Annotated in this window: 50 protein-coding genes (2 of these 50 running past the window's edge); 32 read left to right on the forward strand and 18 right to left on the reverse strand. The window is 59.6% G+C overall.

Going from position 1 to position 57,671, the window contains the following annotated elements:
* Together OU694_RS08165 and OU694_RS08170 are read left to right on the forward strand one after the other, a co-directional pair.
* Positions 1–1,281 carry the 3' portion of a CitMHS family transporter gene (locus OU694_RS08165; protein ID WP_308910490.1) on the forward strand. The gene continues 21 nt to the left of window position 1, outside the view, so the window shows 1,281 of its 1,302 coding nt (coding positions 22–1,302); the start codon falls outside the window, past its left edge; the stop codon is at positions 1,279–1,281.
* A gap of 16 nt (positions 1,282–1,297) precedes the next feature.
* Entirely contained in the window at positions 1,298–2,917 is a 1,620-nt protein-coding gene (locus OU694_RS08170) for a tannase/feruloyl esterase family alpha/beta hydrolase (RefSeq protein ID WP_308910491.1), read from the forward strand.
* 829 nt (positions 2,918–3,746) lie between these two features.
* Here OU694_RS08170 and OU694_RS08175 read toward each other — a convergent pair.
* Positions 3,747–4,751 (reverse strand): hydroxyacid dehydrogenase, encoded by a 1,005-nt coding sequence (locus OU694_RS08175; protein ID WP_308910492.1) that lies wholly within the window; start codon positions 4,749–4,751, stop codon positions 3,747–3,749.
* A gap of 129 nt (positions 4,752–4,880) precedes the next feature.
* Between OU694_RS08175 and OU694_RS08180 the strand changes: the two genes are divergently transcribed.
* Entirely contained in the window at positions 4,881–6,305 is a 1,425-nt protein-coding gene (locus OU694_RS08180) for a homospermidine synthase (protein WP_308910493.1), read from the forward strand.
* 16 nt (positions 6,306–6,321) lie between these two features.
* Here OU694_RS08180 and OU694_RS08185 read toward each other — a convergent pair whose 3' ends face one another.
* The 3 genes from OU694_RS08185 to OU694_RS08195 are packed head-to-tail and all read right to left on the reverse strand — an operon-like array spanning position 6,322 to position 8,814.
* Positions 6,322–7,683, reverse strand: coding sequence for an erythromycin esterase family protein (locus tag OU694_RS08185; protein WP_308910494.1), 1,362 nt, complete (start codon positions 7,681–7,683; stop codon positions 6,322–6,324).
* Positions 7,664–8,356: a phosphoribosyltransferase gene (locus OU694_RS08190; protein ID WP_308910495.1), complete on the reverse strand. Its 693-nt coding sequence runs from the start codon at positions 8,354–8,356 to the stop codon at positions 7,664–7,666. The genes OU694_RS08185 and OU694_RS08190 overlap by 20 nt, the downstream gene beginning before the upstream one ends.
* Complete coding sequence (locus OU694_RS08195) at positions 8,353–8,814, reverse strand: host attachment protein (protein WP_308910496.1); 462 nt, start codon at positions 8,812–8,814, stop codon at positions 8,353–8,355. Before OU694_RS08195 ends, OU694_RS08190 begins: the two co-directional genes overlap by 4 nt.
* A 153-nt stretch (positions 8,815–8,967) precedes the next feature.
* Between OU694_RS08195 and fbp the strand changes: the two genes are divergently transcribed.
* The gene (fbp, locus tag OU694_RS08200) at positions 8,968–10,062 is read left to right on the forward strand and encodes a fructose-1,6-bisphosphate aldolase/phosphatase (RefSeq protein ID WP_308910497.1); all 1,095 of its coding nucleotides are present in this window, start codon (positions 8,968–8,970) and stop codon (positions 10,060–10,062) included.
* Positions 10,063–10,095: 33 nt separating this feature from the next.
* On the opposite strand, the gene OU694_RS08205 is transcribed toward fbp, so the two are convergent.
* The 5 genes from OU694_RS08205 to OU694_RS08225 form a co-directional block, all read right to left on the reverse strand.
* Positions 10,096–10,701, reverse strand: a complete 606-nt coding sequence (locus OU694_RS08205) for a hypothetical protein (protein WP_308910498.1) — start codon at positions 10,699–10,701, stop codon at positions 10,096–10,098.
* Between the two features lie 177 nt (positions 10,702–10,878).
* Positions 10,879–11,307: a CBS domain-containing protein gene (locus tag OU694_RS08210; protein WP_308910499.1), complete on the reverse strand. Its 429-nt coding sequence runs from the start codon at positions 11,305–11,307 to the stop codon at positions 10,879–10,881.
* A gap of 65 nt (positions 11,308–11,372) precedes the next feature.
* Entirely contained in the window at positions 11,373–11,621 is a 249-nt protein-coding gene (locus OU694_RS08215) for a hypothetical protein (protein WP_308910500.1), read from the reverse strand.
* Between the two features lie 69 nt (positions 11,622–11,690).
* Positions 11,691–12,155, reverse strand: coding sequence for a YbhB/YbcL family Raf kinase inhibitor-like protein (locus OU694_RS08220; RefSeq protein ID WP_308910501.1), 465 nt, complete (start codon positions 12,153–12,155; stop codon positions 11,691–11,693).
* Complete coding sequence (locus tag OU694_RS08225; protein WP_308910502.1) at positions 12,152–12,739, reverse strand: HPF/RaiA family ribosome-associated protein; 588 nt, start codon at positions 12,737–12,739, stop codon at positions 12,152–12,154. Before OU694_RS08225 ends, OU694_RS08220 begins: the two co-directional genes overlap by 4 nt.
* A gap of 226 nt (positions 12,740–12,965) precedes the next feature.
* Here OU694_RS08225 and OU694_RS08230 point away from each other — a divergent pair, with 226 nt between their 5' ends.
* Complete coding sequence (locus OU694_RS08230) at positions 12,966–13,679, forward strand: Crp/Fnr family transcriptional regulator (protein WP_308910503.1); 714 nt, start codon at positions 12,966–12,968, stop codon at positions 13,677–13,679.
* A 14-nt stretch (positions 13,680–13,693) separates the two neighbouring features.
* On the opposite strand, the gene OU694_RS08235 is transcribed toward OU694_RS08230, so the two are convergent.
* Both OU694_RS08235 and OU694_RS08240 read right to left on the reverse strand, forming a co-directional pair.
* Positions 13,694–15,250, reverse strand: a complete 1,557-nt coding sequence (locus OU694_RS08235; protein ID WP_308910504.1) for a PAS domain S-box protein — start codon at positions 15,248–15,250, stop codon at positions 13,694–13,696.
* A 145-nt stretch (positions 15,251–15,395) separates the two neighbouring features.
* The gene (locus OU694_RS08240) at positions 15,396–16,130 is read right to left on the reverse strand and encodes a response regulator (protein WP_308910505.1); all 735 of its coding nucleotides are present in this window, start codon (positions 16,128–16,130) and stop codon (positions 15,396–15,398) included.
* Positions 16,131–16,566: 436 nt separating this feature from the next.
* On the opposite strand from OU694_RS08240, the gene OU694_RS08245 reads away from it, so the two are divergent.
* Positions 16,567–17,277, forward strand: a complete 711-nt coding sequence (locus OU694_RS08245) for a dienelactone hydrolase family protein (protein WP_308910506.1) — start codon at positions 16,567–16,569, stop codon at positions 17,275–17,277.
* Positions 17,278–17,295: 18 nt separating this feature from the next.
* Complete coding sequence (ppsA, locus tag OU694_RS08250; RefSeq protein ID WP_308910507.1) at positions 17,296–19,695, forward strand: phosphoenolpyruvate synthase; 2,400 nt, start codon at positions 17,296–17,298, stop codon at positions 19,693–19,695.
* Positions 19,696–19,785: 90 nt separating this feature from the next.
* Here the strand turns inward: ppsA and OU694_RS08255 are convergent, their stop codons facing one another.
* Together OU694_RS08255 and OU694_RS08260 are read right to left on the reverse strand one after the other, a co-directional pair.
* The gene (locus OU694_RS08255) at positions 19,786–20,292 is read right to left on the reverse strand and encodes an Hsp20/alpha crystallin family protein (RefSeq protein ID WP_308910508.1); all 507 of its coding nucleotides are present in this window, start codon (positions 20,290–20,292) and stop codon (positions 19,786–19,788) included.
* 70 nt (positions 20,293–20,362) lie between these two features.
* Positions 20,363–20,851: an Hsp20/alpha crystallin family protein gene (locus OU694_RS08260; protein WP_308910509.1), complete on the reverse strand. Its 489-nt coding sequence runs from the start codon at positions 20,849–20,851 to the stop codon at positions 20,363–20,365.
* Between the two features lie 693 nt (positions 20,852–21,544).
* Between OU694_RS08260 and OU694_RS08265 the strand changes: the two genes are divergently transcribed.
* The 18 genes from OU694_RS08265 to OU694_RS08350 all read left to right on the forward strand — a co-directional run bounded on the left by OU694_RS08265 (position 21,545) and on the right by OU694_RS08350 (position 41,477).
* Positions 21,545–22,600, forward strand: coding sequence for a LytTR family transcriptional regulator DNA-binding domain-containing protein (locus tag OU694_RS08265; protein ID WP_308910510.1), 1,056 nt, complete (start codon positions 21,545–21,547; stop codon positions 22,598–22,600).
* Between the two features lie 210 nt (positions 22,601–22,810).
* The gene (locus tag OU694_RS08270; RefSeq protein WP_308910511.1) at positions 22,811–23,386 is read left to right on the forward strand and encodes a Pvc16 family protein; all 576 of its coding nucleotides are present in this window, start codon (positions 22,811–22,813) and stop codon (positions 23,384–23,386) included.
* Positions 23,383–24,174 carry a hypothetical protein gene (locus OU694_RS08275; protein WP_308910512.1) on the forward strand — a complete coding sequence of 264 codons (792 nt, stop codon included), beginning with the start codon at positions 23,383–23,385 and terminating at the stop codon, positions 24,172–24,174. The genes OU694_RS08270 and OU694_RS08275 overlap by 4 nt, the downstream gene beginning before the upstream one ends.
* Before the next feature lie 23 nt (positions 24,175–24,197).
* Positions 24,198–26,336: a phage tail sheath family protein gene (locus OU694_RS08280; RefSeq protein WP_308910513.1), complete on the forward strand. Its 2,139-nt coding sequence runs from the start codon at positions 24,198–24,200 to the stop codon at positions 26,334–26,336.
* A gap of 47 nt (positions 26,337–26,383) precedes the next feature.
* The gene (locus tag OU694_RS08285; RefSeq protein ID WP_289502963.1) at positions 26,384–26,830 is read left to right on the forward strand and encodes a phage tail protein; all 447 of its coding nucleotides are present in this window, start codon (positions 26,384–26,386) and stop codon (positions 26,828–26,830) included.
* Positions 26,831–26,836: 6 nt separating this feature from the next.
* Entirely contained in the window at positions 26,837–27,295 is a 459-nt protein-coding gene (locus tag OU694_RS08290) for a phage tail protein (RefSeq protein WP_308910514.1), read from the forward strand.
* Positions 27,296–27,305: 10 nt separating this feature from the next.
* Positions 27,306–27,515 carry a DUF5908 family protein gene (locus OU694_RS08295; RefSeq protein WP_308910515.1) on the forward strand — a complete coding sequence of 70 codons (210 nt, stop codon included), beginning with the start codon at positions 27,306–27,308 and terminating at the stop codon, positions 27,513–27,515.
* 13 nt (positions 27,516–27,528) lie between these two features.
* Positions 27,529–28,227 (forward strand): CIS tube protein, encoded by a 699-nt coding sequence (locus tag OU694_RS08300; RefSeq protein WP_308910516.1) that lies wholly within the window; start codon positions 27,529–27,531, stop codon positions 28,225–28,227.
* Positions 28,224–29,957 carry a phage baseplate assembly protein V gene (locus tag OU694_RS08305; RefSeq protein WP_308910517.1) on the forward strand — a complete coding sequence of 578 codons (1,734 nt, stop codon included), beginning with the start codon at positions 28,224–28,226 and terminating at the stop codon, positions 29,955–29,957. Before OU694_RS08300 ends, OU694_RS08305 begins: the two co-directional genes overlap by 4 nt.
* Positions 29,958–29,980: 23 nt before the next feature.
* Positions 29,981–30,379 carry a GPW/gp25 family protein gene (locus tag OU694_RS08310; RefSeq protein ID WP_308910518.1) on the forward strand — a complete coding sequence of 133 codons (399 nt, stop codon included), beginning with the start codon at positions 29,981–29,983 and terminating at the stop codon, positions 30,377–30,379.
* Positions 30,376–33,945 carry a baseplate J/gp47 family protein gene (locus tag OU694_RS08315; protein ID WP_308910519.1) on the forward strand — a complete coding sequence of 1,190 codons (3,570 nt, stop codon included), beginning with the start codon at positions 30,376–30,378 and terminating at the stop codon, positions 33,943–33,945. Before OU694_RS08310 ends, OU694_RS08315 begins: the two co-directional genes overlap by 4 nt.
* A 10-nt stretch (positions 33,946–33,955) precedes the next feature.
* On the forward strand, positions 33,956–36,205 hold the full coding sequence (locus OU694_RS08320; RefSeq protein WP_308910520.1) for a hypothetical protein: 2,250 nt from the start codon (positions 33,956–33,958) through the stop codon (positions 36,203–36,205).
* On the forward strand, positions 36,189–36,881 hold the full coding sequence (locus OU694_RS08325) for a contractile injection system tape measure protein (RefSeq protein ID WP_308910521.1): 693 nt from the start codon (positions 36,189–36,191) through the stop codon (positions 36,879–36,881). Before OU694_RS08320 ends, OU694_RS08325 begins: the two co-directional genes overlap by 17 nt.
* Entirely contained in the window at positions 36,878–38,260 is a 1,383-nt protein-coding gene (locus OU694_RS08330; RefSeq protein ID WP_308910522.1) for an ATP-binding protein, read from the forward strand. The genes OU694_RS08325 and OU694_RS08330 overlap by 4 nt, the downstream gene beginning before the upstream one ends.
* Entirely contained in the window at positions 38,257–38,958 is a 702-nt protein-coding gene (locus tag OU694_RS08335; RefSeq protein ID WP_308910523.1) for an HNH endonuclease, read from the forward strand. The genes OU694_RS08330 and OU694_RS08335 overlap by 4 nt, the downstream gene beginning before the upstream one ends.
* Before the next feature lie 10 nt (positions 38,959–38,968).
* On the forward strand, positions 38,969–40,348 hold the full coding sequence (locus OU694_RS08340) for an eCIS core domain-containing protein (protein ID WP_308910524.1): 1,380 nt from the start codon (positions 38,969–38,971) through the stop codon (positions 40,346–40,348).
* Between the two features lie 13 nt (positions 40,349–40,361).
* Positions 40,362–40,652, forward strand: coding sequence for a PAAR domain-containing protein (locus tag OU694_RS08345; protein WP_373460225.1), 291 nt, complete (start codon positions 40,362–40,364; stop codon positions 40,650–40,652).
* 21 nt (positions 40,653–40,673) lie between these two features.
* Positions 40,674–41,477: a hypothetical protein gene (locus OU694_RS08350; RefSeq protein ID WP_308910526.1), complete on the forward strand. Its 804-nt coding sequence runs from the start codon at positions 40,674–40,676 to the stop codon at positions 41,475–41,477.
* Between the two features lie 246 nt (positions 41,478–41,723).
* Here the strand turns inward: OU694_RS08350 and OU694_RS08355 are convergent, their stop codons facing one another.
* The 4 genes from OU694_RS08355 to OU694_RS08370 form a co-directional block, all read right to left on the reverse strand.
* Complete coding sequence (locus tag OU694_RS08355; protein ID WP_308910527.1) at positions 41,724–43,235, reverse strand: alpha/beta fold hydrolase; 1,512 nt, start codon at positions 43,233–43,235, stop codon at positions 41,724–41,726.
* Positions 43,217–43,603: a RidA family protein gene (locus OU694_RS08360; protein WP_289505414.1), complete on the reverse strand. Its 387-nt coding sequence runs from the start codon at positions 43,601–43,603 to the stop codon at positions 43,217–43,219. The genes OU694_RS08355 and OU694_RS08360 overlap by 19 nt, the downstream gene beginning before the upstream one ends.
* An 18-nt stretch (positions 43,604–43,621) precedes the next feature.
* Positions 43,622–45,556, reverse strand: coding sequence for a serine hydrolase domain-containing protein (locus tag OU694_RS08365; protein ID WP_308910528.1), 1,935 nt, complete (start codon positions 45,554–45,556; stop codon positions 43,622–43,624).
* Positions 45,557–45,654: 98 nt separating this feature from the next.
* Positions 45,655–47,898 carry a TonB-dependent receptor gene (locus OU694_RS08370; protein ID WP_308910529.1) on the reverse strand — a complete coding sequence of 748 codons (2,244 nt, stop codon included), beginning with the start codon at positions 47,896–47,898 and terminating at the stop codon, positions 45,655–45,657.
* A gap of 272 nt (positions 47,899–48,170) precedes the next feature.
* On the opposite strand from OU694_RS08370, the gene OU694_RS08375 reads away from it, so the two are divergent.
* A complete protein-coding gene (locus tag OU694_RS08375) occupies positions 48,171–48,815 on the forward strand; it encodes a helix-turn-helix domain-containing protein (protein WP_289505411.1) in 645 nt (214 codons plus the stop codon).
* On the opposite strand, the gene OU694_RS08380 is transcribed toward OU694_RS08375, so the two are convergent.
* Entirely contained in the window at positions 48,812–50,092 is a 1,281-nt protein-coding gene (locus OU694_RS08380) for an FAD-dependent oxidoreductase (protein ID WP_308910530.1), read from the reverse strand. The genes OU694_RS08375 and OU694_RS08380 overlap by 4 nt on opposite strands.
* 226 nt (positions 50,093–50,318) lie before the next feature.
* Between OU694_RS08380 and OU694_RS08385 the strand changes: the two genes are divergently transcribed.
* The 6 genes in view from OU694_RS08385 to OU694_RS08410 are tightly spaced (at most 21 nt apart) and all read left to right on the forward strand, a layout consistent with a single transcriptional unit that may run on beyond the window.
* Complete coding sequence (locus OU694_RS08385; protein WP_308910531.1) at positions 50,319–51,788, forward strand: M81 family metallopeptidase; 1,470 nt, start codon at positions 50,319–50,321, stop codon at positions 51,786–51,788.
* Positions 51,789–51,796: 8 nt separating this feature from the next.
* Entirely contained in the window at positions 51,797–53,080 is a 1,284-nt protein-coding gene (locus tag OU694_RS08390; RefSeq protein WP_308910532.1) for a TRAP transporter large permease, read from the forward strand.
* Entirely contained in the window at positions 53,080–54,093 is a 1,014-nt protein-coding gene (locus tag OU694_RS08395; RefSeq protein ID WP_308910533.1) for a TRAP transporter substrate-binding protein, read from the forward strand. Before OU694_RS08390 ends, OU694_RS08395 begins: the two co-directional genes overlap by 1 nt.
* Positions 54,080–54,589 (forward strand): TRAP transporter small permease, encoded by a 510-nt coding sequence (locus OU694_RS08400; protein ID WP_308910534.1) that lies wholly within the window; start codon positions 54,080–54,082, stop codon positions 54,587–54,589. The genes OU694_RS08395 and OU694_RS08400 overlap by 14 nt, the downstream gene beginning before the upstream one ends.
* Positions 54,586–56,868, forward strand: a complete 2,283-nt coding sequence (locus tag OU694_RS08405) for a M28 family peptidase (RefSeq protein WP_308910535.1) — start codon at positions 54,586–54,588, stop codon at positions 56,866–56,868. Before OU694_RS08400 ends, OU694_RS08405 begins: the two co-directional genes overlap by 4 nt.
* Positions 56,869–56,889: 21 nt before the next feature.
* Positions 56,890–57,671, forward strand: the 5' portion of a protein-coding gene (locus OU694_RS08410; protein WP_308910536.1) for a glycoside hydrolase family 172 protein. The gene runs 301 nt beyond the window's last position; the window shows 782 of its 1,083 coding nt (coding positions 1–782); the start codon lies at positions 56,890–56,892; its stop codon lies beyond the right edge, outside the window.

Raw genomic sequence — 57,671 nt, forward strand, 5'->3', positions numbered from 1 at the left:
GCCACGATTGTTGTTCTGCTTGTCGTCATCCTGAAAAAGTGGCTGTCACCCCTCGTAGCCCTGATTGTTGTCCCGCTCGCCGGCGGACTGGCAACCGGCTTTGGTCCCGAACTCAGCGGTTTCATCGTTGATGGTATCGAAAGCGTTGGCCCGACCGCCGCAATGTTCGTGTTTGCCATCATCTTTTTCGGCATCATGTCCGATGCCGGCCTTTTCCGCCCGCTTGTGAACCGCATCCTCGCGCTCGTCGGCAATTCGCCCTCCCGCATCGCGGTGGGTACCGTGGCTCTTGCCAGTGTGGTGCATCTGGACGGTTCGGGCGCTTCCACCTTCCTGATCGCTATCCCTGCCCTGAGGCCCCTTTACGATCAGATCGGCATGGACCGGCGCATCCTTGCCTGCGGGGTCGCAATGGCGGCTGGCGTGAACAATATGCTGCCCTGGGGCGGGCCAACCATCCGGGCGGCAACCGCGCTCGAGATGAATATCATGGACCTCTACCGACCCCTGATCGCGGTCCACCTCACAGGGCTTGCTTTCGCCTTTGCCTGCGCATGGCTCCTGGGCCTGCGGGAAGAACGCCGCCTGAAAGCAACACCAGAGCTGACCGCCGGCCTGATGGCCGCAGGGGCAGCAACCGACGGCGCGGCGGGGAACGGACGGCCGCCACGTTTTGCCGCCAATCTTGTCCTCACGATTGCCGTGATAGGCACGCTTGTTTCGGGCCTTGCCCATCCCGTGGTCATTTTCATGATCGGAACGATTGGGGCACTCGTCATCAATTTCCCGGATGTTGACGAGCAGCGCCGCAAGATCGACAGCCACGCCGTCGCGGCACTGATGATGGCTGCCATCCTCTTTGCAGCTGGTGCCTTCACCGGCATCATGAAAGGCACCGGCATGATCGGCGCCATGGCCGCGGCAGGCGCTGACCTGCTGCCCGCGGCCGCTGCCAGCGAACTGCCCACGATCCTCGGCTTCCTTTCGATGCCGCTCAGCCTGCTTTTCGACCCGGACTCCTTCTATTTCGGCATGCTGCCGATCCTCGCCAGCATCGGTGCCCATGCAGGCGTCGACCCTGCCCACGTTGCACAAGGCGCTCTCCTCGGCCAGATGACAACCGGTTTTCCGGTCAGCCCCCTGACGCCTGCGACCTTCCTGCTTGTCGGCCTTGCCGGCGTGAATCTGGTCGATCATCAGCGCTTTTCTATCCCGCTTCTTTTCGCGGCATCCATCGTGATGACCCTTGCGGCAATGGCGCTTGGCGTCTTTGCGGCCTGACCTGAAGGAGAAGCCGATGACCGCGCGCCTGCCCTTCATCATGCCCTCGATGCTCGTTGCCATGATCGCGCTTGGCACTGCCCAAGTTTCTGCCAGTACCGGCGACATGCTGGGCGCTTGCGACGCAATTGGCGACAAGTTCGGCGTCACCGCGACCTTCGGCAGTGATTTCGAAGGCCTGCCCCCGTCTCCTGTACCCGGCATGACGGCCCCGGCCCTTTCGCCGCTTTGCCGCATCGAAGGCGTTGCCTCCCCCGTTGAAGGGTCGCGTATCGGATACGAGGTCTGGCTACCAGCCAATGGCTGGAACGGACGACTGCAGATGATCGGTAACGGCGGCTACAGTTCCTCGATCAGCTATTTCCTGCTGCAGCTCTATGCGTCGCGCGGCTATGCCGTGGTCGCCACCGACACGGGCCACACCGGCGATGACCCGGATTTCGCCAAAGGCCGGTATGAAGCCATAGTCGACTGGGGTCACCGGGCGGTCCATGTCTCGGTCGGCCACGCCAAGACACTCGTCAGAGCCTTCTATGGCCGGGACGCTGACTATAGCTATTTCGCGGGCTGCTCCACCGGCGGGCATCAGGCCCTGATGGAAGTGCAGCGCTATCCCGACGATTTCGATGGCGTGCTGGCCGGGGCGCCGGGTCACAACCGTACGCACTTGAATGTCGGTTTCCTCTGGCAGTTTGTTCAGAACCACCGCGAAAACCCCGAAGAGCCTACTATCCCCGCATCCAAACTCCCCGCCGTTGCCGCCCGCGCGCTGGCCAGCTGCGGCACGGCCAACGGCGCTGAGGCCGGCGGCCTGAAGGGTGACCAGTTCCTCAACGACCCGCTCAGTTGCCAGTTCGACCCTGCTGAAATGCAATGCGAAGCTGAAGACGGCCCGGATTGCCTGACGGCACCCCAAGTCGCCGCCCTCAGGGCGATGTATGACGGAGCCCGCAACCCCGTGACGGGCGAGCGCATCTATTTCGGTTTTCTGCCGGGCAGTGAAGCGTCAGGCGGCCCTGCCGCCCTGCCCGGCTGGAGCCTTTATTGGGCCGACCCGACAAACCCCAAGGCTCCAGCGCGGGCATCCTTCTGGCAATATTGGGCTTTCGACAATACCGACTGGCGTTGGACGGAATTCGATTTCAACAAGGATGTAGCCAAGGCCGACGCCAAGCTCGCCCCTCTCATCAACGCCATGTCGCCTGATCTTTCGGCCTTCCGGGCGCGGGGCGGGAAACTGATCCAGTATCACGGGCTGGCGGACCCCGTGGTGCCAGCCACGGATTCGGTCCATTATTTCACCCGCGTGCAGCAGGCAATGGGCGGCGATGCCGGGGATTTCCACCGCCTGTTTCTGGTGCCCGGCATGCATCATTGCTACGGCGGCCCCGGCCCCTTTGACCTGAATGCGCAAGCCGCCCTGGAAGACTGGGTCGAGCGCGACAGGGCGCCCCATTTCCTGACCGGTAAAAACCCGGGATCTGTCGCGGCCAAGCCCTATTCCCGGAAAATCTGCCCTTTCCCCGAAAAGACAGTCTTTGATGGCAAAGGCGACCCACTGAGTGCCGACAGCTTCATGTGCAGGCCGTCACCAGTGCCCAAAGCGCCAGAAATCGGCCAAGCTTACCTTCGATAAGCCCGAGCCCAAGAAGCATCGCCAGACAGCAATAATCCAATAAAATCAATAACTTAACGTCATTGGTGCCCGCTGCCGGCACCAGAGTTATAGTTATATCAATCAGTTACAAGACCTTGGCGCAAATTTGGCGCACGAATTTTAGCGCCAAAATTTGTCGGCCCGGTATTGAGTAACAGCCGCTGCCATGGCCTCTGGCCGTGCTTGTGTGTGATAATTGCGGCACTCGGCAAACGCCTTCTTTACGCTTCATCTGAAACGTTCCATCCTGACTGCGGCTACGGATAGTCCAGACATGAGTAAACCATGACTACCAGAACGACACATCAGATCGCCGGCATCATTTTGGCTGGCGGATGACGGCCGGATGACGGCGCCCGACATGGCGCGTGAAAAGATCGAGAAACCGGTTAAGGGGAAAAAGCGGCAATGGGCTCAAAAGCTGCCGGGCCAAGGCGACTCCAGCGCGTGTATCGGTCATGAATGAATGCTCCCTTGGATTGACAGGAGCAATTTAGCGAACGGCTCGTATGACGTATTGATACCGGTCAAGTCTGGCAAGTTTTCGGAACAAACGTGCCCATGACGGTCAAACTTCCGACTGGCTGCCCTTTAAATCCGCGAGGGTCAACACTCACTACTTCAACAACAATGCAATATGCCGCCCGCCGCACGGAGTCAGAAAATTAATTAATTCAATAAAATTGATGCCTTAAAAGGGCCTTGCGCACGTATTTCCGTAATACATTTGACACCTTCCCAGCAATTCCAACGTCAAGTCCAAGGTCTGCGAGCCCGCGTCCACAGCTGGCGCCACTCCGGCTGGTGGTCAAATCACTTTGTTCTGCGGTGAGCCACTCGCAAACGCCTCAATATTCCGGATCGTTGTATCGACAATCCGGGCCTTGGCTTCGCGGGTGTTGAAAGCGATATGCGGGGTGACGATCACGTTGGGGAAGCGCAGCAGCACATGATTGGCGACGAGCGCCCTCAGGTCGGGTGCCTTACTGCCCACATCGGCCCGGAAAATCTGGGCTTCATCGCGGGTGAGGGGCTCCTCGGGCAAGACATCGAGCCCTGCCGCACCAATCCGTCCGCTTGCCAGGGCGCGGACAAGCGCCTCGGTGTCGACGACATTGCCGCGTGCCGTATTGATCAGGACGGCACCTTGCTTCATTTCGCCAAATTCTGCGTCTGATAGCAGGCCCTGCGTATCGGCAGTGGCCGGCACATGAAGGCTGATGATATCCGAGATGCACAGCAGGTCCGGAAGGCTGCAATAGCTGAATCCCAACCGCGCCTCACACGCGGGATCCGGGGCAATGTCGTTGGCGACAACGTCCATGCCGAAACCGCGCGCTATCTCGATGACCCGCCGGCCGATGCGGCCGACACCGACCACCCCCAGTGTCTTGCCGCGGAGGTCAAAACCGCAGGTGCCGACTTGCGAAAAATCGCCATGCCTTGTTCGCTCGGCGGCTTCGGGAATATGGCGAGCGAGCGCCAGGAGAAGCGCGAAACTATGCTCGGCAACGGTGTGGTCGCCGTAGTCCGGCACATTGCAGACGACAATTCCATGATCGCGCGCATAATTCATATCGATATGATCGAACCCGGTCGAGCGTGTGGCGATCAGCCGCAAGGACGGCATCTGGGCGAGGACATCTGCCGTCAGCCGCGAGTTGATGAAGGTTGTCACCACCTCGGCATCGGACGCGGTTGCCACCGTCCGCGCGTCAAGCATGCCGCGCTCACATCGCACATCATGCGACTGACCAAGACGCACACAGGCGTCTTCTTCCCATTCGTCGGTTTCGAAAACCCAGATCTTCATTCCGGAGGCCTTCCCTGTGCCGTCAGCCCATCCTGCAACGATCCGAAAGACGAACCATTGACCGGGATCAACAATCAAACCGCGCAGCCTTGATAGGCTGGGAACAGCCTTTCCAAGTGGAGCACGCCGGTGAACGATTGGCCCCGACATGGTCACATCAGCGGCCCCCTCGTGATCGTCGGATTCGGATCGATCGCGCAGGGTGTCTTGCCGCTCATCCTCCGGCACTTCCTCCTCGACCGGGATAACGTGACCATCGTCACCGCCGATGACCGTGGCGCGGACATTGCCCGTGCGAACGGTATCCGGCACATGATCGAGCCGATCGACCCCGACAACATGCGCGCTGTCCTCGCCCCTCTTTTCAATCGGCCGGGCGGTTTTCTGGTCAATGTGTCGGTGAATGTCTCGTCTACTGCGCTCGTCCGCTTCTGTCATCAGGTCGGGGCCCTTTATATCGATACCTGTATCGAACCATGGCCCGGTCGCTACACCGACCCGGACCGCCCGATGGGCCTGCGCACGAATTATGCCCTTCGCGAAGAAGCCCTGGCCCTGCGCCCGGAACTGGGGGCTGGCCCGACGGCTGTTCTTGCCCATGGCGCCAATCCCGGACTTGTCAGTCATTTCACCAAGCGCGCTCTTCTTGATATCAATACGGATTGCGGCAACCGGGCCAAGGTGCCGCAAAACCGGAAGGACTGGGCCGAACTCGCCATGACACTCGGCATCAAGGGAATTCACATCGCCGAACGTGACACCCAGATCGCCTATTGCCCCAAGAAGCGGGATGAATTCGTCAACACCTGGTCAATCGAAGGCTTCCTGAGCGAAGGGATGCAACCCGCAGAACTCGGCTGGGGGACGCACGAAGGCCCTCTCCCCGATACCGCCGGGGAGCATGAGACAGGCTGCGGTGCGGCGATTTACCTGAAACGTCCGGGTGCAGCTACCCGGGTGAGGACATGGACGCCCAGTGCCGGTCCCACCATGGGCTATCTCATCACGCACAATGAGGCGATCTCGATTGCTGACTATTTCACTGTGCGCAACGGGCCTCATGTCCTCTATCGGCCGACCTGCCACTATGCCTATCATCCCTGCGACGACGCGGTGTTGTCGCTCCATGAACTTCAGGGCAACGCTTTCCGTCCGCAACCCGAGTTCCGCCTCATCAATGACGAGATCATCAGCGGCATCGACGAGCTTGGTGTGTTGGTATACGGCCATGAAAAGAACGCCTACTGGTATGGCTCGCAGCTATCGATCATCGAAACGCGGCGGCTCGCGCCCTATCAGAATGCTACCGGATTGCAGGTAACCGCCGCCGTCATTGCCGGCATGGCCTGGGCGCTCGAGAACCCGAGACAGGGGATCGTTGAAGCCGATGAGCTGGATTTCGAACGCATTCTGGAAATTGCAGGCCCCTACCTCGGCCCCGTTGTTGGCGTCTATACAGACTGGACGCCCCTCACCGGGCGCAATGAATGGATATTTCCCGAAGATATCGACGAGAGCGACCCATGGCGCTTCCGCAACGTGATATTGCGATGACTTTAGCGGGTGACGCTCAGAGCCCGGTCGGCCAGGTCTCGTCCAGTTCGCCGCGGTGCCACGCCGCCGGAATATGAAGCGGGCGCACGGCCTTGGTCTCGTCTATATGGATCAGGAAATCGAACTGCTCGGGCAGGCACGCGTGGAAATAATGGCTCTGGCGCTCGCTCTCTGGCCGGTAAATAACGCCAATGGCGCGTTCCAGCCGTGGTTCAAGCAACAGGTCGGTCATTGAGGTGTCGGCACCGAGATCGAGCAGAAACGCCTTGAGCCTGACTTGGTGAAAGAGCCATTCATAGCTCTCACGGAGAGGTTTGCGCACGATTTTCCGCGCAGCCGGCATATCCCATTCCGATGCGGCCGTGACTTCCCCCGTGCTCGTTGAAAAGCCGACGAGCAATGCATCGCTGCCGTGGCTTTCCCGCACAAGCTGGCCGATATTGAACTCTCCGCGTTTCGCCATGTCGGTGGCGGCCGCATTGCCAAGATGGGAATTGTGCGCCCAGACGACAATCCGGGCTTCACGACCGAGTTTCGCGCTCAGATGTTGTCGCAGTTCACCAAGCGTTTCGAACATATGCCTGTCGCGGAGGTTCCATGAACCGGGGCGACCGTGGAACATCGTGCGATAGTAATGCTCGGCATTGCGGACAAGCTTGGCATTCTGCTCGGCACAGAAATATTCATCGCCGTCGACAATGCCGGTGTCGCTCATGTAACGCCAGGCCTTGTGCCGAAGCTCGATAAGTTGTGCGGTGATCGCATGCTCGCAGCTTTTAGTCAGCCCGAAGTCCATCGCCTTGCCATATGCCTGCGGCCGGTGGATGAAATCACCAAGGCAACCATAGCGTTTGCGGGCGCGCTGTGCTGCTGCCGGATCATGGATGGCAAGATACTCGATCACCGCATGGGCCGACGTTGCCATACTGTAGAGGTCGAGCCCGTAGAAGCCGACCGGGCGGTCCCGGCTGCCTTTCCTGATTGTCGCCATGTTGTGCTCGTGGAGCCAGCGAATGAAATGGAGCACTTCTTCATTGGCCCACATCCAGGTCGGGAAGCGTTCGAAGCGCTTCAGAGCGCTTTCGGCACTCATGTCCGGGTGCTGTGCAGACACGTATCTGTTGATTTCATAAGCGTCCGGCCAGTCAGCCTCAACGGCCACGGCATCGTAGCCGGCCTCCTCGATCAGACGCATGGTGATCTCGGCGCGTATGCGGTAAAATTCCGCCGTACCATGGCTTGCCTCACCAAGCAGCGCAAAGTGCCGGTCGCGTGCTGCCTCTATGATGCGATCATAATCATCGAGCCTGCCCTCGAGCAGCCATGCCTGGCTCTCTATCGCGACGATCGCCGCGGTCTCAGCGTCTGTCCGGTACATCTGCTGCCTCTTCCCGGCTCGTACGGGCCTGTCGCAAAAGTTCAAGCACTTCACTGTCCGTGGTCTGGCTGAAATCCGCATACCATCGCCCGACTCCCTGGAAGGGGCTGGGCTGGTAAAGGCAGACCAAGTGATCGACAAGGGCAGATATCTCGTTGCAGATGTCAGGCGCGCCGACCGGAACAGCGACAACAAGCTTCCGGGGATGCAGCGAGCGGATCGCCCCGATAGCTGCCTTCATGGTCGCCCCCGTGGCCAGGCCGTCGTCGATAAGGATCACCGTCCGGCCACCGAGGTCAGGTTGCGGTCGGCCGGCGCGATACAGCCGGTTGCGGCGTTCCAGTTCCTCGCGCTCCCGCGCGACGACCGGATCGATCTGGCGCCAGTCCAGCCGCAAGGCAGCAACGATGTCGTTGTTGAGGACGCACGTACTGTCGGCGGCGATCGCCCCCATCGCCAGTTCCTCATGGCCCGGCACGCCGAGCTTGCGCACGAGGTAAACATCAAGCGGAAGATGGAGTTCAGAGGCGACCTCCGCCGCGACAGGGACGCCGCCGCGTGGCAGCGCAAGGACAAGGCCGCCGGCAAACCCGGCGTAGGGTGCCAGTGCTGCCGCCAGTTGGCGGCCTGCGTCAACCCTGTCCCGAAACATGAATCCGGGATCGAAAGTCATTCTGCGATCGAACCGAGCGCCTTGATGCGCTCATCAAGCGCTTCCTTGGGCAACCCGATCAGGTTTTTCGCATATTCGCCCGAAATCTTGGCGAGAGTATGCCGGTTGAATTCGGATTTGATGGTGGCCATGGTCTTTGGCAGGGCGATCAGGATGATATTGTCCATCTCGTCATGTTTCGCCGCCCGGTTCACCTCGCTTGCGATCGACCGCAGAAAATGCTCGCTCTCCTGCTCCGGAAAATTGGCGTGGTCTTCGTAAGCATAGCGATGATGGGAGGCCGAGCCATGGCCATGCCCCGGCCTGTCGGTGCCCATCTCGCTCTGATGCGCCCGCGCTTCGGGATGCTCCATGACCCATAGCTGTTGCAGTGCCCCGTCGACATAGTGGCGGGTGTAGATTTTGGCGTGTGCCGCGTCGGCAAGTACAATCCATTCGCGCTTCGGTTTGCTGTGCATGATGAGCCTTCCGATCAAGGATCCTGATGCCCAATCCATAGCATGCCGGCAGGCAGGCCAGATTGACCCTGATCAATGCCATCGCTGCCCGTCGCCCTAAGGTGACAGACACGACCGGGGCCATTGGGCCCGCAATATGCAAAGGAACGGGTCATGCGCGTTACATTGTCAGTCATCAAGGCCGATGTAGGATCGATCGGCGGGCATCTCACGCCCTCGACGGAGGTTCTGGAAACCGTCGCGGAACATATTCATGAGAACGGCCACAAATACCTGATCGATCACCGGGTGCATTTCACCGGCGATGACGTGGCGATCCTGATGACGCATGAACGCGGGGCAGACGATGCCGGCATCCATGGCCTGGCCTTCGAGGCCCTCATGGCCGGCGCCAAAACTGCCAAGGCGCAAGGCCTTTATGGCGCCGGGCAGGATCTCCTCAAGGATGCCTTTTCCGGCAATGTGCGGGGCATGGGGCCGGCGGTGGCCGAAATGACGTTCGACGAACGCCCGAACGAGCCTTTCCTGTTTTTCGCGGCCGACAAGACCGATCCCGGCGCTTTCAATCTGCCGCTTTATCTCGCCTTCACCGACCCCATGAACACGCCTGGCCTGATCCTGTCGCCCGAGCTTGGCAACGGCTTTGAATTTGTGATCATGGATGTGAACAACACCGAACGTGACCGGGTGATCCGCCTCAAGGCCCCGGCCGAGCTTTATGATATCGCGGCCCTGCTCCGAAACCCGGAACGCTATGTGGTCGAGGCAATCTATGCCGCCGACGGGTCGCAAGCCGTGGCAGTCGCAACATCCCGGCTCCACAATATCGCGGGCAAATATACCGGCAAGGACGATCCGGTGATGCTGGTGCGGGTGCAGAAACAGTTTCCGGCAACGGGCGAGGTCGTCGCCCCCTATCATCTCGCCCCCTATGTCGCCGGGGCGATGCGGGGCTCGCACAATATGCCGCTGATGCCGGTGCAACTGAATTCCACCATCAGCTATTTCGACGGGCCGCCGATCGTGACCTGTGCGGCCTTCTGCGTGCATCAGGGGCGCCTTGTCGGGCCGACCGATGTATTCGACCATCCTTTCTGGGATACCGTGCGCGCCAATTGCGCCGCCAAGGCTATCGACATGCGCCGGCAGGGTTTCTTCGGCCCCGCCATGCTGCCGATGGACGAACTGGAATATACGGGGATTGTCGAGCGGCTCACCGCGCTCGACAAGCGCTTCAAACTGCGCTGAACCGCGACAGGCCCACGGCAGCAACAGCTGCCGCTAGACGGCTATTTTGTGCGTATGGATATCCCGGGCCCCGTTGCGCGAGAGGATTTCCTTGGCCAATTCCGCCCTTTCAGATGAGCGGAGATGAACCCACAGGACCATCCCCCCGCGCCCGATCTGGCCTTCGATATAGTCGGCATGGTGGCGGGCGAGGCGATTTGCCAATAGTGCACCGAGCGAGGCGCCCGCTGCGCCGGCAAGTGTGGCGGCAAGGAGCGCCGCCAGCAGGGTTCCACCTGAAGCCACAACAAGCCCTGTCGCCGTCATCGCCGCAGCATAGAGCGGCAGCCCTACAAGCCCGCCTTCAGCTTCGCCCATCGTTTCGTCGGAAACAAAAACAGTGCGCGGCACCTGTGGGTCATCCTCCACATCTTCCGCCCGCCGATAGATATGGCCGAGTTTCTCCTCAACAACCTTGTCCGACGCCAAAACGCTAAGCTCATGGCGCATGAATCCGTGCTCCTGCAAGTCATCAAGTGCGGCCTGCAGCCAGTCGGCATGGTCGAAGACACCGACAGCTTCCTCCACCGTCACAGCGATCTCGTCAGGTGTGGCGGTGCCGGGAATACCCTGTTGCTTGTTCGGGGATACCTGTTTCATGTCAACTGCTCCTGTCGGCATCGCCTCCCAAAAGGACCCGTGATCCGCCCTCGTCATGCGGGCACTTTCATTGCCTGACGACCGGGCGCATCACGGGTATCGAGTGTAGGGACAACGGGGTCCACTATCAGGCTTTTCCAGCATGCCCGCTGCAGATGGCTGCTGCATTGACGGCAATCAAAGCAGGCCACCGTGATGCGCGGTGACAGCTTCGGCCAACTCGCCGGAAAGCTCGTGACCGACGCGATGCGAGATATCACCAAGGGAGAGCATCCCGACCATGCGCTTGTTCTTGTCGATGACCGGCAGACGACGGATCTGCTTCTGCTCCATCAGGTGGATGGCGTCCTCCACATCCTCGTCCGTGCGGCAATAGACGATACCCTTGGTCATCACATCCCGCGCCTTCAGCTTGCTGATGTCGCGGCCTTCGGCAAGCGCGCGGCAGACGATGTCACGGTCGGTGATCATGCCGACAAGCTTGTCCTTTTCGCCGACGGGCACGGCGCCGATATCGTGGTCGCGCATCACCTTCGCGATGGCGGATAGCGGCGTTTCCGGGCTGACCCAATCGACGCCTGCATGCATGACTTGATTGATTTTCATGGTCTTTTCCTTTCGGTGACAAGTTAGTTGTGAAACTGTCTTGGTCTCGATGTATCCGGGAGCGTCTAGTCGCGCCCCTCTCCCCAGATGTCGTCACCCGCTGCCAGAATGTCGCAAAGCTGCGACGCCGTGCCGTTCATGACACGGACAACACCGTGATTGCGGTCGTCGCCGCCATCCACCCATGCAAGTGCCGCCGCGAGCTCATCTGCGTTGGCGCCGCTCGCTTCGATGGCAGCTATCTTCCAGTCGGCCACGTCACCACACATGCCACGGATATCTTCATGCGTAAGGGAAGTTTCAGGCTGTCTCATCGCCTACTCTCCTGACCCGAGTTTCACACATAGCCAGCGCCTGCGCATTGATGACGGTCAACAAGCCCCTTACCGCCCGAAGCGGCCGATGACCTCTGCCGTTTCAATAATGTGGGGCCGGGCCAGCGCCTCGATTTCCGCGCTTCCCATCCAGACATCCGGCACATTGAGTTCGCTGTTCAACGCCGCCAGCCGAAACCGGTAACGATGCGACCTGTCTCCTTTCGGTGGACAAGGCCCGCCATAACCTGTCCGGCCGAAATCGTTGGTTGCCTGGGCAAAGCCCACATAGGGCGTTGCGGGGGTCAGCCCTTCTGGCAGGTCGCGCCACTCAGGCGGAATGTTGTAGGCCGTCCAATGATGAAATGTGCCCTGCGGCGCATCGGGATCGTCACAGATCAGCAGGAAACTTTTCGTGCCGGCCGGTGCACCCCGCCATTTGAGGGGCGGCGAGACATTTTCGCCTTCGCAGGTGTATTTCACCGGTACGGCATCACCATTTTCAAAAGCCGGACTGAACAAGGCGAGCGTCATGGCCGTTCTCCCGAAGTATCTTCATGATGATGCCTGCCGAGCGGCCGGACGCTCGTCGCCTGATAGCCATGCAGGCTTTCGTCCGCGGCATAGGTCAGGCGCACCTCGTCGCCGATCACGCATTGTTCGATCGCTTCTCCGATCAGGGCATTCCGGTGGAAATAGATTTCGCCTTCAGGCGTCTCGATAAAGCCGTGCTCGCCATCGGGGCTGATGCGGGCTATCCGGCCTGTAAACGGCGTTTCGTGATGCTTGACCACACCGTCCATCTTGCGCGCGGTGTCCTTCAGACGACGGCGCAACGTCTCGAACACGTCATGGACGGCCTGCATGATGTCGGCGTGTGCCGGGCGAAGCAGCCCGTGATGACCGACCACAATCTCGTGCCCCGGAATGCGCATGTTGATCGTGACCCGGTAGATACGCCCTTTTCGCTGCCGGTGATGAGCCTGCTCAACCGCCACACGGCAGCCAATGATATTGGGGAAAATGCGCTCCAGCTTTTCCACCCGGTCAGAGATATCCCGGACAACGGCAGGAGCGGCATGGAGGTTTTTGAAAGTGATCTGCAGTTGTTCTTGCATCGACAGAACTCCTTTGGTGTCAGCAAAGGATTCCGCGGCTGCGAGGCCCTGTCATTGCGCACAATCAACACGACATATTGTTGAGCGCAGGGCCGCTTCGTAACAATTCGTAACAATTCGTCATAGGCACCGGCAAACCGCAGCAACACACGCATTGCATTCTGCAGGCTCACAGTAAGAGAGTTCCCGATTTTCGATCAGGCATGACTTTATCAGGGTACCTCAGATGACAAACACACTCCCCAATCGCTCCAGCACCTCCAGTTGCAACCAGACCGGTTCCTTTCTCGGCGAGATCGACCCCGCCGTCAGCGGGGTTTTGAAACCCGTCGAACGGCATGTAGCCAAGGGCGGAACCCTGTTTCATGATGGCGACGAACTGACCCACCTGTATGAAATCGCCACGGGCATGGTTAAAACCAGCCGTCTGTTCGCCGATGGTCGACGTCAGGTCATCGGCTTCTTTACCGCCGGTGATTTTATCGGCATGCCATATGCCGGATTTGCAGCCTTTTCAGCCGAGGCCGTCATGGAGACCCGGCTTCATTGTTATCCGATCACTCAGGTTGCCGCCGCGATGACCCAGTCTTCGGCCCTGACAAAAGCGATCCTCAAGGCGCTTCATGACGATGCCGAACGGCATGTGGATCATGTCATGTCGCTCGGGCGGCGCCGCCCGGACGAACGGGTCGCATCTTTCCTGCTGAAATGCTGTACAAAACAACATGAAATCACGACCAGCCAGCGGACGCCGTGTGTAGACCTGCCCATGACGCGGGTCGATATCGCCGATTATCTGGGGCTCACGCAGGAGACGGTCTGCCGCGTTCTCACCCGTTTCAAACGCACCGGCATCATTCATGGCAAGGATAGCCACAAACTGACAGTCAATGATCTTCCGTCCCTTCAGATGGTGGCGGAACTCGGTGCCTGCGCATAGCGGGCACCGGTCGCTCACCCGCACAGCATGGTTTCCAGCCGGCGCGCCAGATCGCCTTTCGAAAAGGGCTTCTCAATGACTTCGAAGCCATCAAGGGAAATGCCCAATCGTGCCGGTTCATAACCGGTTGTCAGCAATATCCTGAGGCCGGGCCTTATCCGTGCGGCCTCAACGGCAAGGTCATGGCCGAACATGCCGCCGGACAACACAACATCCGCCAGAAGCAATGAAACCGGCTGACTGCCCGCAAGGATTGCGAGCGCGGCCTCGCTGCTCGCCGCTTCGACGACGTCATATCCAAGCGATTGCAGGCGACGGCTGTTGACACGCCGTATATCGGCATTGTCCTCGACGAGCAGCACAGCATGTCCCCGTCGTTCCAAGGCATTTTGACCGTCAAGGATCGCACGGTCATTTTCCGCATGCCCCAAGGGGGCCACCGGCAACAACAGGCCGACTGTCGTTCCCTCGCCGATCGCGGTGTGGACCTCGACCTCCCCGCCCGACTGCTTTATGAAGCCCTGCACCATGCTGAGGCCAAGGCCGCTGCCCTTGCCGGCGGTCTTGGTTGTGAAAAAGGGCTCGAAAATACGGGCAAGGACATCATTGCTCATGCCTTGTCCGTTGTCGCGCACCTCAAGCCTTACATATCCACCTGCATGCCCCTTATTGCCCGATGATGCCTTATCCAGGCGTGTCGCCACTGTAATCCGCCCCGAGCCATCCAGCGCGTCGGCGGCATTCAGTATGATATTCAGAAGCGCTGTTTCAAGCTGGCCGGGGTCCACCAGCACCTTCGGCAACGAAGCTGTCAGATCCTCCCGAATATCGATAGCAGGACTGACACTGCGGCGGGCGAGGCCGATGAAATGCCGGACCAGTGTATTCAGGTCGACAGCCGCGGGCTGCAGCGCCTGGCGACGGCCGTAAGCGAGAAGTTGCCTGATCAGCTGACTGCCGTCATCGATGGCATCCATCACCTCACTGAGGATGGCATGGCCTTCGGGATGACTGATATAACCTTCCAGCATTTCGAGATTGCCCCGGATGACGGTCAGGAGATTATTGAAATCATGGGCGAGGCCTGCCGTCACCTGGGCGATAACTTCCGACTTCTGGGCCTGCCGCAGATGCTCTTCATTGCGCTTGTTTTCGGTAAGATCGTAAAGCACGCCGACAAACATATGCGTGTCGTCATAGTCCGCCTGACCGACCGATAGCTGGACTGGAAATATGCTTCCGTCCTTGCGCTGGGCCAGCACCTCGCGCCCTATGCCGATGATTCTTTTTTCGCCGGTTTCCCGAAAATGGCGAAGATAGCCGTCATGCTCGTGCCGGTAGGGCTCCGGCATCAGCATCGAAATATTCCGGCCGATCACGTCTTCTTCCGCGTAGCCGAACATGCGGTAGGTGGCGGGATTAGCTTCTGCAATGATACCCCTGTCGTCGATCAGGATAACAGCATCCACAACGGCATTGATGATAGCCTGCCATTTCGAAACAGCCGCTTCCAGCTCGAACGTGCCTTCTGCACTTGCCATGGGGTTCGGATTTTCGTTCGGATCGCTCAAGATTACGGATCTCGCCATTATGTTGCCGGCTTTGAGGAGCCTAAGATGGCCCTTATGCCCGACATCGGGTTATTCTAACCCACCAACACCAATGACTGAATGACTCCAATCAATGATGTAAAAATCCGCCTTCAGGCGGGAGATGTCAGGTTTCAGCGTGGGCAATTCTTCCCACGAACATATATCCCTCCCCCCGCACGGTCTGGATGAAGACGGGGCGACCCGGATCCTCCTCGATCTTGCTTCGGAGGCGGCTGATGTGCGTATCGATCGCCCGGTCAAAAGGTGTCCAGTCCCGCCCGCCGATGCGGTCAAGAAGGTGCTCACGGCTGAGCACGCGTTGCGGCTGCAGGATGAGCGTCTCCAGAAGCCGGTACTCGAAGACTGTCAACCCGGCGTCCATCCCGTCACCATCCAGCAATCGACGGCTTTCGCGGTCGAGGCGCCATCTTCCGAAACGAACCACACCTTCCTGCTGGCCCGGTGCTGCAGGCTGCCTGCTTTCGTTCTCCCGCCCATCCTGGCGCCGGAGAACGACGCGGATACGGGCCAGCAACTCGCGCAGGTGATAGGGTTTGGTCAGATAATCTTCGGCGCCAAGCTCCAGCCCGACCACCTTGTCAACAACATCGTCCCGCGTGGACAGGATGATGATGGGGACCCGCTTCCCGCTTTGCTGGATTTCGCGGGCGAGGTCGAGACCATCATCCGGACCGAGCTTGAGATCCAGCAGGATGAGCGCGACCGCCCCCTGCGAAAGCGTCTCACGAGCTTCACGGAGTGTGCCAGCCTGCAAAACCGCAAAGCCTTCCCCCGTCAGATAACGCTGCAACATCTGCCGCGTCCGGGGATCATCATCGACAACCAGTATCCGGTCCATTGATGTAGGAAGTGCTCGTTAGTGGGTTGTGTCTTAATACTGATATTGTAGCATGAAAGTTTATCGCGCGGCACGAGAAAGACCGCGAGAACAGTGAATAATGATTGCGATCAATGCCCCGGTCGACGGTTCATACATAATTTCGGCAGCGACACTGCGTTGCGTTGCCTTTTATTTAGAATCTGACAACCCGAAAGGATGACTTCATCATGATTTCGCGCATTATTTTAGCCGGCACCTGACAGACTCGCTCCGTTTTGACCACCACCTGCTACATTGCTATCGGAGATAGCGGGCCTCAACTGAGCGACGCGACCCGGCAACTGCTGACGGAAATGCCGACAGCAGTCCATTGATCGGGGTCAATACCGGCAAGGCCGATCCGGTTTAGATTGGAAGACGATCAGCCGAGGAATTGACGCGCGGAAACAGACCCATGACCGAATCCCCCCTGCACAGACCGGCGGCATTCGATGACGGCATCCATGACCAGTATGTCGAGGTGCCCATCGATGGTATCACGCTCGAAGGCCGATTGACTGTTCCCTCAGGTGCAAAGGGGATTGTCATTTTTGCCCACGGCAGCGGCAGCAGCCGTTTCAGCCCGCGCAACTGGCAGGTCGCAGAGGTTCTCCATGCGCATGGCATCGCATCTCTCCTGATCGACCTCCTGACGGCCAGCGAAGGCCGGATTGACGATATGACACGCCGGCTGCGCTTCGACATTCCGATGCTGGCAGCCCGCCTTGCCGCTGTCGCCCGCTGGGTTCACCGCTTTCCTGCGACAAGACAACTTGAGTTATGCTTCTTCGGCTCCAGCACCGGGGCGGGTGCCGCGCTGATCGCGGCGGCGGAAATGACGGATCCTGTTGCCGCCATTGTTTCCCGCGGTGGAAGGCCCGACCTCGCGGGCGATTATCTGCGTCATGTAAAGGCGCCGACACTGCTGATTGTCGGCAGCCGGGATACCGAGGTGCTGGCGCTCAATGAAGAAGCGCTCGCCAATCTGAACGCATCTTCGAAAATCCATGTGGTAACCGGGGCCACCCATCTGTTTGAGGAAGAAGGAAAGCTCGAAGAAGTGGCCCATCTGGCCGCCGAATGGTTCAGGCGGCATGTCGGCCACCGATCGGGGCATGCTGGCTGACGAAGGGGAAGAGAGACGATGGAACGGGGGTCATTGGTCATTCGGCTTGCCGATGTGCGGCGCACGGATATCGCCCGTGTCGGCGGCAAGAATGCTTCGCTTGGCGAGATGATCGCCGTCCTGAAGCCGCTCGGCATCCGCGTTCCCGACGGGTTTGCAACCACAGCAGAAGCATTTGGCGCATTCCTTGACGCTGGTGACCTGCGAAGCCGCCTGCGGGATATCATGGGAAAGCTGAATGGTGACCTCTCGAATGTGGCAGCGGTGGGGGACGCCGCCCGGAACCTGCTGGCCGGGGCCGACCTGCCCTCCGCCCTTTCGGCTGCGATCATCATGGCCTATCGTACGCTCAGCACCAACGGATTGCCCGCCACCGTCGCCGTGCGCAGCAGCGCCACCGCCGAAGACCTGCCCGAAGCGAGCTTCGCCGGGCAGCTTCAAAGCTTCCTGAATGTCATCGGCGAGAAGGCCGTGCTTGCGGCTGTGAAGCGCTGCTTCGCCTCGCTTTATACCGATCGCGCCATCGTCTACCGCGCGACCCATGGCTATGACCAGTTGGCTGTCGCGGTGTCTGTCGGCATCCAGCATATGGTCCGTGCCGATCTCGCCTGTTCTGGCGTGATGTTCAGCATCGATACGGAAACCGGCTTCCCGAAAACCATCCTGATCAGCGGTGCCTTCGGGCTGGGTGAAACTGTGGTGCAGGGGCTGGTTGACGCGGACGAATATATGACCTTCAAACCGTTCCTGGAAAAGCCTGGCCTCGCGCCGATCATTGAAAAACGTTGCGGCGAGAAGAAGCAGCGCATGGTGTTCGAACGCGACGGCGGCGGTACACGCCTGAAAGATGTGCCGGAAGACGAGCGCCGGACCTTTGCGCTGCATGACGACGAAATACTCACGCTGTCCCGATGGGCGGTTGCCGTTGAAAACCATTACGGCCAGCCGATGGACATGGAGTGGGCAAAAGACGGCCTGACGGGCGAGCTGTATATGGTGCAGGCCCGGCCAGAGACAGTGCAGGCCCGCCGCAACGCCAGCATGCTGCGTACCTACCGGATCAAGACGAAACAGGTGCCACTTGTCTCCGGTCAATCGGTCGGGGAAAGCGTTGCGACAGGCCCCGTCTGCCGGCTCGATAGCCCATCCGGCGCGACAGTGTTTCCAGACGGCGCCGTTCTGGTGGCCCCGACGACTGACCCTGACTGGTTGCCTATCCTCAAACGGGCTTCAGCGGTTGTCACCGATCAGGGCGGCCGCACCAGCCATGCGGCCATTGTCGCCCGCGAACTGGGGCTCACCGCCGTTGTCGGCACCGGCAATGCGACGACGAAGCTCAGGGACGGCGATATCGTCACCGTTTCCTGCGCAGGTGGGGCCGACGGCCACGTGTATGCCGGCAAGATACCGTTCGAAGTGACGGAAATTGACCTGCGTGACATCCCCGAAACCCGGACCCGCGTGATGGTCAATCTCGCCAACCCGGCCGCAGCCTTTCGCTGGTGGCAGTTGCCGTGTGACGGGATCGGCCTCGCCCGCATGGAATTCATCATCTCGAACCATATCCGCATCCATCCCATGGCACTTGCCCATTTCGAACGGGTGACCGATGCCGCAGCCCGGGCGGAAATAGAACATCTGACAGCCGGCTATGACTCGCGGGAGGATTATTTTGTCGAACGCCTGGCGCGCGGTATTGCCCGCCTCGCCGCCACCTACCACCCGCGGCCGGTCATAGTGCGCACCAGCGATTTCAAGACCAATGAATATGCGGCCCTCATCGGCGGCGCGCCGTTCGAACCCAATGAGCCCAACCCGATGATCGGCTGGCGCGGTGCCAGCCGCTATTATAGCGAGGGGTACCGCGATGGCTTTGCGCTGGAATGCAAGGCCCTCAGGATGGCGCGCGAGATACTGGGCTTCAGCAATATTGTGGTCATGATCCCCTTCTGCCGCACGCTTGATGAGGCAGACAAGGTGATCGCCGAGATGGCGCGCCACGGCCTTGTGCGCCGCCGGAACGGCCTGCAGCTTTACATGATGTGCGAAATCCCCTCGAACGTGATCCTGGCCGAAGAATTCGGACGGCGCTTCGACGGCTTCTCGATTGGCTCCAACGACCTTACCCAGCTTACCCTCGGGATCGACCGCGACAGCGCCCTGCTCGCACCGCTTTTCAGCGAGCATGACCCGGCCGTCACCCGATCGATCACCACCGTGATCGGCAGGGCCCACAAGGTGGGCATCGAGGTTGGCCTGTGCGGGCAGGCACCGAGCGACCACCCGGACTTTGCCCAGTTCCTTGTCGAATCCGGCATCGACTCGATGTCGGTCAATCCCGACAGCTTCCTCTCCGTGAAGACGGAAGTTGCGGCTGTCGAGAAAAATCCCGAAAAATTCGAGTCCTACGGGGCGTGAACCCTGCGAACTGACGGTTTCACCCGGTTCAAAATAAACGCTCCCCCGAAACGAGGGAGCGTTATAGCAGACAAGGCTGGCGAAGGAGGGTCAGCTGGCCTTGATCGCAATCTTCTTCTCGTGTGCCTTGGCTTTTGCGGATTTGGGCAGATGCACTGTAAGCACACCGCGCTTGACCGAGGCCTCGATCTTGCCCTCTTCCACATCTACCGGCAGCTCAAACCGGCGCACGAAGCTGCCGAAGGAGCGTTCGGAGCAATAATAGTCTTCGCGCTTCTCTTCGGATTCCGTTTTCCGCTCGCCCTTGATCGTCAGGATATTATCGACGAGACGGACATCGATATCGTCGACATCCATGCCGGGCACATCGACTTTCACATCAAGGGCATCCTTGGTTTCCCGCACATCCATGCGGGCGAAGTCGGCCACCGAAACATCGATATCCGGGAACATGGGTACGGCTCTCAGGGACGGTGTGAGATAGCCGCGGAAAAGCCTGTCCATATCCTGATGCAGGGACTCGAACGGATCCCTGCCCCAGATCGACGGCACCTGACGACCGCCATTGCCGCGCGGGGTGATATTGCTACTTGCCATGATTGTCTCCTTTTCTGATGACCGGCAGCCGTTTCATCACGGCTTGTGCCGGTGGTTGAAACCGCCCGTCTCATTCACCGCGAACGGTGATCACCCGCTCGCGCTTCTTCTTGTCTTTCGATTTCGGCAAAATGACCTGCAGGATGCCGTCCCTGAGCGACGCTGTTATCTTGCCGGCCTCGACTTCGCCCGGCAGCGAAACAGCCCGGTAAAATGCCCCATAGTCACATTCATGGAGATGCATATGGCCTTCGGGTTCGCCGCCCCGGTTGCCCTCAATGACAAGTGAATCGTCCGACAGCCGGATATCGACCTCACCCGGCACAACGCCCGGCAGGTCGGCCAGTATTTCGAAGGCCTCATCATGCTCGACAAGATTGGCGCGGACATAGGTCTTGCCAGGATGCCCCCCCCGCCAGGGCAATGCCACATTCACCTTCGGCGCATAATCGTGAATGAGCCGGTCGACTTCATGATGAATTCGGTGCAGCGGATCATGCAGTATCCGGTGCGCAAAGCTCTCTTGCGGCGATTGAACGGAAATCCTGTGCTCGTCCATGGCGGCCTCCTTGCAGACACGCCGCATTTCAGGGGACTGCGGCTGACGGGGCGCAGTCTGACAGACCAGTTGGAAATGCCATTGATTGCGGTCAATGGCGGATCCAAATTTCTTCGTGACCGGACGACCACGGGAGCACACGACGCGCAGCCCGTATTCGCCGCTGCCCCCGCATCAGAACGGTACGCATTTTCACTGACAAGAGTGATGTTGGTAGCTTATTGAAAACCCCGGAAAAAATCAAAAATAACAATAAAATCAATAACTTAAAGTCATTGGTGCCCGCTGCCGGCACCAGACTCTTATTGATATCAATCAGTTACATGCGCTTGGCGCAAATTTGGCGCACGAATTTTGGCGTCACGAGGCCCCCGTCGTTACAAGAGGCACACTCTGAACCGATGAAGAAGAATGACCTGAATCAGCATCCTTTGCTTCGATCATCAGACTCACGCTACGGCGGACCTTTATTTGCATCAATTGCCTGACTGTCAACGCCGGCGGGTAGTCAGAAGGCTCGACCATTTTGGGTGTGCATTACCTATTTATGATTGTATATTGCTTGCGTTTTCACGGAATGCACATGAACGGGGGGATGCCATGGGCCGGCGGGGGGCTGCTGACGCTTGGCGAAAGAAGCTGCAAGACGGCATCAGGGAGCTGCGGGCGCGGACATGTGCGACGCGGCTCCTGGTGATCGACAGCAACGGCTACCTTCACAATGACCTTTCCCGGATACTGCAACCCCGACAGTTCGACGTGCGGTGCGTTACGTCAGGCCGTCAGGCGCTTGAGGCATTGCTCGACGGTGGCGCCTTCCCCACTGCGCCTGCCTTCGATGTTGTGATTGTCCCTCATGAGGCGGATGCAAGCGACGGCGCCGGTATCTGCCATGCCCTGCGCCGGCTGTTCGGCAAACGGACCCTGATCGTCCTTGCCTTTCTGCCACCCTATCTTGACGAGCAAACGGTCCTTGGATATCTGGCGGCCGATGTTGATGAAATCTGCATCTACCCTCTCAGCCGTATCGCGATGCAGAACCATTTCCGGATGCTGGCTGACCTCGTGGCAGAACGTCGCCGTACCCGAATATTGGGTGAGTTTCAGGCTGCGGCGGGATCCTATGGTTCAGTTGCAGCTGCAGCTGCAGCAGCTGCCGCCCTGCTAGCCAATGACATCCATGTCAGCCAGGCCGTCCCTGTGCATGACGACCATCCCGACATGTTGACCTTTGCCGCGACCACGATACCGCCCGAAGGGCAGCCATATCGCCTTGCCGGAATGCGGCTCGCCGTTGCGGTTGCCGGTGGCGCAGGTATTCAAATGCTGGTCGACTATACCGTCCCGCCGCAGCAGGCCGATATCGATTTCGCCGTGGCCCTTGTCGGCGCCATAGCCACCGACCAGACCCGCCCCCTTGAAATCGACACAATGCGGGGTCTGCTTGCCATTCAGGATGGCCGCAATGAAATTTCGGTCATCAAGGGCGCCAACCAGTATTCCGAGATCGTCTTCTCAAGCGGCGCCTCCCAGCTTCTGCTGAAAACGCCCTTGAAGACCATTGCCGGGCAATTCAGCGCCGACTTTGTCCAGTGCCACCGATCCTATCTGGTGGCGGAACGCTGTGCCTGGGCTGCCAGTCACGGCCGCAATGGCCGGTTCACGCTCAGGCACCACCAGCACACCATTCCTGTCGGGGACAATTATCTGTCCATGGTCAGGGCATACCACCCTCACTGGTTCCATTGAAGCGCCTTACCAGCCCCTGAGTCTTGCCTTCCGATCACGCACCTTCTTGCGCAGCAACGCTTCTCGCCTGCCACTCACTCATGGCCATCCCTGGCGGCTAGGCAGGCGATGACCGGCCTTCGGCACCGGTCTCCCCGGTTCACTCATTTCACATTGCTCAAAAAACTACCACTGCGAGTGTAAGCCGGGAATGCCTAGGGGAGGTCGGCCATGATCGAGTCAGCGCTGGAGCTGTTGCGCCACCAGCTGAGCGACTATATCGCCCACCGTCTGGGCCTGCCGGACGATCAGCCGCGCGCCGTGCTCGGCCCGATCGTTGACGAACAGGGGCGTACCGCAATCCCGGCAAATTCCCTGGGTGTCAGCCTGATCAACCTCGAAGAGGACAGGATCAATCCGCTACCGGGCAAAACAACGATGAATGCCAGTCAGGTAACATATCAGACCGTGCCGACAAAGCTCACCGCCTATGTGATGCTGGCCGCGAACTTCAGCGACTATCGCGAGGGGCTCAAGACCCTTGGTTGTGCGATCGAGATGATCCGGTCGCAACCTGTCCTCACCGCAGCCAATGCTTCGGCGATGCCGAAGGATCTTGATGTGCTGAGCCTTGAGCTTTGCTCTTTCCGCCTTGAGGACCTGAAAGATGTCTGGTCTTTCCTCGGGGGTCGCTACCATCCGTCGATCATTGTCCGCCTGAAAGGGATTGTCGTGGATGCGCGGCAGGTACGCGGCCTTGGCACACGGGCAATGGAAGCGCTGCTCCAGATGATGGGGAGGTCATGATGCCCAGCGCTGCCCTGTTTGAACTCGTCACATCCCATGCCTACAGGGGCGGCGCCATTGAGCCGGACATCGGCTTCGTGCCCTCGCCCGCTACAGGGCAACTCCTGACGGCCCACGGCCTTGCTGCCCGCAGCGACAATGGCAGCCTGAAAGTCGCCCGTTTCAACGATCGCAAGCCCTGGTTCGACGACCGGCCGCATGGCCCGCTTATCTTCGCCGTCACGGCGCGCCGCGATGAAGTATTCCACTATACCGAACTGCCGATAGACAGCCCCGGCAGGGGCTGCGCCCCCGCGAAACCCGTCGTCGCACAAAAGAAATTTGCCATCGGCCGGACACGGGCACATGCCGCATTCGGCAATCTGGCGGGCTGGCTTGCCGGTCTCAGGGCCTTTCTCGCCCTGATCATCCCGACGGGCCTTCTGGAGAGCAACAGTCGTTGGACCCTGCCACTTGCCGCCCGGCGCGTTCACTGGCGGTATCATGTGCTTTCAAACACCCGGGAGCTGCAACCTGCGAACCGGATGCTCATCGACGGAACGCCGGACGGCCTTTCGTTCAAACCGCTCGACCCCGACCGCCGAGATCTGGCCGAGGCTGAAACGCTTGAATCAGATACCCCCTGGCCCCTGTCCGAACAGGGCCTGAAATCTGCCCGCCTCCTGATTGAACGTCAGGGACGGGATCCGAAAATCCTGTTCAGTGGCCTGCCCGCGCCGTCGCCCTTGAGCCTGCGAATGGTTCATGACGATCCCACGCCCCGGGCCGACGCATTTCTCTATGTCTGATCCATCTGGTGAAAGGGACGACCATGCCAGCATATCGTACGCCTGATATCTACATCGAGGAAATCCCCCTCTTTCCGCCCTCAATTGCCGAGGTGGAAACCGCCATACCGATCTTCATCGGACATACGCGTTTTGCCGAGTACCAGGGGGCTTCCCTTCTGAAAAAGCCGATCAAGATCCGGTCGCTGATGGAATATCACGAACGTTTCGGCCGCCAGCCTCCTGCCTGTATCGGTGATATTGCCATCAATGCCCAGAACAAGCTGGAAAGCGTGCGGCAGGTGGTCAGCTACAATCTGTATGACAGCGTCAGCATGTTCTTCATGAACGGCGGCGGGGCCTGCTACATCCTGTCGATCGGGGATTTCAGCCTGCCTTCGATCAATGCCTCTGGCGCGATCACCAAAGACAAGTATATCGAGGGCCTGCAACTCGCCGCCAAGGTGGACGAAGTGACGCTCATCCTGATGCCCGATGCCGTCAACCTGCCCGATCAGTCACTTTATACTGTCCAACAGCAGGCACTGGTCCAGTGCAACACGCTGATGGACCGTTTCGCCATTTTCGACCTTTACGAATATGAGGATGCTGGCGGCACCAGCGGCTGGGAAAAGGGCGTCCAGGAATTCCGCGACAAGGTCGGCATAAACTATCTGAAATATGGTGCTGCCTATACGCCCTATCTCGTGGCGGATATGGACCGGCCGCTCGGCTTCGCCCATTTCCAAAGCCGCATCACGAAGAACAAGGTGCCGGTGCAGCTGGAAGACCTGACCGACGATGCCAGCATCGTGGACCTGATCCGCGACACATCCGAAGCGAATGACACCGCCACTCGCATGTCGACGGTCACTTACGGCAATCTCGCACCGACTTCCCCGCTCGTGAACGTGATGCCTAATCTTGTAAACAGCCAGCAGACCTCCGACCTTGAGGCCTTCGTGGCAGGTTACAAGATTCCCAATCCTCCCGCCGGTGTGACGCCGGACCCGAGCGCACCGAAACCCGCGAAGCCGAAAACACTGCAGGAACTTTATAACCAGATTTCGGCCGCGCTCCGTAGCGCCAAGCAGGCCGCAGACCAGAAAACCATCCTCGGCACCCTGCAGGACCTGACTTTCAAAGTGCTGACCGATGTCGTCATGGCCAAATGGCTGATGAGCGATGCCAACGCCGACGCCGTGCGTCAGCATGTGAATGATCACCTGGCGTCGTTCATCGAGGATCTGGTCGCCTCCGGTTCATCCGACTATCCGCAGATTTTTGCTGACATCCTTGGGCGGATCGACGCCCTTTACAAAGCCGCCGGCCTCACGAAACCTGCAACGGATGACGATGCTGCGAAGCTCGGCAATCTGGGGCGGGCTATCTATGCCTTGTCGAAAACTTCCAAACCCGCAAATGTTACGGTATCGACCCCCGATCAGAAAGCGCAGACAGACACCTTGTTTCGGGCCACGCTGCGGCTGATCAGTGGCGTCCAGACAGGTGCATACCGCCATCTGAACAATCTGGAACAGAGCCTGCGCAAGCTGTTTCCGCTTTATAACAACATTGTCGAACGGGCCGAGCGTGTGGTGCGTACCATGCCGCCCTCGGGCGCCATCGCCGGGCTTTATGCCGCTGTCGACCGCGACCGCGGCGTCTGGAAAGCGCCCGCCAACGTTTCCCTGGCCTCGGTGTCGGCGCTTACCCACCAGATCGACTCGTTCGGTCAGGAGTCGCTCAACATCGATGTCACGGGCGGCAAATCGGTCAATGCCATCAGGCCGTTTGTTGGCAAAGGGTTCCTCGTGTGGGGTGCCCGTACCCTGATGGGGAACGACAATGAATGGCGCTATATCTCGGTCCGCCGCTTCTTCAACATGGTGGAAGAGTCCGTCAAGAAATCGACCTATTGGGCCGTGTTCGAGCCCAACGATTCCAACCTTTGGATGAAGGTAAAGTCGAGCATCGAGGCCTATCTGCACGAGAAACGCATGCAGGGGGCACTGGCCGGGGTCACCGACAAGGATGCCTTCGTTGTCAATGTCGGCCTCAACAGCACGATGACGGCTCAAGACATCCTTGAAGGACGATTGATTATCGAAATCAAGATGGCGGTCGTCCGGCCCGCCGAATTCATCATCATGCGGTTCATGCACAAGATGCAGGAATCCTGAGAAGAGGGGCGAATCGCTGATTCGTCACGCAGCTAGGGACCACAACCATGGCAGATGCAAAAGACTACCCAATTCCAAGCTTTCTGTTCCAGGTGTCCGTATCGACGCTCGGCAGCATGTATTTCAGCGAGGTATCGGGGCTCACGCGTGAGAACGACCTGATCGAATATAACCACGGCATGAACAAGTCCTTCAGTCCGCTGAAGATGCCCGGCCGGCAGAAATATTCGAATGTGACGCTGAAGCGCGGGATCATCGTCGGGCAGAACAATTTCTTCGACTGGATCGGCCAGAACCTCTGGAACGTCGCCAACCGTCAGTCGCTCATCATCCAGCTCCTCAATCAGGAGATGGCGAATGTGGTGACATGGAAACTGGTCAGCGCGTGGCCTGTGAAGATCGAGGGGCCGACCATGAATGCCGGCGCCAGCGAGGTCGCGATCGAAACCATGGAAATCGCCCACGAAGGCTTCACCATCGAACATAAGAGCTGATAGGCGATGGCGAGCAGTAGTGATCCTTTACCGGGCTTCTATTTCAGCGTCGAGTTTGCGGCCTTTCCGACCCCGGACCGGGACATGTGCTTTCAGGAGGTCAGCGGACTTGAAGCGAGGGTCGACTATGAGGAGATCAAGGCAGGTGGCCAGAATACCGAAGCGCTGTTTGTACCGAAGCCCGTCGGTTTCGGAACGCTTAGCCTGAAGCGGTCGCTGACCACAAGCTCGGCTTTTGTCACATGGGTCGAAGCCGCCCTGTCGATGTTCAGGTTCGTGCCGGTTGACCTGCTTGTTTGCCTCAAGAACCAGAAGGGCAATCCGGCGGTTGCATGGTATGTGGCCGGGTGCCTGCCCACCAGTTGGAACTCTACAGGGATCGACGCCACCAAGAGCGATCTGGTGATCGAAACTCTCGACATGAAGTACCGCTATTTCCGCCGCCTGACACCGCTTCTTTCCTGAGGAATTTGCCATGCAAACGGCCCCGGCATCACCGCGTTTCCCGACGTCCGAAACCATCGTTCAGGATGCCCCAGCCAGTCCCGGCCCCACGGGCGGCCCGGTCACTGTGATGGACGACGAAGGGTGCGGTCCGCCACTTCGGGAGGATGACAAGAAGGACATCGTGGCGCGGTGCATCACCGAAATCCTCAGGATTCTGGACCAACGAAACGAACGATAGCGGAGTGACGGGTATGGCGGCCTCGCCCATCAGCAGCAAACTGGCAAAGCTGAAAATCGAAGCTTTCAGCGACAAGGCCATGGCGTCTGCCATCTCTGGCGGAACCTTCACGGCACTCGTCAACCCCGACACGATCAAGGAAACAATCTCGGTCTGCTACAACAACCAGAATGCCTGGCGGAACAATGGTACCGGGCGGGTTTTCAACCATTTCAAACCACAAGAGTTCGAACTCAATTTCTTCCTCGACGGCACTGGCGCCCTTGGCATCGATACCCTCGCGGCGGACTATGTCTGGAATCAGGTCCAGCTTTTCCGGTTCGTAACCACAACCCGCAAGGATGCCGCCTCTCCGCCGCCCTATCTCAAGGTTTCCTGGGGGGCGCTTTTCATTCATTGCCAGCTTGAACGCGCCAGCGTCAATTACACGGTTTTCGATACAGACGGCACCCCGCTCCGCGCCAACATCACTGCCGCCATGAAGACTTTTGCGGACGAAACCCTGAAAAAGGCAAACGATCCTGACGGCACCAAGGCAATCGCGGCAGCGGCTGGCAGCAGCCTCGCGAAGCTTGCCGCCGCGGCTTACGGCAGCGCGGGCTATGCCGCCGCACTTGCCAAGGTCAACGGCCTGACAAGCTCGCGCTCTGTCACCTCAGACAAGACGCTCAGTGCGCCGCCAGCCACAGCGCTGAAAGCGAACTCGTCATGACCGATGCATCCACCGACAAACCCGTCGCGTTCACGATATCCGCGAACGGCAGCCAGCTCGACAAAACGATCGAGGTCCGGTCGGTGCGCATCTGGCATGCGTTCAACCGGATCGGCCATGCCGAAATCCAGCTGCTGGACGATATCGATGCAAAGCCCCCCCTTCCGGCGACCACGAATGCCGGCCTCAAGGTTGGCAGCAGCCTTGAAATCCAGATTGGCCGCGGGGACGACCTGCAAACCGCCTTCAAGGGCAGCATCACCCGCCTGCAGCTGAAACTTGAGGACGGCGCCCCGTCCCTGACTGTCGAAGCCCGGGATGATGCCTTCAAAATGACACTCGTTCCGGTTACGAAACTTTTTGAAAAGGTCAAGGACAGCGATGTCGCCCAGACGGTCGCCAGGGCCTATGGCCTCTCCACCGACTTTACAGCGACAGACACGGAATATCCGATGCTGCTGCAACACCAGACCACCGACTGGGACTTTCTGGTGGCGCGGCTGCAGCTTCAGTCGCAGGTTGTCTGGAGCGCCTTGGGCACGATCCAGTCGAAAAAGCCTTCGGCGACCGGCGGGGCCGCCATCAATGTAGCGCTCGACGAAGGTCTTCTGTCGTTCGAAGCCCGCATGGATGGCCGCGACCAGCTGGCCTCCACCGAGGCGCTGACATGGGACATGGAAAACCAGCAAAGTGTCAATTCCGACGGGACCGATCCCGGTGTGAAAGAGCAAGGCTCCATCACCGCCTCCAGCCTCGCTGCCGACATGAAGCCGGCCATATCAAAACTGACCGTCGGATATGGCGGGACGGTTGACGGCCCCGCAGCCCGCGCCGGCGCCATCCTCACCCAGAGCCGCCTCGCCAAGATCCAGGGCACAGCCCGCCTTGTCGGTCAGGCTGTGTCCCCCGGAGACACCCTTCAGCTGAAGGGTTTCAGTACCCTTTTCGACGGCGCGGCGCTGGTCTCGGCCGTGACGCATATCCTTGCCGACGGCGGCTGGGAAACCATCGTTGAAACGGGGCTCGCCCGCGACTGGCTGATGGACCGGATCTATGACACTGGCGGCATCGAAAGAATGCCGGAGCGGCTTCTGAAACAGTTGCACCTTGGCAAGGTCACCAAGATTTCCGAGGACCCGGAAGGCCTGTTCCGCGTGCAGGTCATGCTGCCTTTGGTCTATGGCGCCGAAGCACAACCCGTTTGGGCACGAGTTGCCATGCTGGCAGCCGGCAGTGACCGGGGCAGCTTCTTCATGCCGCATGTGGACGATGAGGTACTTGTCGGGTTCGTCGGCGCAGACGCCGCCTCGCCTGTGGTTCTCGGCAAGCTTTACAGCAAGAACCGCGCGGCGCCTGTCACCCCTGCCGACGAGAATAACTATGTTCAGGGCCTTTATACGAAAGCCGGCCTGAAGCTCGTTTTCAATGACGAGGACCCCGCCGTCACGCTCAGCACCAAGGGCGGACAATCGATCTGCCTCGACGACAAGGCGGGCTCGGTCACCATCAAGGATCAGAATGGCAACAGCCTGACCATGGATTCCGGTGGCATCAAGATGACAAGCGCCGCCGATCTCACCGTGTCTGCCTCTGCGGGCACGTTCAAAGGGTCGGCAAGCAATGTGAATTTCGACGCATCGATGGAAATCAAGGGCAACGGTGGCCTTGGCGCACAATGGACAAGCGGCGCCAACACCGTGGTCAAGGGTGCCATCGTCCAGATCAACTAGGGCCAGCAACCGTGAAGCAGGACATGAAATCCATCGTCGGTCAGGGCTGGGCTTTCCCGCCGACCTTCACCAGCACCGGGGCCGCCCCCCTGATGGTGACGCTGGAGCAAGATATTGTCCAAAGCCTGATCATCCTGCTGGGCACCACGCCCGGCGAACGCCCGATGCGTCCTGATTACGGCTGTGACCTGCACCGCTATCTGTTCGAAGAACTGGACGACAGCCTGTGCCGCTATCTGCGCAACCTGATCCAGATTGCCATCAACCGCTACGAACCCCGGATTGACCTCAACAGTGTTGAATACCGTGCAGACACCGCCATTGGCCTGATCGAATTCGACATTGTCTATACGGTCCGCACGACCTCGAAGGTCGGCAACATTGTTTACCCGCTTTATCTTGAGGGAGGGCAGCCGGCATGAAAGGCGTCCCCACCCCTGTTTCAGCCGCGCGCCGTGACGCTTGGCCCGGCCTCAGCCGCCTGCATTTCGAACGCGAGGGCCCACGGCCCGATGCCGCGCCCCTTGAGGTGCGTGACCCCTGCTACCAGCTGGCGCGGATCATTCGCCTGGGCCGGGCCCTGCCCTTTTTTGACGACAACAACAGCCGCGTCGGTACCTGGTTCGATCGACTTTCGGAAGACCCTACCGCCCGCCTCGCCCTCGTCGCGACCGAGCCGCCTTCTCGCTTCGAGGACGAGGCGAAACCCCTGCCCGCCGACTATCTGTCGCTCCTTGAAGATTGCATCGGCAGCGATGGCTGCTTTGACCCGACGACGCGGCGAACGGCTCTCGACCAGCGTGCCGACCGACTTATCGATCAGGCTGGTGCAAGGCTCGGAGTCCTGCAGGACTGGATCAACACCCGTGGCAATGACAATGGCTCGTCGGGCACCAATAGCCGCAAGGATGACCCCGAACGGCTGGCCGCTGAACTCGCCGCACTCCACAAAGTCATCTTCTGGGGCGAGGCGCACCCCTTGCCGCAGTCGCTGCAGCGCTTTGCCGCCTCCCGGCTTCCCAAAGAATATGGCAGCCTCACCGGCATCACAGCCCCCGACCAACGTCGCAGCGAGACGGCACGGCTGCTGCTTCAGTGCCTCGCCGCCATCGACGCCCTTGATGCAGGGGTCCGCAATATCGCTGTCGGGGAAGTCCGGACCCTGATCCAGAAAGGTGGGGCTGTCGCCCCTCACATCGCCCTCATTCTGGCTTTCATCGCCATGTATGACCGGGTAGCGGAAGAATTGAACGGGCTACCAGCACGCTACATGCATTATCTTTATCGCGACTGGCTCGGGCTCCGGCCCGCCGCACCTGTCGCTGACAAGGTGGATGTGGTGCTTGGCGCTACTGAAGATGCCGGTGGCAGCTATGTGCCGGCAGGGACGCGCTTCGAGGGCGGCACCACAGCAGCTGGCAAACCAATCCAGTATGCGCTGGCCGATCCGCTGTTTCTATCGACGGCCAAGCTTGTGGAAATCGAAAGCCTGTCGGTGGCACCCAACGCGCTCGGCACGCTCGAAGGCAACCGCATCGACCGGACGGCTGCCAAAACTGCCTGGCCCTTTCTCAGCACCGACCCGGAAGCAGATGAAACCGACCGGTTCGGCTTCATCCTCAGCGGCCGCCCGTTTAACCTGCCAGCAGGTCGTAAACAGATGACGGTCACGCTGAGCCTTGAGCCGGCTTCTGCGGCGGGAGCCCACCGCCTTGTCGATGTTTTTGCGCAAAACGGAGTAAGCGAGCATTTGCCGGAGAACGGCAGCCGCCAGACCCTGTTTGAGGTATCCTGCATGAGCAGCACTGGCCTGCTTCCCTTGCCGGACGAAGACGTGACGGCCGCTTGTGAGGCCCGCGCCGATGGCCGCCTCATCCTCACGCTTTGCCTGACCCTGCCCGCAGTATCCGCGCCACCAAAAACGGGTGAGCCGTCAGCTGGCCCGGGCCTGCAGTTCCTGACCCACCGGTTGGCACAGGGGCTGGCGGCACCTGAATTCACCACCTGCGCCATCAAAGAAGTGGCGATTGGCATCGAAGCCACCGGCATCACCGAGCTTTACGAAGGGCTTCAACAAGGCCAGCGGATTGCTGCAACCCTCGCTGCCCCCTTTGGGGCACCTCCAAAAAACAAGGGGGCCTTCACCGTCTGGACCCCGATCTTCGAGGCCGGATACAGCCTTTCAGGGCTGAGATTTTCCTGGAACTGGACCGGGATGCCCGACAGCCTTATAGACTATTTCGCGCATTATTACCGCCGCCTGACCCGCAGTGCGCGTGACCGGCGGCCCTATGCCATGCGATTGATCGCAAGTGATGCCACCGGCGAGCCGGTGATGACGGGACGCGCCAATTTCGACGGCGGACGCAGTGCCGCGGTCGAAGCTCATGCCGCAGAGGAAAGCGCCGCCACATCAGCCGTTGCCGGGGCGACCCTGACCCTTGAAACCCCGCCTTTCGCCTTCGGGCATGATCTCTATGGCCAGATGCTAGCTGAAGCCTCGCGGCAGGACCGTCGCTGGCATCCCATCCGCTGGCTAAGGCAAAGCGTTCGGGCATTCGTTCACGCCTTCATCATTCCTGTCGTCATCCCCGTCAGCGACCGGGCCCAGCCACTGGCGCTGGGGCTGGAGCGAAAAGCCCGTCTTGCACCGCTTACCCTGTTGCGCCGCTTCATCCGATACAGGCGTCCGCCCGAGCATCTGAAGGTGCCCCAGCCATGCTCCTTCCAGATGCAGAATCTGACACTTGATCTGAGCGGCTTGCTGGAAGCGGACCTGAACGACCCGGCATCTCCCGTCACCCTGCAGCATGTGGGCCCCGGCGGCAGGGTTTCGCGCCTAGACTTTGCCACCTTGATGCCGCGTCCGGATCGAGGGCACGAGGTCAGGCTGGGCTTTTCGGGGCTTGATGTCACCAAGCCGCTGAGCCTGCTGTTTGACCTGCCCTTTGTCGACATGGACTGCACGGCGCCGGACACCGCTGTCGAATGGTCGGTGCTTGACGGCGAAACCTGGCGGCCGCTCGACGATACAGAGCGCGGGCTGGATCATACGGCCAACCTTACCCGAAGCGGTGCCCTGACCCTGCACCTGCCGGCAACCCGATCCGACGGTCTTTACTGGCTGCGGGCGCTGGTGCGCGGCGACCAGCCGGTGCAGCGCCGCTGCGCAGGCATCCATGTGAATGGTGCGCGCCTTGACCATGCTGCCGATACCGCGCTGCCGGATGCCCCGCCGCTGAAAGGCACCGTCAAGCGGCTGGCAAAACCGTCCAGCGCCGTAACGAGCGTCCAACAGCCCTACGCATCCTACGGCGGCAAGTCGGGTGAAAATCTGGCGCATTTTGCCGCGGCCGCGGCCCGTCGGCTCCGCAGCCGGAACAGAAACGCATCCGCCCATGACATTGAGCACGCGATCCTTGCAGCCTTTCCGTCGATTGAGCGCGCCAAATGCATCCCGGCCACACGCCCTGACGGCGCGCGGGCTGCAGGACATTTGCTGATTGTGGTGGCGAGCCGACCCGCTTTCGAAGGCGGCAGCCTGCGGGCCCCCGTCCCGCCGCCTCTATGTGACGATATCAGGCAGATGGTTGCCATCATCTCTCCGATGGGCGCGGAAGTGCATGTCATGCCGCCGCGCTATCAGCCCGTGACCGTTGACACGACCCTTGAACTGAATCGCTATGCCGATCCGATCCGCTGGGAAGGGCTGACGATCAAGGCGATCAACAGGGCAATCGCCGACGCTGCCCTGACCGATGGAGGCCTGCGCCTTGGTGGCTCGCTGGATATCGATCCCGTCCGCAAGGCCCTGATGGGCCTATCTTTCATCTCCGCAATTCCGGCCTTGTCTTTCAGGTCGCCTCTCGGGGATGCCAACACCGCCTTTGTCACAGCCTGCCACCCGGGGGCTGTGCTTTCCCCGTCGTTCCGCCACCGGATGTCATCCACTGCCGAACAGCCGCCCCGAGCGGCGCAATCGGCATGAAGGGGGCGTGATGCAGGAAAGCCCCATCCGGTATGAAGACCTGATCGGCAGTGCGCGCGAAGCACTTGAGCGCTTTGCGCCCGGTCTTTGGACCGACTTCAATGCCCATGACCCCGGTATCACGGCCCTTGAATATCTGGCCGAAGCGCTGGCCGACTGCAGCTACCGGATCGGGCTACCGGTGGCAGACCTCATTGCCTCTGGCCCTGGCGGTGTGCCCCTGCCATCTCCGCCCGACCTCCTTGCTACGGTGCCTGTGACGGGCGACGATGTGCGCGCCCTTCTCATCGACATACCGGAAGTGCGCAATGCGTGGATCACTGGCGAGGCGGGCGGACTTCTTCAGGTGACCATCGATACGGTCCGGCCCCTAGGCCCTGCCGAACAAAGCTGGCTGCGCCGTGACGCCCGCGAACGCCTTGTGCGGCAACGGCTGGTCGGCACCGATATCGGCGAGATCGCCCTTGCGAAACGTGGCTTGATCGGCGCCTCGGTCACCGTCGCAGCCGGGCGGGATGCCGATACCGAGGCCAGTGCGACCGCTGTAACGCTGGCACTAGATGCCATCCTGATGAACCTGCCGGCCTATCGGATCGACGAGCGCGCCGGCGAAAATGCCGTCGCATCCGGCCCCGCTGTCAATCGCGGGATCTTTGACACTACCCGCATGGCGGCAAGCAACCTGCAGACCCAGGTCGACCTTGCCAGCATCGCAGACCAGATCGAAAAGGAATTGTCGGACCTGCAGGTGCGCGACCTTTTCCTGTGGCGCACGGACGAGACCGGCGTGATCGTGGAAGCTGCCGGCGGCATGCTGAAGCTGGAAGAACATTGCGCCTATATGTTGGATACCGGTGACATGGCCCTTTCGGTCCTCGTCAATGGACGGCAGGTCAAACCCGACCTCAACAGGCTCGTGAAAGCCATCGAACAGGGCCGCGCGCCCCGCGCACGTCTCTATCCCGGCGACGCCGAAGCGATTGATCATGGCACGCAGCGCACCGACCTTGCGTCCTACCCCTCCGTCCAGCGCGACTTTCCGGCCCTTTACGGCCTGAAGCGCGGATATCTTTCCCCGAAGGCAAGCGACACCCGACAAGCGCAAGCCAAACAGTTACAGGCATTCCTGTTGCTACTGGAACAACCGGTCGCCGACCTTCTGGCGCGCCTCTCTGGAAGCGCTGCATTGCTGGGGCTGACCTCCACCGACCGCAGCATCGCGGCAGGCACCGTGGAATTCGATCACCTGCACAAAGGACTTGAAAATGCCCCCTCGGTCCTGACAGCGGCGAGCCGAGACGATCTCGCAACCAGCGCCGAGACCGCCCTCCTTCATCGCGGCTGGTGCCGCTTCACGGCAGCGCTTGTTGCGAAGGACGACCTGCCATCGCTGGCGGGGCCGCAACCGGCAGACCTTGCGTCACAGTCACACCAGCCAGTGGCTGGCTGGAATTATCTGGAACCACCGACCAACCCCGGACGTCTCACTTCTTTCGAGCGCCTCGCCGCCGACCTTTGCCTGCGGCCGCACGAAGATGGGCCGCCCCTGAAGGACCGCCTGACGATCATCGCGGATGATGCGGAATATCGCTTCAGGCTCGACCAGGGGGGCGATGCCCTGCCGCTTCTCAGCCGGGACTGCTACTCTGACCCTGCCAGCGCCGAGGCCGCAGCCGCGGTGGCAGGCCTATCGCTGCCGCTCAGGGATCGCTACCGGATCGAAACGTGGCGCGCGTCCGGCGCGCCTGGCTATCGGGTCCACCTCATTGATGAAAGCGGTGCGACACTGGCCCGCAGCACTCTTGCTTTCGATAGCCGCGCCGCGGCGGAAAAGGCCATTGAGGCCTCCGTCCGCATTGCCGAGCCAGAAGGTGGCACTGGCATCTATCTTGTCGAGCATCTTCTGCTGCGGCCTGCCGACATCGGGGACAATGCCCTTGCCCCCGCCTTTTGCCATCAGGTGACGCTGGTCGTTCCTGCCGCACCGGAACGCTGGCAACCACAGGCAGACCTGACCACGCTCGAATGGTTGGTTGCGGAAGCCCTGCCCGCCCATCTGCTGGTCAACATCCTGCCGCTTCCTGCCGCTGACCTGATAGCCTTCGAAGAGGCCTATTTCGCATGGCTCGACGATTTCTGGGGAGGCGGCCCGTCCCTTGGCCATACCCGCCTTGGTGTTATCGCCGAACTGGGCCGGCACGGCATCGGCAGCTGGACTGAAATCGAAAGGGAGGAAGTCCCCGATGCAGAAGAAAACTGACGAACCGGTTGCCGGGCCAAAGCAGGCCCCGACCACGCCGCTTTCAGCGCCGGAACTGAAGGCCAAACTCGCCCGCTTTTACGACCGCTTCACCGATGAAGTATCGGTGCAGCGTGCAGTGCGCGAACAGCTTTCAGTCCGCCGGAGTATCGATCCCGCCAAAGAGGCCAAACTGAAAGCCGCCAAACGGTCGGCCACCAGCGCGGGCCTTGTTCTCATCGCGCCCTACCTGCCAGTTTTCCTGCGCAATCTCGGGCTCCTCTCCCCGACCGGCAGCTTCGAGGGGAGCGGCGCGACGGAGGCAGCCATGACCCTTCATTTTCTGGCGACAGGCCGCGATGCTGAAGCAGGCGATGACCTCTTTTTCATTCAGCACCTTCTGGGTGTCGATCACGATAACGGTGAGCGTTTACCTGTCCCGGCCCCGCACAAGGACGAAGCCGAGCGGCTGCTTGGCTCCATCATCGCCAATTGGCCGGCAGCCCAAAACCTGAAGGTCGCGGGGCTCAGGGAGGCCATGCTGCAACGGGGTGGCATCCTGGAAAAAGCGAGCGACACGGATCAGCTACAAGTATCGCCCCATCCGATAGACGTTCTCCTGTCCTCGATTCCGTGGGGATTTGGCGCCGTCTATCACCCGTGGATGGCGCGCCCGATGGTGGTGGACTGGCCATGACAGCAAATATCGGCATCACATCCACCGAAAACTGGCACGCAAGCCTGATGGCGGAATTCGCCTGGTTCCGCGAGGTGCTCTCTGCCCGTATCGCCCTCTATTTCGGGCAGGAATGCCCCTATGCTTCACCCATCGACGTTCCCGTGCCGGACCTGACACAACAGCCCGGCCTCTATGCCCGCTGGGCCATCGCGCATGAATTGACAGTGCCTGAAAGGCTCGTTGTGATGCTCGCGCTGGCGCCAGAAGTCGCGCCTGAAGCGCTCGACCCTTTTTTCATCCGCAACGCAACATACGACCGGGTTCACAGCGAGTTCGGCGGCTTCACGGGACGTGGCCACGCGGGCTTCCTGCCAACCCACGAAACCGCCCTTTTCCTGCTTGCAGGTGACAATCCGGCCGCCCGACTGGACCTCTTGCCGCTGCTGCAACCCGGCAGCGCACTCGTCGATCATTGGATCATAGACAGCGGTCCGAGCCTTACGCCGGACAGCACAGGCGTCCCACTCCCGGAACCTGCAACCGCCCGGCCGCTTGCGCTGTCTGCCGCCGCAGTGACAGTCCTGCGCGACGGCGGCAAGGCCACGCTTGTCGTCCCACCGGGTGTTCCGGGCACACCCCTCACCTCCCGTCTGGAATGGGACGACCTCGTGGTGCCGCCTGCAACCGGTGCAGCACTTGCCCGGGTGCTTGCATGGATCGAACATGGTGGTCGTCTGCATGAAGTCGACGGCCTCGGCCCGCACCTGCGGCCGGGCCACACAATCCTGTTCCATGGGCCTTCTGGCACCGGCAAAACGCTTGCTGCCGCTCTTGTCGGCAAAAAGGCGGAAAGGCCGGTCATTAGTGTCGACCTTGCCCAGCTTGTCTCCAAATATATCGGCGAAACCGAAAAGAACCTGGACCGTCTTTTCACCGAGGCCGAACGGCGTGGCTGGATCCTGTTCTTCGATGAGGCCGATGCACTGTTCGGCAAACGCACCAGCATCAACAGCTCGAACGACCGCTATGCCAATATGGAAGTCGGTTACATGCTGCAGCGGCTGGAGGCTTTCTCCGGCCTTGCGATCCTCGCGAGCAACCTTGTCACCAATTTCGATGATGCCTTCCTCAGGCGCTTCCACCAGCTGATCCATTTCCCGCTGCCTGATGCACCGATGCGCGAACGGCTGATCCGCGACTGCCTCGGCAGTGCAGTCTCGGCGGAAATAGATGCAAGGCATCTCGCCACCAAATTCACGGTATCCGGTGCCACCATCGTCAATGCCATCCGCCATGCCTGGCTGTCGGCCTATGCTGCGGGCGACACGGCCTTGCAACGGGACGAAATCGAGGAAGGCTTCCGCCTGGAACTCGCGAAGGAGGGAAAGTCGTCATGACGCTTGAACGACATTCGAAAGCTTCTGATCTCCCCACCCAATTCGGCCAGATGAATGGCACCCGGGGGCTTGCACTCAGCCACGCCGCCCCCCTGCAATTCGGTTGGCAGCGGGATCTAGAGACTGGCCGACTGTTTAGCGTCGATGACGCACATGCGGATGCCAGTCTGACCGATGCCAAAGTAGAGGCTGAAGACAGTGATGGAGCCAACGCAGCAGCACATGGCGGATTGGACGAACCTGAGGATTACCCCGGACGTGCCGATCTAATCGTTCAGGCAAAATTCAAGGACGGTCAATCAGGGCCTAAGAATGTAAAGGCCGCAAATGACGGCAAGACATACAATCTCACCTTTGACCGGAAAGACGGAGGAACCATCTATTTTGACAAACCCAAGGACAACAAAGGCGGCTGGCCGAGTGCAAACCACCAGCATGTTAACATCCAGAAAGGCAAAAAAAACGGGCGGGACTATGGTGAGACCCTTGGTGGCACTAAAGAATATATCGACACGGACGACCGCAGACAGCATTTCAGCATGGCCGACAAAGCAGCAGGCATCAAGCCGGGCGATCGGACGGGTAAATGGACCTGGCACCACCTGAAAACCCCAACCTACGACATGGCACTCGTTGACATGGCCGTTCATCGGGCCTTCGGCCACAATGGCGGCGTCCACCTGTGGCCGAAGAATTGAAGGACAGACGATGACCCGATCCAAGTCTCATCGTGATAGCGCGCCGCCTTCAGCGCCCGGCGCCGGAAAAGATGGCGTCGCGCTCCAGCGAAAACCGTCAGCGGGCGATCTGCCTGAAAACCTGCAATCCGGCATCGAAAGCTTGTCCGGCCGGTCGATGGCGGATGTGAAGGTGCAATTCAATTCGCCCGAGCCCGGCAAATACGGCGCCCACGCATTCGCGCGCGGCACCAGCATCCATGTGGCGCCGGGGCAGGAACAGCACCTGCCGCACGAAGCCTGGCATGTCGCCCAGCAAAAACAGGGCCGCGTCAGCGCCACCGGCAAGATAGGCGGGATGCCGGTCAACACCGATCAGAGCCTTGAAAGGGAAGCCGACACAATGGGGGCGAAAGCCATGCAGATGGCCGTGAATGCCCAGGCGACACTCCCGCTACAATTCGGCTTTGGAGACACCTCTCTCCCCGCACTGCTGCAGTTGAAGGACTCGCACGTAGCATTCACCCAACAAGAACTCGATTTCAGCGCGAAGGGGAAAGGACACAAGGTAGCTGTCGGAAAGAAAACCACTGCCGATCTTGTCCCTCACAAGCCCCTGAAAGGCTCATCCCCCGGGTCGAGCAAGGAGCACGACCTTTTGATGAAGGAATTGCGGATTCACTACCCGGGGGAGGGCTTTTTAAGGGGACACCTGCTGAACGATAATCTGGGTGGCCCCGGCATCTGGGAAAACATGTTTCCCATCACTGCCAAGGCAAACGGCAGCCATCTTTATGACGTTGAAAAGCCGGTAAAGCAGGCGCTTCTTGATGCCTATGAACTGAATGAGAAAACCGTCTCGAAGGACAAATATTCAGTTCACTACGCTGTCGAGGCGGTGAGTACCGGTCGGATGGATGATTTCATAGAGGGCCCCAAGGCAATGCTCCACTGTAGCTGGGAAATTCACCCCAAAGTTTCCGACCATGACATGCCGGGTGAAAAGGGGCATCACACCGGCGCGGTCTTGGTCGGGTCAAATCCGGGGGTAAAACAGGGGCAGAACGCTGCGCTTCTCAGCATCGATTGGGGCAGCGAAGGAAGTGGTCGGACCAAGCAGGTTCGGGCGGGCTTCAAACAAGGGTTCTATGAGTCTCCGAACAGTTCGACGCCGCCGACACCAAACAGGCCTGCTAAAAACATTGCGAAGGAAGCCCTCCACTGGGTGGAGGCGAGTCATGACCAGTTGAAACAAGCCAAAGGCGCAACCGAAAAACTAATGCTTGAGATCAAAGGCGGCAATCCTGGCTGGAAGGAAGCAGATGCGGCCGATGATAGCCTTATTGAGGCTGATGCAGCTCTCGACATGGCATCGGCAGCCCTGGAAGATAGTAAGAACAAGATCAGCTGAAAGGTATCATCACGTGCCGCCTGCCGCTCGCATAACTGACATGCATACCTGCCCGATGGTCTACGGGATCACCCCCTGTGTGGGCGGGCCGATCCTGCCGCCGGGGGCACCGACGGTGCTAATCAACGGACTGCCCGCCGCCGTGGTCGGCACCCCGCTCGCCTGCGCCGGCCCGCCAGACAGTATCGTGAAAGGCTCGGCAACGGTCCTGATCGGCGGGATGCCGGCAGCGCGCATGGGGGACACAACGGCTCACGGCGGTACCATCGTGCTGGGCAGCCCCACGGTGATAATCGGTGGCTGACCGGCCGCAACGGAGACGCAGATGATACGCTCGATCAATGTCCTCTCGATCCTCGCTTTCCTGATTGCGGCGGCAGCAACTGCCTATTTCTATGTCGAACTCGGCAAGGAACAGACGGCACGTGAAGGTGCGATCACCAGCCTCAACGCCACGCTCGGGGCACGGATCAGCAGCAACGAACAGGCGATTGCTGGCCTGAAAGACGCTTTCGACAAGGCTACGGCGAACCAGGCGGACAGCGCCCAGACCTTCGACAAGGAATGGGCAACAGCCCTTGCCACCCAGGAAACACTGCAGAAGGATGTGGATGCGCTGACATCGGAATTGAAGCAGACATCAGAGGCGCTTGATGCCGCGAAGACAAGCATCGTTGCCGACGCGGTGCAGAAGATCAACGATCAGATGGCCGCCCAGCAGAAGGAAGCCGCCGCGGCCGAGACCGTACAGGGCCTCAATGACACGATAGCGGCCTCCAAGGCCAAGCTCGACTGGATGGGCAAGTTTGCCATGCTGGCCAAAGACTATGGCACCCTCAGCTGCTACGACAGCGACCTCTTCTGGCATATTTTCTCAGGCCCGCTCCTTGGCAAGGAGCCGATCACCGACATTTCCGCCGAAATCGACAAGCTCGCCGCCATTGACCTGAAAACACTCGATGCCAAAGGGATCACTTCGCTCAATACCACAACCCAGCCTGTTTACGACCAGATCCTCACGACCCTTGGCAACGCCAATGCCTATATCCAGAAAAAGAAAGGCGGCAAATCCGCGATGGTCGATGCCGTCAAGAAATGCGGCAGCCTCGTGCTGGTGGGGAAATCCTGAGAATAATCTTGCACCAAGCGCGGCGCGAAAGGTCACACGGGAAGCGCATGAACCCGCCGAGAAAAATCAAAAATAATACAATAAAATCAATGACTTAAAGTCATTGGTGCCCGCTGCCGGCACCATACCATTATTGATATCAATAGGTTACAGGCACTTGGCGCAAATTTGGCGCATGAAATTTCAGGATTCTAATAAAGGTGCGGCGGCACCTTCCCTGGCGAGACGCACGGCAGAAGGCTAGGTTCAATCTGATAGCTGAACTCTGAATTCCGGTGAAAGCTTCTCCGCGTCACATGATGAAGATAAAAGATGGATCTCCGGCTTCGATAGGAATGCAGCAGCAAGATCTGTCTGGCATTCCCGATAGCCACTGAGAACGGAATGCCCCCAGTTGCCAAAGCGGACTAGCTGGCTGTTGGGCAGGGTTCCAGCGATTTCTTCGGCGTAGACATCAGGGGTCATTGGATCAAAGCGTCCACTGAGGATCAGGGTCGGCGTCTGGACACGGACAGGTTCGGCCGACTGCATCCTGCCGTAACCGCGCGCCGGATCGGCGCAAACGTCCTGCATGAAGCTGGTGATCGCGAAGAGGCCGAAGCGTCCTTTGCCGAGGTCGCGGCCGCGTGACGGCCGATATTGGTCGGCGCAAACAATGGCGAAAAATGCTCCTGCTGCGCTGTCCCCCACTGCGGCGGGAGCGGGGTAAACGCTGTTCATCAGCGTTGTCAGCGGCCCCAAATCTCCTGATGCCGTAGCATCGATCAACATCGGCACCAACGGCAGTGCCTGCGGGCTATAGAGCATCCAATGGATCAGGCTCAGAAAATCATGGTCGTTGACCACCACCCGAACATCAGCTTTGCCGTCCTTGCCCGTCAGCATCACCGTGGGCGGGGCTTTGGCGAGGGCGGCCACAACAGCATCTAGCGAAGCGGTAAGATCAGGAAAATGGCCTGAACAGGGCTCACTTGCCGCGCAAGCCTCCACAATGCGGCTGATGCCACGTTCGAAATTGCCGCTGGCTTCCGACATGAAAAGATCGCTTTCAGGCGAGACAACGGAATCCAAGATCAAGGTGCGAACGCCTTCGGGGTCGAGCCGAACCGCTTCAAGGGCCATATAGGTGCCATAGGAGACCCCAAGGAGGTTCCATTGCCGCACCCCGAGGGCTTGCCGCAACGCTCGCATATCATGCGCGTTCTGCTTGGCTGAGAAAGCATGGAGCGGGATGCCTTTTGCAGCAAGGGATGCAAGGCAGGCTCGCGCTGCCGACGATATTTTCGCGTCACGTTCAGCCATGGTCATGTCGTCCGCCACAATCGACAGCCGGATACCACGCAACGGATCGCACCGCAGTTCGGGCTCGGTCGACTGGGCACCGCGCTGGGTGAACAGGACGATATCCCTGTCTTTGCCGAAGGCGTGCGCAGCGAACAGATTAAATGAATGAGCCGATGTGGTTGGCGCGCCGCCCGGACCACCCGATAGAAAAACCACCGGATCGGGCTGCGGGGTATCGGAGAGGGCACGAATAACAGCGACCGGCAAACGGGCGGCTGCCGTACCATTTCCTGACCAATCAAGCGGTACCGTCAGCACACCACATTTCACGCGGTCAGGTGCAACGTCTTTTGCGGCTTCGAAGGCACAAGGCTCTTGCCACTCAATCGCGGGGTCGGTCGCTGAGACACCCGGCGCACTGGTAAATGCGCACACCGCGGCGATTGCTGCTCCGATCAGTTCTCCGGCACGCATGCGACAACTTCGATTTCGACGCGCGCGCCAGGAATGAGCAGATCAGAAACAACCGTCGACCGCGCAGGAAAGCATCCTCCGAATGCCGCCGCATAGGCCTTATTGAAGGCAGGAAAATCGGCCTTGTCGGTGAGCCAGACGGTCGCCTTCACGACATGCGACATGCTGGAGCCAGCCTCATCAAGAAGCCTTGCGATATTGGCAAGCGCCTGCTGCGTCTGCACGACGACGTCATCACCAGCCAGCGTCATTTCGGGTGTGAGGCCGAGCTGACCCGAAAGAAAAACGAGATTGCCACAACGAATTCCCGGACTGAGCGGGACTTGAGTACCGTCCTTCAGGACGAGTGGTTGACCAATCACATGCATATCAAGACTCCCGACGGTTCAGGCAGAACCCGGCATCGACCAGCCGAGCCCGTTATAGTGCCACAGGATGAGAAGGGCGACGGCCGCATTCGCCAGCGTGACGATTGCGATCAACCTCACACCGCGTTGCTGCAAGTGCCTGACGCCCAACGCGAGCCAGACGGCCGCCAACACAGCGAGATTTGCGCACATTACCACCAGGCGTGTGCGGCCAAGCTCGCCCGCATACAGGTCGTTCATCATCGAACCCGCTGCGTCATACCCCGCAAAGGCGAGCACCGGCAGAAGGACAAGGAGAAGGCTCGGCAGTGCCAGCGAAATGCGCTCTGCCCCCTCAGCGGGGCGCACGAATACTATGGCTACAATGCAAAGCGCAGCAACCAGACAGGTCACGATGAAAATACCTGTATGGAGAGCCGGGTGCATGAGGGCCGGTACACGCGAGAAGGTGTAAATCCCGATATCAGGTGTGAGCGTCATCCTGCCGGTCAAACTGTCCGGCTTTATCTGTATCGCAGCCCGTGCAGTTTCATGCATAAAGATACCTTGCCCTTGCGGGACAAAGGGCCCGGCACCTCCGAGATACAGCCCCTTTTCATCGGCGGTGACGTCCAGCAGGCCTTGCCCGAAATAGATGAGTTCACCCAGCTTCTCAGCGCTTGTGAAATTGCGTCGGTCTGCCTGATACGAACCGGCATATTGTTCAAGGTCCGTCTCCACAGCCGGCCCGAGCGGTCGCTTCTGGCCAAGGAAGTGCCGCATGAAAGCGTCGTTCAGGCTGCTCGCGGAAAGCAAGGCGGTGGATGGCTTTGCAGCACGCTCGGGAAAAAAGGCCGAAAGGAAACGCTGACCGACTGTCGGCAGTGGGGCTTCGCTCATCAGCGAGATGAAAACGCCCGCATGCTCATCTGGAATCATCGTCATCCAGCTGTGGAAGCCAACCCAGTTGCCACCATGAGCGATGGTCGTATGACCATTCCAGTTATCGAGGAAAAAGGTCATACCAAGGCCCGTGAGCGCTGGCGAGTTTTCAGCATAGCGCTTTGCCATGCGCGCGAAGCCCGAAGGCGACATGATCCTGTCCGACGTGCGGCCGGCATCAAGATGGGCGAGCATGAATTTGACCATGTCAGGCGCCGTCGAGACGATTGAACCAGTCTGCGCTGCAGCCGGATTGATCGGCACGAACCGGGTTGCGGTAACTGAACCATCCGGCGCTATCGTACCCGGCACCCCAATGCCCGCTGGGACCTTGGTGTCGACCAACAGGTCAGTATCCTTCATCTCGAGAGGGTCAAAGATATAGCGCTCCATCAGTTCATTGATCGGAGCGCCCATCTGGTCTTCAACGAGCAGCCCGAGCGTGGCGACCCCGAAGTTGGAATAATTGACGCTGTGACCGGCAGGCCGAACAAAGGCCGGGCGCATCCGGTCAAAAATCTCGGCAGGAATCGGAATCGGTTGTGATTCTTCCGATCCGAGGAAATGGAATGTATCCTCGAAACCCGCCGAATGCGTCATCAACTCGCGAATAGTGATCGCGTGACCGTCATTGTCCGGCAGTTGGTAACGTTTCAGATAGTGATTGGCGGGGTCGTCGACCGATTTGATAATGCCCTGATCAATCAACCGCGCAAGCAAGGTGGCAGTGAAAGTCTTGGTAATGGAGCCGATGCGAAACCGGGTTGCAGCGGGGTCCACAACACCTTCAACCATCGCATTCGCACGACCGTACCCTTTGGCCATCAACAGGGCGCCGTCTTTAACCACACTGATGGTGGCGCCGGTGATCTGGCCTTTGTCGAGGGCGGCACCGAACGTCTCGTCGGACCACGCCGTCACCGCCTCTTCAGTGATCGGCGTACCGTTTGCGGCGTCGGCCTGCGCCTGCCAGCCAACGGCAACAGCCACCACAGCCATGCCGTGACAAAACAGCTTTGCTAAAGATCTCATGACACTCCCCTATGCCAATCGTTTACAAGGCCCATCAAGGGCGAAAGCACCCCGCCTGGGCAGGGTGCTTTCCTTGTTGCCGCATTCGACTGCTGCGGTCAGAACTGATACCGGACACGTGCGCCGATGGTGCGCGGCCGACCGCGATAGGTCCGGCCATCGGTGAACTCGGTATCGACCACTATGTTCACGGTTTCATTGAACAGGTTGTTGGCAAACAGTTCGAAATTCAAGCCATTGAAGTCGGTGTTCCAGCGCAGGTTCACGGTCGCATAGTCCCCTGCCCGCTGCCGGACGGCCTCGGAAGGCAGGAAGTTGTAGTAACCGCCAACATATTGCGCATCGAGACGGATCATGCTGGCCCAGCGGCCGGCAAGCTCAAAGCTGTAATCGGTGCCGAGACCCAGGGTGAGCTCAGGTACGCCCGGCGTCTGGCCACCTTCGTTGCGCAGCTCGCCGGTATCGGGATTGAAGGATGCATCAAGATGTGCGTCCGTGTAGGCACCACCGATATCAAGCCGCCAATTGCTGCTGATCTGTGCAGCGAGTTCAAGCTCGAGGCCTTTGCTGGTCGCGGTATCGGCGTTGAAGCCGAAGGAGAAGCCGCAAGGCAGGATGTAGCTTGTCGGGATATTCTTCCAGTCAATGTAGAAGACCGCCCCGTTAAGCGCGACCCGGCCATCGGCCAGCGAGAGCTTGGTGCCGGCCTCATAGCTCCACAGGCTGTCAGGTGTGGTCCCATCCGGTGCCTTATCGAAGCCTCGTGCCTTCAGGTCGGCCGTGCAGGCATCCGGCAGAGGATTGTTCGGATTGCCCGGACGGAAGCCCTTCGTGGCCGACACATAGTAAAGGTGGTCATCATTCGGCGTATAATTCAGCGCAACCTTCGGGTTGAACGTATCGGCCGATGTGGTCAACAGGTCGGTGCTGTTGCTGAAAATCCCCGACACGGCCAGTTCGCGGTCGTCCGTGAACTTGAACCAGCGCAAGCCAAGCGTTGCCTTCAGCTTCTCGGTGAACTGATAGCTCGCCTCACCGAACAGCGCATACTGGTTGGCATTGTGTGTGTTATTGCGCGCATGCAGGACCATGTCCTTTGTCGCGCCGAACAGCACGCCAAGCAGCGAGTCCTCTATACTTTGCGCGCTGCCGAACCATTGCAGGCCGTTTGAGAAGTCGAGCTTCTTGTCGAGAAGGAAGCCGCCGGCCAGCCACTGGAATTTGCTATCCGTGTTGGAGCTGAGGCGTGCCTCATGCACCCAGAATTTTTCCTCGTTGCCATCATAAAGCTGCAAGGGCGCATCCGGCAGGAAGGCAAAGAGCCCAAGAGCATGGATATCGCGCAACTGGTTCCAGTCACGTTCCACATAAGCAGTGGAAGCCGTGAGGTTGACAGCATCACCTTCATAGTTAGCAACAAGGTTATAGACCCTGAAGTCGTCATTCAGGTCTTCCTGCCGCCAGCGATTTTGCGTCCAGCCACCATCAGGCAAAGAAACCTCGGGCAGACCATCCACATTCTGGTTCTGGACAATGATCATAGTATCCAGCGAAAGCTTTTCGGTCGCCTGGATCTTCATTGCGAAACGTCCGCCTTTCGTCGTTTCGCTGGCCACGTTGTTCGTCACTTTATCCGGGATGCCATATGCAGTCGCGCCGCTCGCGATATTGTCGACATAACCCGTGTTTTCGTAACCGTAGGCGACAAGTCGCACAGCCATCTTGTCTTCCGCTATCGGTACGTTCACCGCACCGGCGCCGCTGTAATTGGTGCCACCATAGCGAGTCTTCGAGATTACGCCCTCGACGGTACCTTCCACTTCGTTGAGTTTGGCGCCCGCCGGAACGACCTTGATGGTGCCCCCCATCGAGCCGGCGCCATAGAGTGTGCCTTGTGGACCGCGCAGGATTTCAACCCGTTCCACGTCGAAAAGCTTGAGGTCCGGATTGCCGCGGGCAGTTGCAGACACTGGTACATCGCCGAAATAATAGCCAACAGTGTTGGGGTCGGCGGCAAGCGCGCCAGTGGTGATCCCGCGGATGGTGATCTGGTTCCGGCCACCACCCCGCTCATTGTAGGCAATGCTCGGCACAGACGTCAGATAATCACCCATGCCCTGCAATCCGCGAGCATCGATTTCCTCGCCACCGATCGCACGGACGCTCATTGCTACATCACTCAGATTTTCAGTGCGCTTGTTGGCCGTAACAACAATCTCCTCAAGCGTGAGATCCGCTTTATCGGCATCAGCATCAGCGGCTTGCACCGCTGTATTGCCGGCCATGGCGAAAACACTTGCTCCAAGCAGAAGCGAAAATTGAAGACCTTTATATTGCGACATAGCCACCCTCCCCAGAATGCGATCGGTCGCGATCATTTTTTGCATATATGAAAATCATTTCATAAACAAAAAATTGGTCAAGGAAATTTTCACGAAAACCGACATAATGATGCAGACACTCCATACGCGCGTCGCCCCAGAAGCGTCAAAAGCCATTCAGATTCGCGATTTCACGCACCAATGTTGAAAAATTTTCCCCCAAGAAATATGGGATGATATATAAGCGAAAGAACGAGAATGGCTCGGACAGACATTGAAAGCCGGAGGCACGCATGATCGCATCGACATCCATGCAAGAAAGGGATGAGACTGAAACGTCCATTTTCCTTCTGGAGGTCGGCAACAGGATTCGGGCGCGGCGCAAAGAACGCAAGATGACGCTCAAGGACCTGAGCGAGGCAAGCAATGTGCCCCTTTCCACGTTATCGAAGGTCGAAACGGGCGGTATGTCACTCAATGTCCAGAAGCTGGTCAGCGTCTGCAAGGCACTTGACCTCGATGTAATGCAACTGGTTTCCCCCGAGGAGCCCGACCAAAGCGGCCCGAAGCTGGTCACAGGGCGCCGCAGTGTCACTCACCTCGGCCAGGCCCGGCGCGTGCAAACGACCCATACCTTGTATGAACACCACGCTGCCGATTTCCGAAACCGCCGGCTCGTGCCCACCGTAATGTGGATCGAAGCTGGCCTTGAGCCTGAACTGGTGCGCCATCAGGGCGAGGAATTCATTTTCGTTCTCGAAGGCGAGGTAGAGGTTCAGACGGAATTTTATGAGCCGACAAGGCTTTCTGTTGGCGAAAGCATGTATATCGATTCAACCATGGGCCACAACGTGCGCGCTCTTGGCGGTAAACCGGCCAAAATCCTGAATGTCATGACCGCCCGCTTCGAGGAGGCTGTACCGGATGCAGTCGGCTAGCGGCTGAACCGTTCCGGCGAGAATGCCGCTACCGGCATTGCGGTCGCCTGCCCCAATATCATTTGCCGCAACAGCCGCGCAGTCCCGAGCGACTGTGTCCAACCAAGCGCGCCGTGCCCCCCCGCAAGATATACTCCCTTCACCTTGCCCGCACCGAAGATCGGCAAGCCATCCGCACTCATCGGCCTGAAGCCTGCGCGCGCGCCAAGATCGCCCGTCAGCAACGTGCCTGCATGTTCCGGCAGGATCTGGCGCACCAGCGCGCAGAGGTTATCCACGCGTCCCTTTGCGATACTCGCATCCAACCCCACGAACTCTGCAGTTCCCGCGATCCGCAATTGATCACCAAGAGGCGTGATGGCCGCGTGCAGATCGTCATCCAGCATCGGAATGGCCGGTAGCGGTGCCTGCGCCCCTGGGGTCGCCCGGCCGACAGGCAAGGTTATCGAATAGCCTTTGACCGGACTGACCGGAACCCGAATCCCGCCGTCGGCAGCAAGCAGGCCAAGTGCATGACCGGAAGCCAGAACAACAATGTCACCCCGCGTAATTCCGCCTTCATGCCGCACACCAGCAACACGCCCCTGCTCCACAAGCAGCCCACTCACGGGCGAGGAGAAGTGATAGGTGACCCCGGCATCTGCGGTGTGCCGCGCCAGCGCACGCGCAAACAGTGGCGCATGTCCAGACTGGTCTTCCGGGAAATGCAAGGCACCGGCAAGTTCATGTCGTATTGGCCGCAGGGCGGGCTCCAGACGCACTGCCTCCTCTGCATCCAATCGTACAGACACAACGCCAAGATCAGCAATCTTGGCGCTTTTTACCACTCCTGCCTCAAGCGCCGCAGAATTTCGATATATCTTCATTGTGCCCACTGACTTGTGGGCAAAGCCCAGCCTTACCGCCGACCGGAGCTCGTCCAAACACTGCAAGCTGAAATGACCGAGTTCGGCATTGAGGCGCGATGCCCGGTCAACCAGATCCGGACGGGAGGCGATCAGAAAGCGGATGCCCCAGGGAATGATACGTGGAAATGCACTTAGCCGCAGCAACATCGGTGCGTCGTCACGACCAATCCAGCGCAGCAAATCCTTCCATATCCCTGGCGCATTCCAGGGGTCCGACATGCTGGGGGTAAGGAGACCACCATTGGCGTCAGTCGCCCCAAGGGCTGCATCAGCGGCCTGATCGAAGACCGTGACATCAAACCCCGCATGATTGAGCTCGTAGGCCACGGTAACCCCGATAACACCAGCTCCGACCACAATCGCCTTCATCAAATCCCCTCCACGCGCCAATAAACTGCAATACCGGTCCATCCGGAACTCGGCCTTGCAGCAATAAAACATCATTTTTCATATTTGAAAATATTTTTCGCCATGATAGGGTCCAACTAACAGTCGTTCCGGGGAGGGAAGGACGCAGTCTCGCGAGCAGGCGAAAATGCCTGCTTCATGTGCGTCATCTTACCCCCGGGCCAAAACAGCGCGCCGGGGGCTTTGCATGAAGTGTTTCACCTTCTATTTCGCACATGAGACCAACAGCTTCTCTCCCGTCGCCACGAGTATCGCGAATTTTGAGGAGACGGGGCTCTATCGTCCCGGACATGGTGATCCGCGGCAGCACCTGGAATCCATCAAAGGTGCCGGCGACTTTGTGCGTGAAGCAGACGCGCGCGGCCATGAGATCGTCGTCGGGACTTGCGCCGGGGCGCAACCAAGTGCGCCCTGCGTGCGCGCGGACTACGAAGCCCTGCGCGATGAGATTCTCGGGCAACTGGAAGTAGCGATGCCGGTCGATTTCGTCCTCGTCATGATGCATGGTTCGATGATGGCGGAGGGTTATGACGATTGCGAAGGAGACATCCTGGCCCGCATGCGGAACATTATCGGGCCCGTCATTCCTGTCGGTGTGCTTCTTGACCTGCATTGCAACATTACCCGACAGATGCTTGCGCATGCGACGGTCATCATGCCTTGCAAGGAGTATCCGCACACCGACTTTGCAGAACGCGCGGGCGAATTGTACCATCTGGTCGAAGCCGCGGCACAAGGGAAGGCACGGCCAGTACCGAGCTTTTTCCGCGTCCCGGTCCTCGGCCTGTTCGAAACTGTCAGGTCGCCCATGAAAGAACTCGTCGAGCGCCTTTCGTCCACTGAGAAGCAGCCGAGCGTGCTCACTGCAAGCCTTGCCCACGGCTTTCCATGGGGCGATTTTCCTGAAGCTGGAGCTGGCGCGCTCGTCTATACAGACAATAATAAGGTCACCGGTGATGAAATGGCTGCCGAGCTTGGCCGTGCTTTCTTTGACCTTCGGGAATGCGCGCAGGCCACTCTGTTGTCTTCGTCGGAGCTGGTGGAGCGCCTCCGTCACCACCGGAAGGATGTGGACGGCACGATTGTCGTCGCCGATATGGCAGACAATCCGGGCGGCGGATCAGCTTCGGATTCCACCTTCATCCTTTCGGCTTTCATTGAGGCCGGCATTCGCGATGCCGTGCTCGGCTATTTCTGGGACCCCGACATGGTCGATCGCGCCTTTGAAGCCGGAGAAGGAGCGACACTCGAGCTTGGCATCGGCGGCAAGGTCAGCCCTTCCTCTGGCGAACCAGTCACCATGACGGTGACTGTAAAGGCTTTGCGGACCAATGCGAAACAACCCCATATTGCCGATGGCACCGCCTGCCCGCTGGGCCGCACGGCGCTTGTCGAGGGCAACGGCATCCACATCTTGCTGAACGATCTCCGCCAGCAGCCTTTCCATCCACGCGGCTTTGAGACAGCAGGGATCGACCCATGGAGTACCGGCATCGTCGTCGTGAAGTCCTCACATCATTTTTTCGCGGGATTTGGTGAAAGGGCATCGGCAATCCTCTATGTCGATACGCCCGGCACCCTTCATGCCAATCCGAAAATGCGTCCATATGTCCGTATCGGCAGGCCGATATGGCCGCTTGACGACATCAGCTTGTAGGATTGCCCGTGGTCGCACTCATCATCGCATCTGTCGTCGCCTTGCTCCTCATCTGTGGAGTGGCTGTCGCCTACGTGACTGGCGCGGGGATCACCCTCGCCTATTTCCTCACCGATCACGCAAAATATCTGGCTATCGCCCCGCAGCGCATGTTCGCCAGCATGGATGTGTTTGCCCTGATGGCGATGCCCTTGTTCATCTGGGCCGGCGAACTGATGAACCGCGCTGGTATAACGCGCAGCCTTGTTGATTTTGCGATGTTGTTGATGGGCCGGTTCCGGGGCGGCCTTGGCCATGTGAATGTCGCGACTTCTGTTTTCTTCGCCGGGATCAGCGGCTCGGCGGCGGCCGACGTTGCCGCCCTCAGCAATACGCTCGTTCCGCAGATGGAGCGGCAGGGATACGACAAGACATATGCGGGCGCCATTACGGCAGCATCTTCAGTAATCGGGCCGATCATTCCGCCGTCGATCATCATGATCCTTTACGGCGCCATCATGTCGACCGACGTAGCGGCCCTTTTTGCGGCCGGCCTTGTGCCGGGACTGTTGCTCGCGCTCGCACTTATCATCCTCAATGCCTGGCTGGCCTGGAAGGAAGGACACCCGGGTGGAAAAAAGGAAGATATTCCACCTTTCTGGCCGACCCTGAGACTTGCCCTGCCGGCGCTCAGCCTGCCTGCCATCATCCTTGGAGGCATCGTCTTCGGGGTGACAACTCCGATTGAGGCAGGGGCTCTCGCGGTCATAGCTGCACTTGTCATCGGGGGCACGCGGCGCACGATCAGCCTTGGCGATTTCCTGACGTCCCTGCAGCGCACCCTTTTTCTGATGGGGTCAATTTTCGTCATTCTGGCTGCCGGATCGCTCATCGCCTACCTGATGGCCCTGGCGCAAGTACCGGAAGCCATCGCCGGCGCTGTACAAGCAGCCGACATGACAGGCTACAAATACCTCATCCTTATCATGCTGGTTTATGTCGTCATGGGCATGGGGATCGACCTCATGGTGGCGCTTGCCATGGTGACCCCGCTATTGATCCCCGAGGCGATTGCGCAAGGCTTCCATCCGGTGCAGCTTGGTGTCCTTGTCTGCTTGAACCTGACGATCGGGCTAATCACCCCGCCGATGGGTGGTGCCATCGTGATGGTTTCAACAATCACCGGCAGCTCCTATTGGGCCCTCGTCCGGCGGCTCATCCCTTTCATGATCGCCGAGTTCGCCGTGCTTATCCTTGTCATGGCCTTTCCGGACCTGACACTGGCCCTGCCGCGCGCCATGGGGCTTCTGTGATGCGCCGTCTTCTCATAGCACTTGCGGCATACACAGCCTTCGTCGTCCCCGGCGTGGCTGTCGCCGATGAGCCGGTGAAGTTCGCGCTCAGCACACCGACCGATCTTAGCAGGAACGGCGTCTATGTCTGGGTCGATGCCTTCCGCAAGGCATTTGAACGCACAGGCAGGGAAATCCGCATCTATCCGAACGGAAGCCTTGGCGGCGATCAGGAGCGGGTGGACCAGATGCGACTGGGCCTGCTGGAAATGAATGTCACCAACCCGGATGAGATTTCACGTCATTCACCGACCTATTATGGCATAGCCATGCCGTTCCTCTTCCAGTCTTACGACCACATGGACCGGTTCCTGGAACAGACCCCGTTTGTCCCTCAGGTGAACAGCGAACTCAGCGCCGCGGGGCAAGACTTCAGGTTCGTGGATATCGCCTACACGGGGGCGATGGTCGGCCTTCTGACCCGCAAGGTACCGGTGCGCACTGTAGACGATCTGAAGAAGATCCGTCTGCGTTTCCTGAGTGCGCCGGACCTGAAGCTGTTCGCCGCCTGGGGCGTGCGTGGTGTTCAGGTTTCCTGGGGTGAAGTGGCGCAGGGCCTGCAGACCGGCATGATCGATGGATACCTGAACCCCCCTGCCGTCGCCACCATGTTCGGGCACGGCAGCGTGCTTGATTATTTCACCGATCTCAGGATGGGCCCTTCCGGACGCATGATCGTTGTCTCGACCCGTTGGCTCGAAAGCCTGACGCCAGAGGAACGAGCAGTTTTCGATAGCGCAGTGCTTGAGGCTCGCACCGCGAACAGGACATGGAACCGTCACTATATTGCCAAGGAGCGCGACGCACTGGCGCGGGTCGGCATCGACTGGGTAGAGCCGAGCGGTTCTGAACGTCAGACATGGAAAGATCGAACGGTCAACTTCTACGACCAGAAATGGTACGACCCGGCCAAGACTGAACAGGTCGGCCGCTGGATCAAGGATACTGCGGAGGGGCCGAATGACTCTCATTAGCCTCCTGCGCGCCATTATGCGCTCGATTGATCGCCTGTGTCTTGGCCTCGGTCTCGCCGCGATGCTTCTCATGCTCGTTTGCGTCTGCCTGCAAATCGTTGCGCGCTATGTCTTCAACTCCCCGCCGGCATGGACAGAAGAACTGGCCCGTTACGCCATGGTGTGGGGGGCAATGCTCGGGGCGACCTGTGCCTATTACCGCCGGCTGGACCCCACGCTCTCGGTTCTGCGGCCAGGCCTGACACGGAGACAGGCGCTGCTCCGGCAGATTGTAGAGACTGCCGCCATCGCGCTCTTCATCGGCCCGGTCCTCTGGTTCGCTCCTGCGACAGTTGAACGGCTTCTGGACCGTCCAACCGAAACACTCGGTTTCAGCACCGGGGTCATCGTGGCGATCATTCCGGTCACGATGGCCATCATTCTCCTTTATGCCCTTGTCCGCATTGTGCTGGTTGTTGCCGATCAAGACGATTTTTCTAAGGAAACAGGTTCATGATCCTTGCCATACGTCAGGCCCCGCTTCTTGTGACATCACTGCTTTTCCTCGTTCTTTTCGGGCTCAGGAGCATCGTCGTCGCACCGGTTGATATCGTTCCGGCCGATGCACCGATCGATGCTTTTTCGGCCGTGCGCGCTCACGCGGCCCTGACGGACATCCTTGGCGACGGCGCACCACCACACCCCTCCGGGAGTCCCGAAAACGCCTTGGTTCGCGAACGGATCGAAGGGAAGCTCGATGCACTTGGACTGACAAGTGAAATACAGCGCACGTTCAAATGTTCGCCGCTCGCCCCCGGCTGTTCCTTCGTTGAAAATATCATCTCGGTCATCCCGGGCAGTGCCGTCGACGCCAGAGCGCAACCGGCCCTGCTTGTGACATCACACTATGACAGCGTACCGGGCGCACCCGGCGCAGGTGATGCAGGCTCAGGCATTGCCGCGATGCTGGAAATCGCCGGCAACCTTAAAGCTGCCCCCGTTGCAAATGACGTCATCCTTCTGTTTGCGGATGCCGAGGAAACGGGCCTGCGCGGTGCCATGGCCTTTGTCGACAGCCACCCGCTGATGGAACGTGTCGGTTTCGTCATCAACGCCGAAGCTCGCGGAGTAGACGGCCCGAGCACCATGTTCGAGACCGGGGACAACAACCTCGCAGCTGTCCGTGCTTTCCGGTCAACAGCCATCAACCCGGTAAGTGCGTCACTGATCGTCGAGATGTACAAGCGCATGCCAAATGGCACCGACTTCACCATCTACAAGATGAAGGGCGCACAGGGGCTCAATTTCGCCTTCTCAGGCGGTGTCTCACTTTATCATTCCTCACGCGACAATCCCGCCAAGCTCAGCCTGAAAAGCCTCCAGCATCAGGGCGACAATATGCTCAATGCGGTGCGCGCCGTGGCCAACCAGCCGATTGAGGTGACCCGGGCTGACGAGGACGCTGTCTATTTCGACCTGTTTGGACGGGCCCTCGTTCTGTGGCCTGCCCATATAGGATCGCTGCTTGCCGGCATTGCGCTCGTTGCATTGGGTGCCTCCCTCGTCATCCGCCGGGGAATAAGCTTCAGGCAAGGCGCTTGGGCATTCCTCTTCTTCCTGTTGGTTCCCGTTGCCTTCGGCATCTCCGGATACCTGCTCTCGTTCCCGCTATCGCAATTTGGCGACATTCATCCCCTTGACCATCCCCATGCATGGCCGGGTCGCATCGCCCTGGTCGCGGCAGCCTTGCTGGTATCACTGGCCATCGGACATGCGGCGGCAAGGCGCGCAGGGGCGTCAGCGCTTTTTCATGTTGTGTGGATCATTGCCGCCCTCGGCGGACTGACACTTGCCTTGGTCCTCCCTGGCGTCTCCTACCTGCTGATCGCTCCGAGCCTTGTCGCCGGCATTGCGGCCCTTGTGACCGTTCGGCGAAGCGTTGCGCTTGCAGCGGGCCTGGCTGTTCTGACGGGTGGATACATGGCTTTCTATCACTTCCTGATGTTTGAGGCCGTGTTCAATTTCCAGCTCAGCCATTTCAAGATGCTGCCCCTTCTGTTGCTGGGCTGGCCTTTCATGGCGGCCGCCGCCGGCTGGTTCACACAAGACGGGGTGACCGTTCCGCCCCTTGGGCGCGCCCTCGCAGTTGTCCTGTTCGCCGCGACCATCACTGCGCTTGTCGTTCCGGCATACACACCAGCGCGGCCCCGCAGCGTGAACGTCAACTATCTGGCCGACCTGTCGACCGGCACCTTTAACTTGGAAATCCAGACACTTGGTCCAGCCGACCTCGATTTTGTAAGGGCAGCGGGCTTCGAAACAGCCCAACAACCCATCACCCGCTACGGCGTGCAACAGGGCAAGACCCATTTAAGGCCGACGATTGACCTTGGCCTCACCGGCCCCGAGATCGTCATCACCTACGACGTGTCGGGTCCTGATGGTCGCCTCATCGAAGGCACCATCCGGTCGCCCGAGGGACGCATCTACACCGGCTTCGGCATCGCGGACGGCGCCAATGTGACATCCATGAAGATTGAGGACCAGCTCGTACTTGGCCTTCCTGACCGGCCGCTTGCGGGTCCCATCGTGCTGCGCCTGCAAGGCGCCGGGACCGAGCCAAAACGCTTTGCACTGCGCCTTAAAACGACTGCAAGCGACGGCCTTTATGCCTTCGAACAAGGCGCCCTCCCGCCGAGTGAAGACATCGCTGCCGTGCAGGCCCTTCGCCCTGATGACGCGGCCCCCATTCATTTCGGCGACCATGCCCTGATCGTCAAACCCCTGCTTCCGTGACCGGATGAGAAAGACACCGCCATGATTTTCAGCGACCCGAACCCCTTCAACATCCCGACCCATCTGCAATCGCGATCCATCTGCTTTGAAAATATCACCGGTGCCAAAGGAGAAGGCGGCAAGGCAGCCAGCCCCCTCGGCATTGGCCGCAAAGGTGCCCCGGCACGTCACTTGTTTCCCGGCGAAACGATCGAGCTTGCTGCCATTGATGGTCCGGGCATGATCCGCCATATCTGGATGACCTGCCACCCGAAGATAGAGCTGTTGCGGGGCGTGGTCCTGCGTTTCTACTGGAATGGCCAGGCGCATCCCTCGATCGAGACACCGGTCGGTGACTTTTTTGGTTTTGCCCACGGTAAGACGCCCGCCTTCCAGTCTGCCGCTCATTCGGTTGGCGAAAAGGTCGGGATGAATGCCTGGATTCCGATGCCGTTTGCGAAGCATGCCCGGGTCACGATCACCAATGAGGGTGATGTCCGCATGCCGCTCTTTTACCAGATCGACTATACACTCGGTGACGATATCACCGATGATACCCCGCATCTGCATGTATCCTTCCAGCGCCAGAACCCGACGGCTCTAAGGGAAGACTTCGAATTCCTAAACCGTTCGGGCAGCCGCGGTCGCTATCTCGGTGCTGTTTTTGGCGTGATCCCCCACGATCCCCGTTGGTGGGGCGAAGGTGAAGTGAAGGTATTCCTTGATGGTGACAGCGATTTTGCCACCATCGTCGGCACCGGCGCGGAAGATTATGTAGGCCTTTCATGGGGCATCCAGCAAACGCCGTTCCTTTATCACGGCGC

The organism is Pseudokordiimonas caeni (genome assembly GCF_026719705.1).
Taxonomy (GTDB): Bacteria; Pseudomonadota; Alphaproteobacteria; order Sphingomonadales; family Kordiimonadaceae; genus Gimibacter; species Gimibacter caeni.

Excerpts from the sequence above, each read along its gene's own strand:
- OU694_RS08170 (WP_308910491.1), top strand. The coding sequence starts at position 1,298 with ATGACCGCGCGCCTGCCCTTCATCATGCCCTCGATGCTCGTTGCCATG.
- OU694_RS08175 (WP_308910492.1), bottom strand. The coding sequence starts at position 4,751 with ATGAAGATCTGGGTTTTCGAAACCGACGAATGGGAAGAAGACGCCTGT.
- OU694_RS08185 (WP_308910494.1), bottom strand. The coding sequence starts at position 7,683 with ATGTACCGGACAGACGCTGAGACCGCGGCGATCGTCGCGATAGAGAGC.
- OU694_RS08190 (WP_308910495.1), bottom strand. The coding sequence starts at position 8,356 with ATGACTTTCGATCCCGGATTCATGTTTCGGGACAGGGTTGACGCAGGC.
- OU694_RS08195 (WP_308910496.1), bottom strand. The coding sequence starts at position 8,814 with ATGCACAGCAAACCGAAGCGCGAATGGATTGTACTTGCCGACGCGGCA.
- fbp (WP_308910497.1), top strand. The coding sequence starts at position 8,968 with ATGCGCGTTACATTGTCAGTCATCAAGGCCGATGTAGGATCGATCGGC.
- OU694_RS08205 (WP_308910498.1), bottom strand. The coding sequence starts at position 10,701 with ATGAAACAGGTATCCCCGAACAAGCAACAGGGTATTCCCGGCACCGCC.
- OU694_RS08210 (WP_308910499.1), bottom strand. The coding sequence starts at position 11,307 with ATGAAAATCAATCAAGTCATGCATGCAGGCGTCGATTGGGTCAGCCCG.
- OU694_RS08215 (WP_308910500.1), bottom strand. The coding sequence starts at position 11,621 with ATGAGACAGCCTGAAACTTCCCTTACGCATGAAGATATCCGTGGCATG.
- OU694_RS08220 (WP_308910501.1), bottom strand. The coding sequence starts at position 12,155 with ATGACGCTCGCCTTGTTCAGTCCGGCTTTTGAAAATGGTGATGCCGTA.
- OU694_RS08225 (WP_308910502.1), bottom strand. The coding sequence starts at position 12,739 with ATGCAAGAACAACTGCAGATCACTTTCAAAAACCTCCATGCCGCTCCT.
- OU694_RS08230 (WP_308910503.1), top strand. The coding sequence starts at position 12,966 with ATGACAAACACACTCCCCAATCGCTCCAGCACCTCCAGTTGCAACCAG.
- OU694_RS08240 (WP_308910505.1), bottom strand. The coding sequence starts at position 16,130 with ATGGACCGGATACTGGTTGTCGATGATGATCCCCGGACGCGGCAGATG.
- OU694_RS08245 (WP_308910506.1), top strand. The coding sequence starts at position 16,567 with ATGACCGAATCCCCCCTGCACAGACCGGCGGCATTCGATGACGGCATC.
- ppsA (WP_308910507.1), top strand. The coding sequence starts at position 17,296 with ATGGAACGGGGGTCATTGGTCATTCGGCTTGCCGATGTGCGGCGCACG.
- OU694_RS08255 (WP_308910508.1), bottom strand. The coding sequence starts at position 20,292 with ATGGCAAGTAGCAATATCACCCCGCGCGGCAATGGCGGTCGTCAGGTG.
- OU694_RS08260 (WP_308910509.1), bottom strand. The coding sequence starts at position 20,851 with ATGGACGAGCACAGGATTTCCGTTCAATCGCCGCAAGAGAGCTTTGCG.
- OU694_RS08270 (WP_308910511.1), top strand. The coding sequence starts at position 22,811 with ATGATCGAGTCAGCGCTGGAGCTGTTGCGCCACCAGCTGAGCGACTAT.
- OU694_RS08275 (WP_308910512.1), top strand. The coding sequence starts at position 23,383 with ATGATGCCCAGCGCTGCCCTGTTTGAACTCGTCACATCCCATGCCTAC.
- OU694_RS08280 (WP_308910513.1), top strand. The coding sequence starts at position 24,198 with ATGCCAGCATATCGTACGCCTGATATCTACATCGAGGAAATCCCCCTC.
- OU694_RS08285 (WP_289502963.1), top strand. The coding sequence starts at position 26,384 with ATGGCAGATGCAAAAGACTACCCAATTCCAAGCTTTCTGTTCCAGGTG.
- OU694_RS08290 (WP_308910514.1), top strand. The coding sequence starts at position 26,837 with ATGGCGAGCAGTAGTGATCCTTTACCGGGCTTCTATTTCAGCGTCGAG.
- OU694_RS08295 (WP_308910515.1), top strand. The coding sequence starts at position 27,306 with ATGCAAACGGCCCCGGCATCACCGCGTTTCCCGACGTCCGAAACCATC.
- OU694_RS08300 (WP_308910516.1), top strand. The coding sequence starts at position 27,529 with ATGGCGGCCTCGCCCATCAGCAGCAAACTGGCAAAGCTGAAAATCGAA.
- OU694_RS08305 (WP_308910517.1), top strand. The coding sequence starts at position 28,224 with ATGACCGATGCATCCACCGACAAACCCGTCGCGTTCACGATATCCGCG.
- OU694_RS08310 (WP_308910518.1), top strand. The coding sequence starts at position 29,981 with ATGAAATCCATCGTCGGTCAGGGCTGGGCTTTCCCGCCGACCTTCACC.
- OU694_RS08315 (WP_308910519.1), top strand. The coding sequence starts at position 30,376 with ATGAAAGGCGTCCCCACCCCTGTTTCAGCCGCGCGCCGTGACGCTTGG.
- OU694_RS08320 (WP_308910520.1), top strand. The coding sequence starts at position 33,956 with ATGCAGGAAAGCCCCATCCGGTATGAAGACCTGATCGGCAGTGCGCGC.
- OU694_RS08325 (WP_308910521.1), top strand. The coding sequence starts at position 36,189 with ATGCAGAAGAAAACTGACGAACCGGTTGCCGGGCCAAAGCAGGCCCCG.
- OU694_RS08330 (WP_308910522.1), top strand. The coding sequence starts at position 36,878 with ATGACAGCAAATATCGGCATCACATCCACCGAAAACTGGCACGCAAGC.
- OU694_RS08335 (WP_308910523.1), top strand. The coding sequence starts at position 38,257 with ATGACGCTTGAACGACATTCGAAAGCTTCTGATCTCCCCACCCAATTC.
- OU694_RS08340 (WP_308910524.1), top strand. The coding sequence starts at position 38,969 with ATGACCCGATCCAAGTCTCATCGTGATAGCGCGCCGCCTTCAGCGCCC.
- OU694_RS08350 (WP_308910526.1), top strand. The coding sequence starts at position 40,674 with ATGATACGCTCGATCAATGTCCTCTCGATCCTCGCTTTCCTGATTGCG.
- OU694_RS08355 (WP_308910527.1), bottom strand. The coding sequence starts at position 43,235 with ATGCGTGCCGGAGAACTGATCGGAGCAGCAATCGCCGCGGTGTGCGCA.
- OU694_RS08360 (WP_289505414.1), bottom strand. The coding sequence starts at position 43,603 with ATGCATGTGATTGGTCAACCACTCGTCCTGAAGGACGGTACTCAAGTC.
- OU694_RS08365 (WP_308910528.1), bottom strand. The coding sequence starts at position 45,556 with ATGAGATCTTTAGCAAAGCTGTTTTGTCACGGCATGGCTGTGGTGGCT.
- OU694_RS08370 (WP_308910529.1), bottom strand. The coding sequence starts at position 47,898 with ATGTCGCAATATAAAGGTCTTCAATTTTCGCTTCTGCTTGGAGCAAGT.
- OU694_RS08375 (WP_289505411.1), top strand. The coding sequence starts at position 48,171 with ATGATCGCATCGACATCCATGCAAGAAAGGGATGAGACTGAAACGTCC.
- OU694_RS08380 (WP_308910530.1), bottom strand. The coding sequence starts at position 50,092 with ATGAAGGCGATTGTGGTCGGAGCTGGTGTTATCGGGGTTACCGTGGCC.
- OU694_RS08385 (WP_308910531.1), top strand. The coding sequence starts at position 50,319 with ATGAAGTGTTTCACCTTCTATTTCGCACATGAGACCAACAGCTTCTCT.
- OU694_RS08395 (WP_308910533.1), top strand. The coding sequence starts at position 53,080 with ATGCGCCGTCTTCTCATAGCACTTGCGGCATACACAGCCTTCGTCGTC.
- OU694_RS08400 (WP_308910534.1), top strand. The coding sequence starts at position 54,080 with ATGACTCTCATTAGCCTCCTGCGCGCCATTATGCGCTCGATTGATCGC.
- OU694_RS08405 (WP_308910535.1), top strand. The coding sequence starts at position 54,586 with ATGATCCTTGCCATACGTCAGGCCCCGCTTCTTGTGACATCACTGCTT.